At 61.8% G+C, this 57671-nt stretch carries 49 protein-coding genes, 2 rRNA genes and 1 riboswitch (2 of these 52 cut by a window edge); of the genes, 31 read left to right on the forward strand and 20 right to left on the reverse strand.

The genetic code is table 11. The features are described 5' to 3' along the window. Window positions 1-1580 (forward strand): 23S ribosomal RNA (locus EHW12_RS02740); it begins 1550 nt to the left of the window's first position. Window positions 1581-1731: 151 nt separating this feature from the next. After that, window positions 1732-1848 (forward strand): 5S ribosomal RNA (rrf, locus tag EHW12_RS02745). A 320-nt stretch (window positions 1849-2168) separates the two neighbouring features. On the opposite strand, the gene EHW12_RS02750 is transcribed toward rrf, so the two are convergent. Next, window positions 2169-3563: a PLP-dependent aminotransferase family protein gene (locus EHW12_RS02750; RefSeq protein ID WP_007727183.1), complete on the reverse strand. Its 1395-nt coding sequence runs from the start codon at window positions 3561-3563 to the stop codon at window positions 2169-2171. 47 nt (window positions 3564-3610) lie between these two features. Here EHW12_RS02750 and EHW12_RS02755 point away from each other — a divergent pair, with 47 nt between their 5' ends. The 4 genes from EHW12_RS02755 (at window position 3611) to EHW12_RS02770 (ending at window position 7846) form a co-directional block, all read left to right on the forward strand. Then, on the forward strand, window positions 3611-4069 hold the full coding sequence (locus EHW12_RS02755) for a carboxymuconolactone decarboxylase family protein (protein ID WP_007727180.1): 459 nt from the start codon (window positions 3611-3613) through the stop codon (window positions 4067-4069). A gap of 619 nt (window positions 4070-4688) precedes the next feature. After that, window positions 4689-6143 (forward strand): hypothetical protein, encoded by a 1455-nt coding sequence (locus tag EHW12_RS02760; RefSeq protein ID WP_238565165.1) that lies wholly within the window; start codon window positions 4689-4691, stop codon window positions 6141-6143. Between the two features lie 129 nt (window positions 6144-6272). Further along, complete coding sequence (locus tag EHW12_RS02765) at window positions 6273-6971, forward strand: class F sortase (RefSeq protein ID WP_007727173.1); 699 nt, start codon at window positions 6273-6275, stop codon at window positions 6969-6971. A 77-nt stretch (window positions 6972-7048) separates the two neighbouring features. After that, window positions 7049-7846: an SDR family oxidoreductase gene (locus EHW12_RS02770; protein ID WP_054187853.1), complete on the forward strand. Its 798-nt coding sequence runs from the start codon at window positions 7049-7051 to the stop codon at window positions 7844-7846. Window positions 7847-7860: 14 nt separating this feature from the next. On the opposite strand, the gene EHW12_RS02775 is transcribed toward EHW12_RS02770, so the two are convergent. Then, window positions 7861-8982, reverse strand: coding sequence for a GGDEF domain-containing protein (locus EHW12_RS02775; protein ID WP_125050252.1), 1122 nt, complete (start codon window positions 8980-8982; stop codon window positions 7861-7863). A 175-nt stretch (window positions 8983-9157) separates the two neighbouring features. Between EHW12_RS02775 and EHW12_RS02780 the strand changes: the two genes are divergently transcribed. Both EHW12_RS02780 and EHW12_RS02785 read left to right on the forward strand, forming a co-directional pair. Continuing rightward, a complete protein-coding gene (locus EHW12_RS02780) occupies window positions 9158-9802 on the forward strand; it encodes a GntR family transcriptional regulator (protein ID WP_007727164.1) in 645 nt (214 codons plus the stop codon). Next, window positions 9802-11076 (forward strand): MFS transporter, encoded by a 1275-nt coding sequence (locus tag EHW12_RS02785; protein WP_070161580.1) that lies wholly within the window; start codon window positions 9802-9804, stop codon window positions 11074-11076. The genes EHW12_RS02780 and EHW12_RS02785 overlap by 1 nt, the downstream gene beginning before the upstream one ends. A 45-nt stretch (window positions 11077-11121) precedes the next feature. On the opposite strand, the gene EHW12_RS02790 is transcribed toward EHW12_RS02785, so the two are convergent. The 6 genes from EHW12_RS02790 to EHW12_RS02815 form a co-directional block, all read right to left on the reverse strand. Further along, a complete protein-coding gene (locus tag EHW12_RS02790) occupies window positions 11122-12693 on the reverse strand; it encodes a flotillin family protein (protein WP_003941083.1) in 1572 nt (523 codons plus the stop codon). An 11-nt stretch (window positions 12694-12704) separates the two neighbouring features. Next, window positions 12705-13220: a DUF1449 family protein gene (locus tag EHW12_RS02795; RefSeq protein ID WP_064443044.1), complete on the reverse strand. Its 516-nt coding sequence runs from the start codon at window positions 13218-13220 to the stop codon at window positions 12705-12707. 148 nt (window positions 13221-13368) lie between these two features. Beyond that, the gene (locus EHW12_RS02800; protein WP_050655931.1) at window positions 13369-14670 is read right to left on the reverse strand and encodes a M1 family metallopeptidase; all 1302 of its coding nucleotides are present in this window, start codon (window positions 14668-14670) and stop codon (window positions 13369-13371) included. Window positions 14671-14681: 11 nt separating this feature from the next. Further along, window positions 14682-18575 (reverse strand): Pls/PosA family non-ribosomal peptide synthetase, encoded by a 3894-nt coding sequence (locus tag EHW12_RS02805; RefSeq protein ID WP_047269705.1) that lies wholly within the window; start codon window positions 18573-18575, stop codon window positions 14682-14684. Between the two features lie 122 nt (window positions 18576-18697). Further along, window positions 18698-20551, reverse strand: a complete 1854-nt coding sequence (locus EHW12_RS02810) for a BCCT family transporter (protein WP_007727149.1) — start codon at window positions 20549-20551, stop codon at window positions 18698-18700. A gap of 425 nt (window positions 20552-20976) precedes the next feature. Beyond that, window positions 20977-21384, reverse strand: a complete 408-nt coding sequence (locus EHW12_RS02815; RefSeq protein WP_054828023.1) for a hypothetical protein — start codon at window positions 21382-21384, stop codon at window positions 20977-20979. A 39-nt stretch (window positions 21385-21423) separates the two neighbouring features. Here EHW12_RS02815 and EHW12_RS02820 point away from each other — a divergent pair, with 39 nt between their 5' ends. After that, window positions 21424-21750, forward strand: a complete 327-nt coding sequence (locus tag EHW12_RS02820) for a hypothetical protein (protein ID WP_054828022.1) — start codon at window positions 21424-21426, stop codon at window positions 21748-21750. Here the strand turns inward: EHW12_RS02820 and EHW12_RS34515 are convergent. After that, window positions 21738-21878, reverse strand: a complete 141-nt coding sequence (locus EHW12_RS34515) for a hypothetical protein (protein WP_003941170.1) — start codon at window positions 21876-21878, stop codon at window positions 21738-21740. The two genes, EHW12_RS02820 and EHW12_RS34515, sit on opposite strands and share 13 nt — an antisense overlap. 244 nt (window positions 21879-22122) lie before the next feature. On the opposite strand from EHW12_RS34515, the gene EHW12_RS02825 reads away from it, so the two are divergent. The 8 genes from EHW12_RS02825 to EHW12_RS02860 all read left to right on the forward strand — a co-directional run bounded on the left by EHW12_RS02825 (window position 22123) and on the right by EHW12_RS02860 (window position 32066). Then, the gene (locus EHW12_RS02825) at window positions 22123-22854 is read left to right on the forward strand and encodes an SDR family oxidoreductase (protein ID WP_125050253.1); all 732 of its coding nucleotides are present in this window, start codon (window positions 22123-22125) and stop codon (window positions 22852-22854) included. 151 nt (window positions 22855-23005) lie between these two features. Then, entirely contained in the window at window positions 23006-24373 is a 1368-nt protein-coding gene (locus EHW12_RS02830) for a cytosine permease (RefSeq protein ID WP_125050254.1), read from the forward strand. A gap of 30 nt (window positions 24374-24403) precedes the next feature. Further along, window positions 24404-25984, forward strand: coding sequence for a hydantoinase/oxoprolinase family protein (locus EHW12_RS02835; protein ID WP_125050255.1), 1581 nt, complete (start codon window positions 24404-24406; stop codon window positions 25982-25984). After that, the gene (locus EHW12_RS02840) at window positions 25981-27090 is read left to right on the forward strand and encodes a DUF917 domain-containing protein (RefSeq protein ID WP_125050256.1); all 1110 of its coding nucleotides are present in this window, start codon (window positions 25981-25983) and stop codon (window positions 27088-27090) included. Before EHW12_RS02835 ends, EHW12_RS02840 begins: the two co-directional genes overlap by 4 nt. 6 nt (window positions 27091-27096) lie before the next feature. Next, window positions 27097-28155: a DUF917 domain-containing protein gene (locus tag EHW12_RS02845; protein ID WP_058039286.1), complete on the forward strand. Its 1059-nt coding sequence runs from the start codon at window positions 27097-27099 to the stop codon at window positions 28153-28155. Further along, the gene (locus tag EHW12_RS02850; RefSeq protein ID WP_047269699.1) at window positions 28152-29687 is read left to right on the forward strand and encodes a helix-turn-helix domain-containing protein; all 1536 of its coding nucleotides are present in this window, start codon (window positions 28152-28154) and stop codon (window positions 29685-29687) included. Before EHW12_RS02845 ends, EHW12_RS02850 begins: the two co-directional genes overlap by 4 nt. Before the next feature lie 60 nt (window positions 29688-29747). Beyond that, window positions 29748-29862: riboswitch (SAM riboswitch) on the forward strand. Window positions 29863-29915: 53 nt separating this feature from the next. After that, complete coding sequence (locus EHW12_RS02855; protein ID WP_054831718.1) at window positions 29916-31241, forward strand: aminotransferase class V-fold PLP-dependent enzyme; 1326 nt, start codon at window positions 29916-29918, stop codon at window positions 31239-31241. 210 nt (window positions 31242-31451) lie between these two features. After that, entirely contained in the window at window positions 31452-32066 is a 615-nt protein-coding gene (locus tag EHW12_RS02860; protein WP_050655923.1) for a hypothetical protein, read from the forward strand. On the opposite strand, the gene EHW12_RS02865 is transcribed toward EHW12_RS02860, so the two are convergent. Continuing rightward, on the reverse strand, window positions 32045-32923 hold the full coding sequence (locus tag EHW12_RS02865; protein WP_206434809.1) for a PaaX family transcriptional regulator C-terminal domain-containing protein: 879 nt from the start codon (window positions 32921-32923) through the stop codon (window positions 32045-32047). The two genes, EHW12_RS02860 and EHW12_RS02865, sit on opposite strands and share 22 nt — an antisense overlap. Window positions 32924-33066: 143 nt before the next feature. On the opposite strand from EHW12_RS02865, the gene EHW12_RS02870 reads away from it, so the two are divergent. Together EHW12_RS02870 and EHW12_RS02875 are read left to right on the forward strand one after the other, a co-directional pair. Further along, window positions 33067-34065, forward strand: coding sequence for an alpha/beta hydrolase (locus EHW12_RS02870; protein WP_206434848.1), 999 nt, complete (start codon window positions 33067-33069; stop codon window positions 34063-34065). Further along, entirely contained in the window at window positions 34058-35269 is a 1212-nt protein-coding gene (locus tag EHW12_RS02875) for a saccharopine dehydrogenase NADP-binding domain-containing protein (protein ID WP_099697782.1), read from the forward strand. The genes EHW12_RS02870 and EHW12_RS02875 overlap by 8 nt, the downstream gene beginning before the upstream one ends. Here EHW12_RS02875 and EHW12_RS02880 read toward each other — a convergent pair whose 3' ends face one another. Continuing rightward, window positions 35270-35614 carry a hypothetical protein gene (locus EHW12_RS02880; RefSeq protein WP_039972777.1) on the reverse strand — a complete coding sequence of 115 codons (345 nt, stop codon included), beginning with the start codon at window positions 35612-35614 and terminating at the stop codon, window positions 35270-35272. It abuts the gene before it with no gap. A 92-nt stretch (window positions 35615-35706) separates the two neighbouring features. After that, window positions 35707-36084 carry a hypothetical protein gene (locus tag EHW12_RS02885; RefSeq protein ID WP_007727127.1) on the reverse strand — a complete coding sequence of 126 codons (378 nt, stop codon included), beginning with the start codon at window positions 36082-36084 and terminating at the stop codon, window positions 35707-35709. Between the two features lie 63 nt (window positions 36085-36147). Here EHW12_RS02885 and EHW12_RS02890 point away from each other — a divergent pair, with 63 nt between their 5' ends. Both EHW12_RS02890 and EHW12_RS02895 read left to right on the forward strand, forming a co-directional pair. Beyond that, window positions 36148-36726, forward strand: coding sequence for a CGNR zinc finger domain-containing protein (locus EHW12_RS02890; RefSeq protein ID WP_007727125.1), 579 nt, complete (start codon window positions 36148-36150; stop codon window positions 36724-36726). Window positions 36727-36860: 134 nt separating this feature from the next. Further along, on the forward strand, window positions 36861-38468 hold the full coding sequence (locus EHW12_RS02895) for an ABC transporter substrate-binding protein (protein ID WP_042450529.1): 1608 nt from the start codon (window positions 36861-36863) through the stop codon (window positions 38466-38468). A gap of 355 nt (window positions 38469-38823) precedes the next feature. On the opposite strand, the gene EHW12_RS02900 is transcribed toward EHW12_RS02895, so the two are convergent. Continuing rightward, complete coding sequence (locus tag EHW12_RS02900) at window positions 38824-40326, reverse strand: MFS transporter (protein WP_050655929.1); 1503 nt, start codon at window positions 40324-40326, stop codon at window positions 38824-38826. 158 nt (window positions 40327-40484) lie between these two features. Between EHW12_RS02900 and EHW12_RS02905 the strand changes: the two genes are divergently transcribed. After that, the gene (locus EHW12_RS02905; protein ID WP_007727120.1) at window positions 40485-41159 is read left to right on the forward strand and encodes a TetR/AcrR family transcriptional regulator; all 675 of its coding nucleotides are present in this window, start codon (window positions 40485-40487) and stop codon (window positions 41157-41159) included. On the opposite strand, the gene EHW12_RS02910 is transcribed toward EHW12_RS02905, so the two are convergent. Further along, window positions 41149-42108: a DMT family transporter gene (locus EHW12_RS02910; protein ID WP_125050259.1), complete on the reverse strand. Its 960-nt coding sequence runs from the start codon at window positions 42106-42108 to the stop codon at window positions 41149-41151. The genes EHW12_RS02905 and EHW12_RS02910 overlap by 11 nt on opposite strands. A 272-nt stretch (window positions 42109-42380) precedes the next feature. Here EHW12_RS02910 and EHW12_RS02915 point away from each other — a divergent pair, with 272 nt between their 5' ends. Next, window positions 42381-42659, forward strand: coding sequence for a YHS domain-containing protein (locus EHW12_RS02915; RefSeq protein ID WP_125050260.1), 279 nt, complete (start codon window positions 42381-42383; stop codon window positions 42657-42659). A 78-nt stretch (window positions 42660-42737) separates the two neighbouring features. Here EHW12_RS02915 and EHW12_RS02920 read toward each other — a convergent pair whose 3' ends face one another. From EHW12_RS02920 to EHW12_RS02930, 3 genes are all read right to left on the reverse strand, one after another. Continuing rightward, complete coding sequence (locus tag EHW12_RS02920) at window positions 42738-44060, reverse strand: MFS transporter (RefSeq protein WP_206434810.1); 1323 nt, start codon at window positions 44058-44060, stop codon at window positions 42738-42740. Then, entirely contained in the window at window positions 44044-44571 is a 528-nt protein-coding gene (locus EHW12_RS02925) for a carboxymuconolactone decarboxylase family protein (RefSeq protein WP_058227976.1), read from the reverse strand. The genes EHW12_RS02920 and EHW12_RS02925 overlap by 17 nt, the downstream gene beginning before the upstream one ends. Before the next feature lie 73 nt (window positions 44572-44644). Continuing rightward, the gene (locus EHW12_RS02930; RefSeq protein WP_029537467.1) at window positions 44645-46075 is read right to left on the reverse strand and encodes an MFS transporter; all 1431 of its coding nucleotides are present in this window, start codon (window positions 46073-46075) and stop codon (window positions 44645-44647) included. A gap of 250 nt (window positions 46076-46325) precedes the next feature. Here EHW12_RS02930 and EHW12_RS02935 point away from each other — a divergent pair, with 250 nt between their 5' ends. The 3 genes from EHW12_RS02935 to EHW12_RS02945 all read left to right on the forward strand — a co-directional run bounded on the left by EHW12_RS02935 (window position 46326) and on the right by EHW12_RS02945 (window position 48120). Further along, window positions 46326-47132 carry a hypothetical protein gene (locus tag EHW12_RS02935; protein ID WP_125050261.1) on the forward strand — a complete coding sequence of 269 codons (807 nt, stop codon included), beginning with the start codon at window positions 46326-46328 and terminating at the stop codon, window positions 47130-47132. Between the two features lie 198 nt (window positions 47133-47330). Then, window positions 47331-47708, forward strand: a complete 378-nt coding sequence (locus EHW12_RS02940; protein ID WP_064111441.1) for a metal-sensitive transcriptional regulator — start codon at window positions 47331-47333, stop codon at window positions 47706-47708. 7 nt (window positions 47709-47715) lie between these two features. Continuing rightward, the gene (locus EHW12_RS02945; protein WP_125050262.1) at window positions 47716-48120 is read left to right on the forward strand and encodes a 6-carboxytetrahydropterin synthase; all 405 of its coding nucleotides are present in this window, start codon (window positions 47716-47718) and stop codon (window positions 48118-48120) included. A gap of 41 nt (window positions 48121-48161) precedes the next feature. On the opposite strand, the gene EHW12_RS02950 is transcribed toward EHW12_RS02945, so the two are convergent. Next, window positions 48162-49763, reverse strand: coding sequence for an ABC transporter substrate-binding protein (locus tag EHW12_RS02950; RefSeq protein WP_125050263.1), 1602 nt, complete (start codon window positions 49761-49763; stop codon window positions 48162-48164). A 163-nt stretch (window positions 49764-49926) separates the two neighbouring features. Beyond that, window positions 49927-50382 carry a hypothetical protein gene (locus EHW12_RS02955; protein WP_230793173.1) on the reverse strand — a complete coding sequence of 152 codons (456 nt, stop codon included), beginning with the start codon at window positions 50380-50382 and terminating at the stop codon, window positions 49927-49929. A gap of 91 nt (window positions 50383-50473) precedes the next feature. On the opposite strand from EHW12_RS02955, the gene EHW12_RS02960 reads away from it, so the two are divergent. Next, window positions 50474-51148, forward strand: a complete 675-nt coding sequence (locus EHW12_RS02960) for a class I SAM-dependent methyltransferase (RefSeq protein ID WP_125050264.1) — start codon at window positions 50474-50476, stop codon at window positions 51146-51148. Here EHW12_RS02960 and speB read toward each other — a convergent pair. After that, window positions 51112-52068 (reverse strand): agmatinase, encoded by a 957-nt coding sequence (gene speB / locus EHW12_RS02965; RefSeq protein WP_003941134.1) that lies wholly within the window; start codon window positions 52066-52068, stop codon window positions 51112-51114. The genes EHW12_RS02960 and speB overlap by 37 nt on opposite strands. Before the next feature lie 146 nt (window positions 52069-52214). Here speB and EHW12_RS02970 point away from each other — a divergent pair, with 146 nt between their 5' ends. The 4 genes from EHW12_RS02970 to EHW12_RS02985 form a co-directional block, all read left to right on the forward strand. Next, window positions 52215-52850: an XRE family transcriptional regulator gene (locus tag EHW12_RS02970; protein WP_007727089.1), complete on the forward strand. Its 636-nt coding sequence runs from the start codon at window positions 52215-52217 to the stop codon at window positions 52848-52850. 133 nt (window positions 52851-52983) lie between these two features. Then, the gene (locus EHW12_RS02975; protein WP_054827723.1) at window positions 52984-53829 is read left to right on the forward strand and encodes a carbon-nitrogen hydrolase family protein; all 846 of its coding nucleotides are present in this window, start codon (window positions 52984-52986) and stop codon (window positions 53827-53829) included. After that, window positions 53826-55514 (forward strand): NAD(P)/FAD-dependent oxidoreductase, encoded by a 1689-nt coding sequence (locus EHW12_RS02980; RefSeq protein WP_007727084.1) that lies wholly within the window; start codon window positions 53826-53828, stop codon window positions 55512-55514. The genes EHW12_RS02975 and EHW12_RS02980 overlap by 4 nt, the downstream gene beginning before the upstream one ends. Before the next feature lie 127 nt (window positions 55515-55641). Continuing rightward, window positions 55642-57671, forward strand: partial view of an NAD-glutamate dehydrogenase domain-containing protein gene (locus tag EHW12_RS02985; protein ID WP_125050265.1) — the 5' portion only. The gene runs 1177 nt beyond the window's last position; the window shows 2030 of its 3207 coding nt (coding positions 1-2030); its start codon is at window positions 55642-55644; its stop codon lies beyond the right edge, outside the window.

The raw sequence follows: 57671 nt of genomic DNA on the forward strand, positions 1-57671 counted from the left end.
CCCATGGTGAATCAGTGATACTAACCATCCTGAAGCCACGAGAAGACCTTCGGGTCTCGAGTTGGTGGATGCATGGGACCTGATCTGGTAGTAGCCAAGCGATGGGGTGACGCAGGAAGGTAGCTGAGCCAGTCAGTGGTAATACTGGTGTAAGCGTGTAGGGCGTGACCTAGGCAAATCCGGGTCGCACATAGCCTGAGACGTGATGCGTAGCCGATTGAGGCGAATTCAGTGATCCTATGCTGCCGAGAAAAGCCTCTAGCGAGCTTTCACACGGCCCGTACCCCAAACCGACACAGGTGGTCAGGTAGAGAATACTAAGGCGATCGAGATAACTATGGTTAAGGAACTCGGCAAAATGCCCCGTAACTTCGGGAGAAGGGGGCCCTGTCTGGTGACGACATTTACTGTCTGAGCTGGGTGGGGCCGCAGAGACCAGTGAGAAGCGACTGTTTACTAAAAACACAGGTCCGTGCGAAGTCGTAAGACGATGTATACGGACTGACGCCTGCCCGGTGCTGGAAGGTTAAGAGGACCGGTTAGTTCCTTCGGGAGCGAAGCTGAGAATTTAAGCCCCAGTAAACGGCGGTGGTAACTATAACCATCCTAAGGTAGCGAAATTCCTTGTCGGGTAAGTTCCGACCTGCACGAATGGCGTAACGACTTCTCAGCTGTCTCAACCGTAGACTCGGCGAAATTGCATTACGAGTAAAGATGCTCGTTACGCGCGGCAGGACGAAAAGACCCCGGGACCTTCACTACAGCTTGGTATTGGTGTTCGGTTCGGTTTGTGTAGGATAGGTGGGAGACTGTGAAGCGGTGACGCCAGTTATCGTGGAGTCGTTGTTGAAATACCACTCTGATCGAATTGGACCTCTAACCTCGGACCATGATCTGGTTCAGGGACAGTGCCTGGTGGGTAGTTTAACTGGGGCGGTTGCCTCCCAAAATGTAACGGAGGCGCCCAAAGGTTCCCTCAGCCTGGTTGGCAATCAGGTGTCGAGTGCAAGTGCACAAGGGAGCTTGACTGTGAGACTGACAGGTCGAGCAGGGACGAAAGTCGGGACTAGTGATCCGGCACCGGCAAGTGGAAGCGGTGTCGCTCAACGGATAAAAGGTACCCCGGGGATAACAGGCTGATCTTCCCCAAGAGTCCATATCGACGGGATGGTTTGGCACCTCGATGTCGGCTCGTCGCATCCTGGGGCTGGAGTAGGTCCCAAGGGTTGGGCTGTTCGCCCATTAAAGCGGCACGCGAGCTGGGTTTAGAACGTCGTGAGACAGTTCGGTCTCTATCCGCCGCGCGCGTTAGAAACTTGAGGAAGGCTGTCCCTAGTACGAGAGGACCGGGACGGACGAACCTCTGGTGTGCCAGTTGTTCCGCCAGGAGCACCGCTGGTTAGCTACGTTCGGAAGGGATAACCGCTGAAAGCATCTAAGCGGGAAGCCTGTTCCAAGATGAGGTTTCTCACCCCCTCGAGGGGGTAAGGCCCCGGCAGACCACCGGGTTGATAGGCCAGAACTGGAAGTGCAGTAATGCATGCAGGTGACTGGTACTAATAGGCCGAGGACTTACCACAAAGAAGCTACGCGTCCACTGTGCGGTATCTGAAACAACACACAGATACTGATGAGAACATGTTTTCTCCATCCCCCAACACCAGAAACTGGTGTTGACGGGTGGTGAAACCAGGTGATCAGAAGAAGGTTACTGTGACAGTTTCATAGAGTTACGGCGGTCATAGCGAAGGGGAAACGCCCGGTCCCATTCCGAACCCGGAAGCTAAGCCCTTCAGCGCCGATGGTACTGCACTCGACAGGGTGTGGGAGAGTAGGACACCGCCGAACACACATTAGAGAAGCCCCCCAACCAGTACTGGTTGGGGGGCTTTCTCGTACCCAAAACACCCCACCCCCGCCAACACCCGAAAGCACCGCCGCCGGCACCCCCGACTTCGAGCGAACGGTACGTTCGTCGCCTCAGATCGACCGAACGTACCGTTCGCACCATCAGGGGCGGGAGCACAGCCGACTCACCACCCCGTCCGGGATCGAGTGAACGACACGCTCACCCTCTTAGGCGAGGGGAACGGTACGTTCACTCCATCAGGGCAGGGCAGGGCAGGGCAGGGCAGGGCAGGTGAGCGGATGGGCAGATCCGACAGGCGTTATCGCAGAGCTGCCTGTAGCACCTCGCAGAGCACGTCCAGCGTCCTCGAGTACTGCGACTGCGTCGGCGTGCTGTAGCCGACGACGATGCCGTCACCGCCGACTGACGACACGTCGGGATGTCGGAAGACCGAAAGCCCTTCGAGCCCGAGATCGCGCGCCCGGGCCGCTGCAAGAACAGATTGTTCGGTGCCGGAGGGCAGACGGATCACAGCGTGAAGTCCCGCGGAGATCCCCTCGACCCTGACCTGGGGTACTTGCTGCGCAAGTGTCGCAACCAGTTGATCGCGTCGTCGTCGGTACGAGGTGCGCATCTTTCGAATATGGCTGTCGAATCTTCCGGATTCGATGAAGTCCGCCAAGGTCAATTGATCCGTTGAACTTACCCAGCGTTCGTAGGGTCCCTTTGTTGCGAGGACAGGTTCGATCAGCCTGTCCGGCAACACCATCCATCCGATGCGAATTGCCGGCGACAGTGTCTTGCTGACAGTGCCCAGGTACGCAACGTGCTGCGGTGCGATTCCTTGGAGTGCACCGACAGGTTTTCTGTCGTAACGGAATTCGCCGTCGTAGTCGTCCTCGATGATGACGCCGCCCGTAGTCGTGGCCCATTCGAGAGCGGTCGCGCGCCTCGCCGGTGTGAGGGGACCGCCGAGAGGGAACTGATGGGTCGGCGTCAGCAGAACACTTTCAGCAGATGTAGACGCCAATTCGTCTGTGCAAGTGCCTGATTCGTCAACCGATATGGGAACTGTCAGCAGCCCTTCGTCGGCGAGCAACTGCCGGTGCAGGTGAAGGCAGAAAGCGTCGACCGCAATCGTTCCTCCGAGTGCGCGGGCAAGGAGGGAGATCCCGTGACCCGAGCTGGCACTGATCACAATGCAGTTCGGATCGACGCGAACGCCTCTGGTGCGGCTCAGGTATGTGGTGAGGGCGTTTCGGAGTTCGACTCGGCCTCTGGGATCAGTAGTCGCGAACGCGTCGGTCGGCGCGGTGGTCAAAGCACGTCTGGCGGACGAAATCCATGCAGCGCGGGGAAACGCCGACGCGTCGGGCGATCCAGGGAGAAGGCTGTAGGTCCAGCGTCGTCGAGTCGGTGATGGCTCGACCTCGCGGGTGTGTGTGCTGGCGAGCGTGGCGACCAGGGTCCCGGAACCAGGCCGTGTGACAAGCCACCCAGCTGCGGCGAGTTCGGCATAGCAGTCCGCAACGGTGTTTCGGGCAACTCCGAGGTCGAGCGCGAGGGTGCGGGAAGGTGGGAGTCTGGTGCCGGGCTTCAACAGTCCACTGTCGATCGCGTCGCGAAGGGTCTGAAGCAGTGCAGCGCGAACCCCGATTCCCTGTGGCAGCTCGATATGTAGATCGAACCCAAGATTGGCCCACGAATTCACCACCGGATTGAACCATGTTTCCGGGTCTTTCCGGGATTACCGTTTGAGTTATGACTACAGCAACAGGACAAAGACTGGATATCGCAAAGCTGGCGCCCGAGGTCTACAAGGCGATGATTGCGTTGGATGCCGCTGCACGCAAGGGGCTGGAGCCGACGCTCGTCGAGCTGGTCCTCACGCGTGCGTCGCAGCTGAATCATTGCGCATGGTGCCTGGACATGCACACTCGCGACGCACGAAAGGTCGGCGTGACGGAGCAGAAGCTCTACCTACTGAACGCGTGGGAAGAAGCGCGAGGGATGTACTCCGATCGTGAACGTGCCGCGCTCGCCTTGACCGAGGCCGTGACAGTCCTCACCGACGGTTTCGTTCCGGACGAGGTGTACAGCGAGGCTGCCGGCGAATTCTCGGACGTGGAACTGGCTCAGCTCATCAGCGTCATTTTGACGATCAATGCGTGGAATCGCATTGCGGTTACCACGAGGAAGGCGCCTCCGGTCCGAGACTGATCCGAGGCCGTGCTCCGCTCTCCGGCAGGGCAGGGTTCCGCCGTCGGAGATCTGGATAATCGACGCAAAGAGGACCAAAAGATTGGTTCAGGGTGTGAACAAAACCAACAGATTCTTTGAATGTGAGGCAAATCACACAATGTGAGTGGAGATTGTTCTGGGGCATCTACAAGTTGCCCGAATCCCGACAAAGCAGTCTCGGTTGGAAGTTTCCGGCGAAGGGGTCCGCATAGCGGGCCCCTTCTTTTGCGCGCGAGCTGAAAACGCCCCTTCCTGTGAGTTTCCCCAGAATGTCCAAGTTACCGACTGGCTAGCGTTGGCGAAATGTCGGGAACGTCGCGGTTGGATGAGCAGATTTTGGGGGGATCGCGATTGTTGTGCGGTTGGACAAAGGTTCAGTCACCTTCATGGCTAACTCGTCATCCGAATGTCCAAGCTGCGCCCTGGGTGCTCGACGATTGGGTGATCTTTCTTGAAACATGCACTACATTGCCATTCAGTAACTGGCTGATTGCCAAAAGTGATCGGCTGATCCTCTCGGAAGTGAGCGCTGGGTGGCGTGGTATTGGGAATCCAGGCAACCGTCCCGCTACCGAAATGTCTTGAAAGGGAAGCTTTGATGACTGTGTCTGGTTCACGGCGTAGGCCGCTTGTTCTCCGGCTCTCGCTAACTGCAGCTATTGCCGTAGCGGTCGCCGGTAGTAGCGTTGCTTTTGCTTCGCCAGCTGTGTCCGCGCCGATGCCGGTGCGAACCGCGGCCGCTCCGGCGTTCACCGCCGGGTTGTGTGAGGGCACCGAGTACACGCCCTCGGAGCAGATGCTCGACATCTCCGGCATTCGGCTGGATCACTACAACGACGGCAACATCGTGCCGATGTACGGCACCACCGATCGGGGTACCTCGGCCGCGGTGGATGCTCCGGTCTGCGGTGTCCGCGACGTCGACGGAATTGCGAAGTCGGAATGGATGTACTGCACGGACTTCGATCTCGATCCGTGTGCCGGTGTCGACGAGAACGGTTTGCCGGTTGACAAGCACAACGACGAGATGGGTGCGACGGTGCCGTCTTCGGGCAATCCCGATCTGTCAGCCGACGATCTCGCTGTCATCAGTTGGTTGCTGCAGAATCCCGCCAAACTCGACGGTGTCGTTTCGGGAAATAGCAGCGAGGATGCACGTTCGGCGCGGCAGACGCTTGTGTGGTGTGTCTCGGACTACGACAATCCGCTGATGGCCGATTTCAAAAGCCTGTGCGACAGGAACATCGGAGACGACGAGCGAGCTCGCATCGTCGAGATCATGAACGTCACGCAGACGCTCGACCTCGTTCGCAAGACACCCGCGACGGGGACTCTGAAGGCCGGCGAGACTGCCGTTTTCACCCTGAATACGAATATGTACCGGAAGCCGATCACTGTTCAGTCCTCGGCGGGCACCGAACTGACCGTCTGTGGTGACAACGCCAAGGCGACGTTGACTGCAAATCAACTGACGGTCGACGGCCGCGGCGACGCACCGACTGCTGTTGATCTTTGCCTCACCGCTGCGGCCGGCGGGGACTACTCGGTGACTGCAAGCGTCATTCCGGATTCGGTCGAGAACCTGCACTGGAACACGGCAGGCGCACAGTGCCAGATCTTCGCGTCGTTCGACACCGTTCGGCCGGCTTCGATGAATGCATCTGCCAGCGTCGGATATGCAGCAGCACCCACGACGACACCGGCAACGAGCACACCGGCAACAACCACACCGGCAACGACCACACCGGCCACCACGACGCCTGCAACCCCGGTCGTTCCGATCGTGCCGATTGTTCCGATCGTGCCCATCGTGCCGGTTGTGCCGATCGTGCCTGTAGTTCCGGGTGCACCTGTTCCGTCGCAGCCGGTTGCAACTCCCGCAACTCCGGCGCCGTCGGCTCCGAAGCCGGCCACTGGCCCCCGCCCGGTTGCCATCGACGGTGGTGCTGCTGAACAGAATTCAGGCCGCAACGTCGCCGTCGCAGTGACGGGCCTCGGGCTTGTCGGAATGGCTGCTGCCGGAGCAGTTGCTCTCCGCCGCAAGCGATCCTGACACCAGGCACGTGTAGTAGACGTCGGCACCGATCACGCTTCGTGTGATCGGTGCCGACATTGATCAGACGCAGGGGGCGTCAATTCGCACGAGGTGCCGGGGGCGCCTCATCCCGCAGGAGACAGTTCGATGACCATGTACGAGTCGGATCCCAATCCATCCAATCCATACGACGATCCCAACCACGATCAGCCCGCGAGTCCAGGCAAAGGGCGTCGTGTCGCGTTCATTCTGGCTCTCATCGCGGTGTTGGTCGCCGGTGCTTCCATGGCCTTCGTCGGCCTGCGATCCTCCGATGACGATGCTGCGATCCCGCCGAGTCCGGGAGTTGTCATGTCGCACTCCGCGAATCCGGCAACGCCTACGGATGCGTTGATGACTCCCAACACCCTTTCGCTCGACCCGGTCGGTGTTCAGGCGCCGATCGTGGACGCCACCGTGCCGGAAGGAGTTCTCACTCCGCCGGAGAACGTCAAGAACGTCGGAATCTGGCTCGACGGTGCATCTCTCGATTCCGCCACCGGCACGACCTTGATTGCCGGACACGTCAATCTGACCGGCCAGGGTAACGGCGCGCTGTTCGACCTGGGCACGATCGAGCCGGGTGAAGTGATCCGTACATCCGACGCGACGGGTAAGAGCACGTCGTGGAAGGTGACTGCGGTGACGACGCGCCCGAAGGCCGATGGTGTGGAGGAAAGCGTGCTGGCCGGCCCGGAGGGCCCTCGTAAGTTGGCAGTCGTAACCTGCGGCGGCGAACTGCAATTCGAGGACGGTGTGGGCAACTACGCCGACAACGTCTACCTGTACGCGGATCTGATGGTCTGAGACACAGGAATGATTCCGACGGTCCCCGATCCCTCTTCGTAGAGATCGGGGACCGCCTGTTGGATAGTGTCGCAGGTATGGATCTTCACTTGTCTGGAAAGCGTGCGATCGTTGCCGGTGGTAGCAAGGGGATCGGTCTGGCAATCGCCAGAGGTCTGGCCGCTGAAGGGGTCGACATCGCGATACTCGCGCGCACTGAGCGAACCGTCGTAAGCGTTGCACGAGATTTGGTTTCGGAGTTCGGAATTCGTGCGATCGGAGTCGTGACGGATACGCGAGACGACGACGCGGTTCAGGCGTCGGTGCGGCAAGTGGTAATGGAGTTCGGCGGTGTCGACATTCTGGTCAATTCGGCAGCGACGCCGTTCAGCGCCGGAAAGCCGACGGATTTCGAGGCGACCACCGACGACGTCGTGCGAGACGAAGTCGAAGTGAAAGTGCTGGGGTACCTGCGAACTGCGCGCGCTGTGGCGCCGTATCTGATTGATCAGGGTTGGGGTCGGATCATCAACATCAGCGGTTTGGGTGCCAGACAGGCCACTTCGATCGCCCACACGATCCGCAACGTCAGTGTGTCTGCACTGACCAAGAATCTTGCGGACGAGCTGGGCCCCAAGGGAATCAACGTCACCGTCGTCCATCCGGGCGTGACGAGGACCGAGAGGTTGACCGCACGGATTACGCGCGAGTCGGAAGAATCCGGCCGCTCGCAGGCAGAGGTGGAGCGTGGTATCGCGACGAACTCGATACATCGGATCATCGATGCCGAAGAAGTAGCCGACGTCGTGACCTTCCTGGCATCGCCGCGAAGCATCGCGATCACCGGTGACGCAGTGGCAGCGGGTGGAGGAGTGCCAGGGCCGGTCTACTACTGAAATTGTGCGTACTGCTACCTGCCGGCGGTGGTGACGATCGTGTGAACGCGTCCGCCGCCGAGTCTCTTGCTTTCGTACATCGCCGAATCGGCGACTTTCTGCATGTCCGTGAACGCTGCTGCGCGGTCTTCTCCGGCGACGAATTTGTGGGTACGCACGGCGATTCCGATGCTCGAAGTCGACGGTATCTCGTCGGAATTCGAGTGCATTGCCGGTCCGATCGAGTTGAGCATCGGTCCGATGGCTGGCACGGAAAGTCTTTGAACGAGGATGAATTCGTCGCCGCCGACCCGCGCGACGACAGCATCAGCGTGTGCCCAGGCGGATAACCGCTGCGATACCCGGAGAATGATGCGATCGCCGACGTCGTGGCCGTGCACGTCGTTGATCGTCTTGAACCGGTCGATGTCGATCGCGATCACGAGTAGTGCCGCAGATTCTTGACGCTGGAACCCCTCGAGTACCTTCTCGACGTGGCGGTCGAGGCCACGACGGTTCAAGAGGCCGGTGAGAGGATCGAGGTCGGAACTGGAAGCATCCATGCTGAGCATCGTCAGCACGATCTGCGAGATGAATGCGCAGACCACCAACGCGGTGATGACGACCAGTACTTTCGAAACACCAAGGGCTGGATCGCGATCCGGCCCGAACAGAATTGGCTGCGCAGCCACCGCGATCACAAGAAGCGAGAAAGCTATGTGCGCGATCTGCAACTTCGGGTTGTGGAAGTAGGCGATGTAGATGCCGACCAGAGCAAAAATGACACAGGTGAGCAATCGTGCGAGCTGGGAGGAATCTCCAACGACGGAGATCGTGACCGCGATGTCGCAGAAGACCACGAAACCGAACGAGCGACGCTTTGTGGGGCCGAAGACCCACCATGAGACTCCGACTACGAAGCACGAGATCACGACAGCAGTATTGAAGAACAGCGCAATCGTGCTTGTCGGACCGGCAGGGCTGAATCTGTTCAGTAGTGCGCACACTCCCAGTCCGATGACAATGATGCCAAGTAATAGCCGGGTGGCGGTCGTGAGGCCGTTGTCGCGGAGATAGCGAGTGAAGCGGTCGTATTGATCGGGAAGAATCAACCACTCGCGGGTCAGCGTCCTCATCGACTTCATCTGCGATGTCATGAGTGCATCAGTCCTCGAAGGCTGGAGCGTGCGCCATTCATCGCGAACTGATTCCTCTTCTGTCTGGCACCTTGCAATGCTAACTGGATCGATGCCGCATCGGACCGAGATGTTCGGATCGGCGACCCGGATGTCTGCGTTGCGCCAGCGTGGAGTATAAATACATCTTGTGTCTATGTTGTATTCCGCTTCCGAAACCGTCTTCCGCGAAGTCAAGGAGCTGATCCTTTCCGGCGAGCTCGCCGGCGGGGAGCTGATCAGTGAGGGTGACATCGCTGCACGGACCAATGTGAGCCGAACGCCGGTGCGTGAGGCGTTTCTGCGTCTCGAGTCGGAAGGTTGGATGCGCCTCTATCCGAAGAAGGGGGCGCTGATCGTCCCGGTCGCGGATGGGGAAGCGGAACACGTAGTCAGTGCCAGACAGCTCGTCGAGACTCAGAGCGTTCGAGTGGTGTCGGTCCGACCGCACGCACGGGAAGCGCTTGTCGCAGCGTTGCGCGCGAATCTGATCGAGCAACGTGAGATTGCTGATCGCGGGGACGTGGCCGCGTTCAGCGCAATCGATGCCGACTTCCACAAGATGATCGTTGCCGCCGGTGGGAACCCTTTGCTCGACTCGTTCTACGCGAGTCTGCGCGACAGGCAACGACGGATGACAGCCCGGTCGATCTCACGCGACCCCGGCCAACTCTCGCGCATCCTTGCCGATCACACCGCGCTTACCGACCTCGTCGACACAGGCGATGCCGACGGATACAACACTGCCGTCCTCACACACATGCGCCAGGTCCACGGCCTCGGCTTCGAAGGAACTCTGTGATGAGCACCCAAACGATCGGCGCTGGGACCGCGGCCGAAACTCGTCTCGAGGGTGAACGCATCTCCGGCGGAAAGTGGCTGTGGCTGACCGTTGCCGCCAGTATGTTCGCCGCTGCCTGGGGCGGAAACGAATTCACCCCACTGCTGGTGATGTACCGACTCGACCACGGCTATTCGCCGGTGATGGTCGATTTCTTCCTCTTCGCCTACGTCGTCGGAATTGTGCCGGCCCTGCTGCTCGGCGGCCCGCTGTCCGATCGATTGGGTCGACGCCCGATCATGCTCCCCTCGCCGATCATCGCGATCGCCGGTTCGACGCTGCTCGCTTTCGGGGCGGACTCCGCCGCTGCTCTCATCCTGGGAAGAATCCTCTGTGGCATCGCCTTGGGGATCGGTATGGCCGTCGGCGGCTCCTGGGTCAAGGAGTTGTCCACGCAACCTTGGGATCCGACGGCGTCGGAAGGCGCAGGTGCTCGGCGAGCAGCGATGAGTCTGACCGCGGGCTTCGCCTTGGGAGCGGGTGCTGCGGGAATCTTGGCGCAGTGGGCGCCCATGCCGAGTGTGTTGGCGTACGTGCTGCACATCGCGATCACCGTCCTCGCCGCCATGGCGCTGTGGCGTGCGCCCGAAACACGACCGGCACAGGCGAAATCCGACCGCCGCAGGTTGATCGACGACCTCAAGATCCCCTCGGCAGGTCACCGCAGATTCCTCTACGTCGTTGTTCCGTTGGCGCCGTGGGTGTTCGGTGCCGCCAGTGTCGCGTATGCAGTTATTCCGGCGCTCATGACCGGGCACAGTGGCGATGCGCCCGTGGCCTTTTCGGCTCTGCTGTGCATGGTCGCGCTGACATGCGGATTCGCGATTCAGTCGTTGGGGCGCAAAATCGACACCGACCGCAGTGCTCGTGGCGCCGTTGTGGCTCTGGTGTTTCTGGTGGTCGGTATGGCCGGTGCTGCTCTGGTTGCGTCGACGCTGACCGTGGCGATCGCGATCGTGGCTGCAGCGATCCTCGGTTGCGGGTACGGCATGGCACTGGTGTCCGGGTTGCTGGAGATCCAGCGAATCGCGGGGCCGGACGATCTGGCAGGATTGACCGCGGTGTTCTACTCGATCACCTACATCGGGTTCGCGGTGCCTGCGTTGCTGGCGATGCTGTCGGAAAGCATTCCGGCACTGAGCTACACGGTGACTCTGCTGTTCGGATCAGCCGCCGCCGCTGCCTGCTTGATTCTGATTCTCTTCAAGTCGCGTTCACACCTGCCGAGCGCGTGAAGCCGGTCCGCCGACCCCTGCGAGAGTCGGCGGACCGGGGCGAAATCACGCGTCTACAGTTGCGGAACCGTTTTCCGAACTGTGGACCGAATTGTGTACCGAACCGGCCGGAACCGATGCGGTCTTGTTCAGGCCGTTGAGCAAACCGGTGATATCGACGCCTGAGCTTTCGAGAGTTTCGATGACACCGGCAATCACCTGGGGACTGATGCCCAGGATCGAGCCGATCGAACCCTGCGCCCCGTCGCTGCCGCCGACGATGGAGATCCGATCGATGTCGCCGACCGGCTTCGCTGCTGCTGCGGTGGCGTCGACCAGTGCTGCCAGAACGTCAGGCAGAGTGAGCAACTGCGCGGCCTGCGGGGTGTAGGAATTGAGCGCCTCGGCGATCTGACGCTTACCGGCAGCCTCGGCTTCGAGCTTGGCGCGCAAACCATCCGCTTCGGCCTGCTGTTCGGCGCGAACGGCGTCGGCCGCTACCTTGCGGCCGTCAGCTTCGGCTTCCAGACGTGCTCGAAGGCCGTCGGCATCAGCCTGCTGCTCGGAGCGAACAGCGTCGGCGACGAGCTTTCGTGCATCGGCCTGAGCCCCGCCGGCCTGCCTTGCTGACTCGGCCTGTGCCTGGGCGCGGAGGATCGCGGCCTGTCGCTCACCCTCTGCGCGTGCGATGGAGGCTTGGCGTTCGGCCTCGGCCGGTGCAATGACATCTGCCTGCAATGCCGCTTCCGATTGCTGGGCGCGACGACGCTCGACCTCGGTGCGAGCTTCGACGCGGGCCGCCTCGGCCTGCTCACGTGCGATGCCGACGGCCTTCTCGGCCGTTGCCTGCGCGAGTGGTCCGGCCTGGTCGGCTTCGGCGTTCTCGGCTTCGGTCTGTGCTCGAAGGCGAGCGAGTTCGACGTCGCGCTTCTGATTTGCACTCGCGATCGCAGTGTCGGCCTCGGCCTGTGCGACGGAGCCTGCCTGTCGCGCCTTTGCCGACTGGATCTGCGAATCACGCTCTGCTTCAGCAGTTCCGATCGCGGCATCACGTTTGACCTCGGCGATGCGGCGCTGACCGAGCGATTCGAGGTAGCCGTTGAAGTCGGAGATTCCCGCGATCTTGATGACATCGACTTCCATGCCGATGCGTGCGAGGTCGCCGCCTGCCTCCTCGACCACGCTGCGTGCGAGCGAATCGCGGTTGGAGTTCAGATCCTCGACCGTCATGGTTGCGGTGATTCCGCGCAGGCTGCCGGCGAGGATTTCGTTGATCTGCTGCTGGAGTTCGTCCAGGTCGGAGGTCAGGAATCGTTGCACCGCTGTCTGAACCGCTTCGTCGGCGGAACCGATTCGTACCAGGCCGACTGCCTCGACGTTGACCGGAACACCGTCGTTGGAGAGCGCATTCTTGAGATTGATGCTGACGTTGAACGGCTCGAGCGACATGATGTCGACGCGTTCGATTCCCGGAATCTTGAACCGGGCTCCGCCGCGGACGACTTTCGGCTTGCCTCGTCCGGTGAAGACCGCCACTTCGTTCGGCGGGACCTTGACGTAGTTCTTCACGTAGATCGCGGGGAGAACGATGAAGATGATTACTGCGACTACAACCGCAATGATGATGATTGGCAGCATGTATCGAGTCCTTAGATCGCGTCGTCAACCGTGACGACGTGAAGGTATTGATCGTCTACATCGGCGATGTAGACGGTGGTGCCGGTGGTGAGCGCCATCGGCTGTGCACTGACGGCCTTGGCCTGCACGCGATTGCCTTCGGCGTCGACGAACGAGACTTCTCCCCAACCTTCGGCTGCAATGGTGAGGGTGACCGTGCCCAACAGCCCGGAGTACGAAGCTCGTCCGATGTGCGAATTATCTTGTTGCTTAATGAGATAGGGGAGAAGTAGGCCGCGCGTGACGACAACGAGAACGGCGGCGAGTGCGAGTGCTGCAATCGCCGCTACCAATGTCGGAGCGTCCGCGAGAGTGGCAGCTACGCCGCCGGCGCCGAAGCCGAAAAGTGCTGTGGCCAAGGTTGTCAGGCTCAGAAATGGCAGCCCGTCTGCGTGGCCGCCGCCCAGATCTGCAACCTCGCCGACGGCAAAGGCTCCGATCAGGGCGACGACCCCGATTACGAAACATATTGTGAATACAACGAACATCGATCCCCCGATCTACCTGTCGAGGAAGCGTGCCCTGAGAATTGTGTTGTCGGGGTCGTCCCTCGGCCCACCTCTATAGTAAAGGTAAGACAAAGCTAATCGGCGCATTCGGAATGTTTCGGCGTGGTGATATCGCGGTGAGAGAGCGTCAGAGACGAGGCAGAGAGCGCTGATTCAGCCATGCATCCCACAGTGGGCGCAATGGAGTGTCGGTGAAACGTGAAGCGAGATCGGTGAATTGCTCGGTACTGACCGTGCTGTGCCGATGCTTCGTGGTCCACTGACGGATCAGTTCGAAGAACTTCTCGTCTCCGAGAACGCCGCGCAGGGCGTGCAGAGTCAATGCGCCCCGCTTGTAGATTCGATCGTCGAACATCAGGGCAGGACCGGGATTGGCGACGATCAAGTCCTGAGATTTACGCCCGAGCCCTTGATAGGCGTTTGTCGCGAGTTGGTTCGAGGACGGACCACCGGAATTCTCGGACCAGATCCACTCCGCGTAACAGGCAAAGCCTTCGTGCAGCCAGATGTCGCACCACTGCCCGAGAGTGAGGCTGTTGCCGAACCATTGATGGGCAAGCTCGTGTGCGACAAGACGTTCGGAACCGCGCCTGCCTGTGCAATGGTTGGCTCCGAAGATCGAGAGTCCCTGCGCTTCGATGGGGATTTCGAGTTCGTCGTCGGTGACCACAGCGGTGTAGTCGGCAAAGGGATACGGGCCGAACAGCTTTCCGAAGACCTCCAGCATCTGGGGTTGGCGCCCGAAGTCGACGTCGAACGCTGCGCGCAGCCGAGGTGGGTGAACGGCGAAGACCGGTACCGGCCCGGCGCTCACTTGTCGGTGCTCGTACTGACCGATCTGAATGGTTGCCAGGTAGGTTGCCATCGGTTCGGTCTGCTCGTAGACCCACGTCGTCTGACTCGCACGGGTCTGCTTGCGGATCAGCTTGCCGTTGGCGAGGGCATAGAACGGGGAATCGGTGGTGATCGAGATTCGGTACGACGCTTTGGAAATCGGATGGTCGTCGCACGGGAACCAGGACGCCGCGCCGTTGGGCTGACTTGCGACCAAAGTTCCTTCGTCGAGTTCCTCCCAGCCGACTTCGCCCCACAGGCTCTTGATCGGCTCGGGGTTGCCGCTGTACGCGATGGTGACCGACAGGGCACCGCCCGCGGGGATCTTGGTAGACGGCGTGAGGATCAGCTTGTTGTTCAAGTGCGCGTACTTGGTGCCGCGGGCACCGTTGACGGACACCTTGGACACCTGCAGGTTCTGTGCGAGGTCGAAGCTGAACTTGGATCGGCTCTCGGTGGTGACAGCGGTGATGACAGCTTTGCCGGCGAGACGGTTGCTGAAGACCTTGTACGTCAGTTCCAGTTCGTACCGGGACACGCGGTACCCGCGGTTGCCGTTGAGCGGCAGGTACGGATCGATCGGCTCCTCGAGCATTCGGTTCGGCTTCACGACGCCACCCACGGTGCAATCGGGTTGCCCTGCCAGCGGGTGGAGGGCGGAACGGTGTCACCTCGCATCACCAGAGATGCAGGCCCTACCGTCGCTCCCGCGCCGATGCCGGCTGCGGGTAGCGCGACACAGTGCGGTCCCAGCGTTGCTCCTGCTCCCAAAGTGACGGTGTCCATGGACATGATCCGATCATGGAAGAGATGAGTTTGCACGACGCACCCCCGTTCCACTGTCGCTCCGTCGCCCAAAGTCACAAGATCTGCCTCGGGTAGCCAGTACGACTCACACCAAACGCCCTTACCGATCTTGGCCCCGAGTCCACGCAAGAAGATGTTCAGTACGGCCGTACCAGTCGCCGCGCGAGCGAACCACGGCGCCGCGACGGTCTCGACGAAGGCGTCGGCTACCTCGTTTCGCCAGACGAACGAACTCCACAGCGGATGCTCGACCTTGGCGATGCGTCCGACGACGATCCACTTGGCGGCGATGGTGATCGCGCCCGCCACTGCTCCGGCGACGAGCAGAATTACGCCGCTCAGCAGAGCCGCGAACCAGAATCCGACTGCGCCGACCAGTGCTTCGAGTGCAAACAGAACACCGAGACCAATGCCGAACGTGACCATGACGGGGATCAGTCGGCAGGTTTCGACCACTCCGCGGGCGATCTTGAGGCGCATGGGCGGATTGAACGTGCGGGCGGCGTCGGTGTCTCCGGCAGCCCTTCTCAGACGTACCGGTGGACTACCCAGCCACGATGATCCGGACTTGGCCTTGGACGGGGTAGCCGACAGAACCGCCACCAGACCGTTCTTGGGGACGCGTCGACCGGGGGCGGTCATACCGGAGTTGCCGAGGAACGCGCGCTTGCCGATCTTCGCCTGTTCGATGTGCATCCAGCCGCCGCCGAGGCCGTAGCTCGCAACCATGGTGTCGTCAGCGAGGAATGCGCCGTCGGCGACCGTCGTGAACTTGGGAAGGAGGAGCACGGTGGAGGCTTCGACGTTCTTGCCGATCTTGGCGCCGAGAAGGCGGAGCCATCCCGGTGTCAGCAGGCTCGCGTAGAGCGGGAAGAGGAAGGTTCTGGCCGAGTCGAGCAGGCGTTCGGTCGCCCACACCTGCCAGCCGATGCGGCTGCGGACAGGGTGGTAACCGGGGGTCAGCCCGATCGAGAGAAGACGAACGGCCACAAGGGTGACGACTGCGAAGACGAGCAAACTCAGGATGGTCGCGACGGGAAGCATGATCAGCGATTGGAGCACTGCACTCGCGAGCGTGTCGGTGTCGCGAATCCACCAACCGATCAATGCGATCCCGGCCATCAGCGCGAAGATCGGCATACCGGCCAGGAAGACCGAGGTGACGCCGTATACCGGCACCCAGCCGGGTGCGCGCTTCGGATGTTCGGCCGGCCAAGGATGATTCGCTTTCCCGACCTTGGTGGCGGGGGAGCCGGCCCACTGCTGGTTTGCCTTCACTCGGCCGAACACCGCAGATCCGGGTTCGACGACGGCGTCGCGACCGATACGCGCGCCGGGCAGAAGCGTCGAGCGTGAACCGACGGAGGCGCCGTCGCCGATCTTGATCTCGCCGATGTGAATGACGTCGCCGTCGATCCAGTGGCCGGAGAGGTCGACTTCGGGTTCGACGGAGCAGCCGTCACCGAGTTCGAGCATGCCGGTGATGGGAGGAAGTGTGTGGAGATCGACGCCGCTGCCGATGTCGGCGCCGAGGGCGCGGGCGTAGTAGAGCATCCACGGTGCGCCCGAAAGGTTTGCTGCGCCACTGGCTTCGGTGAGTCGGAGCGCTATCCACAGACGCAGGTGTTCACTACCACCTCGCGGGTACGTTCCTGGCTCCAACTTGCGTAGGAGCAGGCGCGCCCCGACGACGGCGATGGTCATACGGCCGATCGGCGTGATGAACACGATGAACGCCAACAGGATCCACCACCACGAGACCGTGGGCGCCCAGCTGACGTCGACGAACCAGCCGAGGACGTTGTTCGCGATCGCCAGCCACGTCACCCACTGCAGTCCGGTGAGCGTCGTGAGCGGAACGGTGACGGCGATCTGCGCGAGCTGAGTCTTCAAGGGTGTCGGAGCGACGATGCGCGGCTCCACAGTTTCGGTGGGTGCCAATTCGTCGAGATATTCGGCGAGCGATCCCAACCGTGGGTGGTCGTAGAGCTGTGCGACGGTCACTTCGGGGAACCGCTCGCGCAGGGCGGTTACCAGCTGAGCCGCAGAGAGGGATCCGCCGCCCACTTCGAAGAAGTCGTCGTCGAGTCCGGTGATCTGCGCGCCCAGGATCGATCCCCACAGGCCGGCAACCCAGGCAGCGGTGCCGTCGAGGCCCAACGCGGCCCCCGCATCTTCACCGGCGCCGGGCAAGGGCCACGGCAGCGCATTGCGGTCGACCTTGCCTGACGTACGCGTCGGAAGTTCGTCCATCAACGCCAGACGCGGCACGAGGGCTGCTGGTAGCTGCTCGCTGAGCAGTGCATGAGCGGCCTTGAGATCGAAGTCGGGATCCGTGCTGGCGATGTATCCGACGAGGAGCTGGTTGCCGGCTGCCGTCTTCTTCACGGCTGCGGCAGCGCCGCTCACACCCGGCAGGTTCTGCAAGGCGTTGTCGACCTCACCGAGTTCGATGCGCCTGCCGCCGAGCTTGACCTGATCGTCTGCGCGGCCCTGGAACATCAGGCCGGTGGTTTCGAGCCGGACCAGGTCGCCGCTTCGGTAGGCGCGTTCCCACCCGAGAGAGGGCATCGACGCGTACTTCTCGGCGTCCTTCGCGGGGTCGAGGTAACGGGCGAGGCCGACGCCGCCGATCACCAGCTCGCCCACCTCACCGACCGCGACGGGATTGCTCTGGGCGTCGACGACGGCAAGGTCCCAGCCGTCGAGGGGGAGGCCGATGCTGACGGGACTCTTGCCGTCCATCAGTGCGCCGCAGGCGACGACGGTTGCCTCGGTGGGGCCGTAAGTGTTCCAGACCTCGCGGCCCTCGACGGCCAGGCGCTCTGCCAGTTCGGGTGGGCAGGCTTCGCCGCCGAAGATCAGGAGTCGAACGGCTTCGAGGGCCTCGGCCGGCCACAGAGACGCAAGCGTCGGCACAGTGGAGACGATGCTGACGTCACGCGAGACCAGCCACGGGCCGAGGTCCATGCCGCTGCGAACCAGCGAACGAGGAGCCGGGACGAGGCAGGCGCCGTGGCGCCACGCGAGCCACATCTCCTCGCAGGACGCGTCGAATGCCACGGAGAGTCCCGCGAGGACGCGGTCACCAGGCCCGATGGGCTCGTCCTGGAGGAACATGCGCGCCTCGGCGTCGACGAAGGCAGCGGCATTGAGGTGAGTGACCGCGACGCCCTTGGGGGTGCCCGTGGATCCTGAGGTGAAGATGATCCAGGCGTCGTCCTCGGGTTCGGGTTCGCGAACCGGTGGATGTTCGAGCCGCTTCGGCGCCGTCCCCGGCTGGATTCCGTCGCCGGTGATGATCGCCGCTACCTGCGCCTCGCCGAACACCAACTCGGCGCGCTCTTCCGGATCGTCGGCGTCGACGGGAACGTAGGCGGCGCCCGCCGCGAGGATCGACAGGATCGCGACGTACAGCGAACGCGAACCTGACGGCATCCTGATTCCGACGCGGTCACCTGCGCCGACGCCGGCATCACCGAGCCAGCGCGCACCGAGCTCGATCTCGTCGAGCAACTCCGAGTACGACAGTGTGGTGTCGCCGTCGTCGATGGCGGGTGCTTCCGGGTTGGCCTCGGCTGAGGCCCGCACGATGTCGATGAGCGTGCGCGGCGCAGGTGCATGCGCCGACCGTAGGAATACGGACGGAATCCCGAAAGATTGTTCCGTCTCCGACTGCGACTGGAGTGGCAAACCCGTTGGTCCTGTTCTACTCACGAAACTTAGAGTCCTGCGAACTGTCGAGTTGAAAGTCTCATGACAAGTTTGCGAGTTGGTGAACAGATATGCCTAATGCAACATGCCGAACGTGCCGGTCAGTCCGTACTGGCAGCTTGCGCGTGGCCTTCTGCCGAGTCGGCGAACTCGGGTGTGTCGAACACCTCTCCGCCCAGCGGATCGACGACCTTCGATTCCTCGGAGAAGTCGACGGCGCCGGTATCCGGGTCGATGTTGACCGCATGGGCGGGAACTTCGTGGACCGCGACGAGCATGTGGGCGTCGGAGGGATCCGTCATGATTCCGCTTTGTGACGGGGTCAGCCCGGCGAAGGTCGACGAGATCTTCAGATCGCGGAGCCGCTTTTCGGTGGGTTGCGGAACGTCGGTCGATGCCGAGGCATTTGTAGAAACCCGCAGGTAGCGTGGTGCTGAAGCGACCTCGTATCGGAACGCCTTCAGCATCGACAGACATGCCAGCACCATGATGACCGAGAACGGTACCGCCGTGGCGATGGCAACGGTTTGCAGCGCCGTGAGCGATCCACTGCCACCCACGATGAGGAGAACTGCGGCCGCGGCACCGGAGAGGAACGTCCAGTAGACACGCGTGATCTTGGAGGTCTCCAAGCTGCCACCGGTCGCGAGGATGTCGATGACGATCGAGCCGGAGTCCGCGGACGTGACGAAGAAGAACACGATCACGACGATCGCGAGAACACTCGAAATCGTTCCGAGCGGAAGTCCGTCGAGAAGCGTGAACAATGACGTGTTGGTGTCCACTGCGCCGGATGCGTCGAGCATCGTGCCCTCGTTGCGCTGACGCAGAATGCCGGAGTTACCGAAGATCGTGAACCACAACGAACCGACCAGCGTCGGGGCCAGCAGCACACCGAAGACGAATTCGCGGATGGTGCGGCCGCGTGAGATGCGCGCGATGAACATGCCGACGAACGGTGCCCAACTCATCCACCAACCCCAGTAGAAGATGGTCCATGCACCCTGCCAGCCGTCTTCGGCGAACGGGGACGTACGCAGCATCAGTTCGGGCAAGGCCTGGACGTATCCGCCGAGGTTCTGCACCCACGACTGCATGAGGAACAGCGTCGGTCCCAGAATCAGGACGAACAGTGCCAGCGCGGCAGCGAGCATCATGTTGATGTTGGAGAGCCACTTGAGGCCCTTCGTGACACCGGAGACGACCGAGAAGGTCGCCATGCCCGTCACGATGACGATGATGGTGATGACCAACCAGTTGTCGGTCTCCACCCAGCCGAGGTAGTCGAGGCCGGCCGAGATCTGCTGGACACCGAAGCCCAGCGACGTCGCGACACCGAACAGCGTGCCGACGATGGCGACGACGTCGATGGCGTGGCCGATCTTTCCTTCGATGCGAGCCCGTCCGAGGAGCGGCTCGAGCAACCAACGGATCGAGAGCGGACGACCCTTGCGGTAGGTCATGTACGCCAGACCGAGGCCGACGACGACGTAGATCGCCCATGCATGAAGGCCCCAGTGGAACAGCGTCAGTTCCATTGCTTGATTGGCTGCGGCGTCCGTGGATCCGGCGATCTGCCCGGCGACGGGTGGGGTCACGTAGTGCGAAAGTGGTTCGGCTACTCCGTAGAACACGAGCCCGATGCCCATGCCGGCGCTGAAGAGCATCGCGAACCACGAGAGCATCCCGAACTCGGGCTGCTCGTCGTCACGTCCCAATCGGATGTTGCCGATGCGGCTGATTCCACAGTACAGCGCAAAGATCACGAAACCGGTGGCCGAGAGGATGTACCACCAGCCGACGCCGTCGCTGATCACGTTGTTGAGTGTTTCGAAAGCGTCCGCGGCTGTTCCCGCGTAGATCACGGCAAAGGCGATCAGGGCAAAGATCACTATCGACGCGGGGATGAACACGGGTTTCCGTAGTTCACGCCACGCAGTTTTGACCGCAGTCATTCCACTCCTCGAACGTTCAGGCATTCACAGCGCCCATCAGTGCGGCCACGTGTCACGCGTAGGTGGGCGTTTCGCTCACACCATCGCAGGTCAAGACCGGGCTATTGTTTTGAAATTCAACGTAACGTCAAGTTTCGGTCAACTCAACTGGACGAAAGATGCTGCACTGTCGCGAAAGTTCTCACTGGATGCCGTAGTTCCGGTTGTAAATCGTTGGGTAATAGTGGCATTGGGTCATGAGTGGAATGCTGAACGGCGAATTCGATTGGTACGGTGAGTTGAATCGGTCGAGTCGACGCTCACCGATTGACCACATTTGTCAAACTAGGCGAAACAGCCTGTCTGTCAGGTGGTTAACTCCTGGCGTGCTTGCCCGATCGTGGCGGTCAGGTGTCGATACCTAACTGTGATTGTGATGGTCGCAACTATCGGTGTTGCGGGCCCTGTTCGCCCCGCTGGGCGTCGATCAGATCCATCGCATCCTTCAGGCCCAAGCCCGGATGTAGTTCGCGTAGTGCCTTGATTGCGGGAATGCGGTCGTCTGTCGACGCGAGTGCGCTACGGACGTCGTCGGCAGGGATTTCGGTGGGGGCAGTTGTCCCTTCCCACCACACCGACTGAGGTTTGTTCCTGCTTCGCCAGGCTTGGACTGCGTAGTAAGCAGACCCGACCGTCGCGAAAAGCCAGATTGCGAGGAATGTCCAATTCCAAGCTGTGGGTTCTGTGATGACCTTGTCGATGGTGCTTGGGCCGAAGAAAACGAGTAGCCAAACCAGCACGATCGTCTGCCACCATCGCTCGACGCGCCTGCTCGGATTCCACCACTCTGCCATCGACCGATACTCGCACAGGGCTGCTGTTTCGGTGCGACGATGGAGATCATGGAGATTCGTGATGCGGTGGAGCGACTTCGGGCGGATTCCGGGACCTCGATGATCTTCGGAGAACCGCACCAGACCAGCGACGGATCGACGATCATCACGGTTTCGCGTCTACACCGGCGGTGGCGCCGCGACCCGATACCGGTGCCAGTGGGAGTGTTCTCGATCCACGAGGGTGAGCCGTCGTGGTCACCGGCCGTCGATCACACCAGGGCGGCTTTGATGGGGGAGTTCATCGGGTTGGCGGCCGCAGTGATCGCAACTCTGGCCGTTCTACGTCGTCCGCCCTGGCCTGATGTGACGATTCAGAAGGGGTGACCCAGAATTACGCCGATTAGTTGGAACGGCATCGCGAGGAACATCGATCCGACGTAGAGCGGATAGCGAATCGGATCGCCGGCGAGGTAACCCTCGGCGAGCCAGGCCATGACGTCTGCTGATCCCATAGTCGTTACTTCCCTTCGCTGTTGTGGTTCACCGACATTTTCGGTCGTGGGAGTTGTTTTGTTACAAGCGAACTCGAAGGAGGAGTACATGTGAAGGCAGTTTCGACGCAGCAAACGTCGTCAAGCGAGATCCCCGGGGGCGGTGTCCTCTACCAGCTAAGTCTCGATACTTAGCACTGTTCCGTAGTGAAATCTGTGCGTTCTGCACATGTCGGGACAATTCGGTGAGCCCTACAGTCGCTGCATGACAACGACACCTTCTCCTCTCTCAGGCAAGACCGTCGTACTGATCGGCGGCGGAACAGGCATCGGGCTGCGAGTGGCGCAGCTTGCCGTCGACGCCGGCGCGCAGGTAGTTCTCGGTGGCCGAACCGCATCCAAGCTCGAAGCAGCGGCCGCGCAGCTGGGTGAGGCTGCGCACTGGTTCACCGTCGACACCTCCGACGACGACTCGGTGAAAGCGTTCTTCACCAACATCCCCAGCGTCGACGCTCTCTTCACGACGGCTGCCGATTACCGGGTCGGCTCGTTCCGTGAACAGAGCGTCGAGGAAGCGGCGTCGCCGTTCACCTCCAAGTTCTGGGGGCAGTACCGCGTCGTGCACGCTGCGCTCGACAAGCTGGCACCCACCGCATCGGTGGTCCTCATGTCCGGCGCTGCCAGTGTGCGGCCACCCGCAGCTGCCGCGGCATACGTTGCAGCCAACGCGGCAATCGAGGGGCTCGGGCGGGGGCTGGCGGTCGAACTGTCGCCGATCCGCGTCAACACTGTCGCTCCCGGAACCATCGACGGGCATCTGTGGGCTCAGCGCCCGGCGGAGGTTCGGGAGGCCGCGTTCACCTGGAGTGCCGAGAACAACGTGCTCGGCCGCGTCGGGAACGAAGACGAGATTGCACAAGCGGTGTTCTATCTCTTCACCAACACGTACACAACGGGTTCCACGCTGTACCCCGACGGCGGGTACGCGTTGCGTTAGACCCGTGCCATTTGGCGACTGTGTGAAATGACGACTGTGCGAAATGCATTGTCGTAACACGAAGAAACGCCAATTCGCCCATAGGCGTGACCCTGGCCACATTCGTACCGTCTTCTCCGAGAACACTTCCCAACTATTCGAGGAGTCCGTCATGAAAAACACGTCAGCGACCGCCGCCGGCGGTGAAGTGTCCGACGGTGACGACTACGCGCTCACCCGCGTTCCCGACGAAGCACGATATTCGTGGTTCTCGGTGGCAGTACAGCGATTCGGTCAGGTATCGGCACTCGCACAGTTCTTGCTCGGTGCGACGCTCGGCTACGGTATGACGTTCTGGAATGCCTTCTGGGCATTGACAGTCGGGGCGGTGATTCTCGAGGTCGTCTGTATTTTCATCGGCATCATCGGGGTTCGTGAAGGGCTCAACACATCGGTGGTCGCACGCTGGTGTGGATTCGGGCACGCAGGTTCCGCGGTGATCGGTTTGGTGATCGGGGTCAGCCTGATCGGTTGGTTCGGCATTCAATCTGCTGTCTCTGCATCAGGTTTGCACGGAGTCATGCCGTTTCTGCCGCAGTGGGCGTGGGCTTTGGCCTTCGGTCTCCTGATTACCGCGATAGTCCTTCGCGGGTTCGGATCCATGCAACTGATCGCCAACATCACCGTTCCGCTGTTCCTGATCCTGGTCGGTTGGGCCGTCGTCGCCGAACTGCGTAATCACTCGCTGTCAGATCTGATGGCATCTGCTCCAGCCGGGCCGGAGCTCAGCTTCCTCGCCGGAACTACCATCGTCGCAGGCGGTTTCATTGCCGGAGCAGTGATCACACCTGACATGACGCGCTTCAACCGCACGGCAGGCGATGTCGTGAAGCAGACGCTCGTCGGAATAACGTTGGGCGAATACGTGATCGGGCTGACCGGTGTTCTTCTTGCCCATGCCGTTCGCAGTTCCGACATCGCCACGATCATTCTCTCGTCGGTCGGTTGGGTCGGCGTTCTGATCATCGTTCTCGGCACCTTCAAGATCAACGACTGGAACCTGTACAGCTCGGGGCTCGGCGTCGTGAACTTCATCGACGTCGTGTTCGGTCGACGGATCAATCGCGCCGTTGTCACAGCAGTTGTCGGCATCACCGGTTCGGTCCTCGCGGCTGCCGGAATCCTCAACTCGTTCACCGACTTCCTGATCCTGTTGGGCGTCGGATTCCCGCCGATCGCCGGGATCATGGTGGCGGAATACTTCATCGTCAAGACATGGCGCAAGGATCTGGAGGAGAGTCGAGCTGCGGGTACCCTCCCGAACTCGGCACCCACTTGGGTACCGGCCACGCTGGTGATCTGGATCGTCTCGGCGCTGATCGGTCATTACAGCACCTTCGGCCTGCCGTCGATCAACGCGGTGGCCTCGGCCTTCGTTCTCTACGTCGTCGCGGGTCGACTCGGCCTGATTCGCGGAGTCGGACGCACCGCCACCGAAGCGCCGCAAGAGACTTCGGGGAAATCTGCGCTCACGCACTAGCACGGCACACACTGTAGAAGGGAGTTCGCGATGCGAATCGGAATCGACGTCGGTGGTACGAACACCGATGCGGTCCTGATGGACGGGACCACCGTCATCGGGCATGTCAAACACTCGACCAGCAAGGACATCACCGGCGGAATCGGCGGAGCTCTGACGGCGCTGCAGCAGCAGTACTCGTTCTCTCCCAGCGCTGTTCAAGCAGTGATGATCGGCACGACGCACTTTCTCAACGCTCTCATCGAGCAACGCGGACTTGCACCGACAGCGGCTCTGCGATTGGGGCTTCCGGCGACCGCGGCGCTTCCGCCGATGGTGGGGTGGCCGCGAGACCTGGTCTCCGCTGTGCAAGGAAGGCGCTACCTCGCTCACGGTGGGCACGAGTTCGACGGTCGTCGTATTTCGTCGCTGGACCCCAACGAGATTCGCCGCCATGCCGCCGATATGGCTCGCAGCGGTACTCGTTCGGTCGCAATATCTTCGGTGTTCTCTCCGGTCAATCTCGAATGCGAAGCGGCCGCCGCGGAGATCGTGCGTGAGGAACTCGGCCCGGACGTCGCAATTTCGCTCTCGCACGAGATCGGTCGAGTGGGTCTACTTCAGCGGGAGAACGCGACCATCATCAATGCTGCGCTGCGCGAGCTCGCCGATCACATCGTCGACGGTCTTGCCCGATCTTTGGTCGAGCACGGCATTGTCGCGCCGCTGTACCTGAGCCAGAACGACGGAACCTTGATGGACATCGAGTACGCGAGGCGTTATCCGGTGGCGACTTTCGCTTCGGGGCCGACCAACTCCATGCGAGGCGCCGCTGTGCTGTCCGGTCTGGCCAGCTGTGCGGTGATCGACATCGGAGGTACCACTACCGACGTGGGCGTATTGACCAACGGTTTCCCGCGAGAAGCCACCACGGAGGTGACGGTCGCCGGGGTACGGACCAATTTCCGTATGCCGGACGTCTTCTCGATCGGTATCGGTGGTGGTTCGCTGGTGGATGCAGACGGACTCACAGTCGGACCCGAATCTGTGGGATACGAATTGGGTTCACGGGCACTCGTATTCGGCGGTGACACGTTGACGGCCACCGACATAGCCGTCGCGGCAGGCTTGGCCGACGTCGGAGATCGCAGTGCGGTGGCGCACCTCGACCGCGGCCTGGTGTCGACGGCACTCGACCGGATCTCGCGCCGAGTCGCCGACGCCGTGGAACAGATGCGGACCACGTCGGATCCACTTCCCGTTGTGGCGGTTGGCGGGGGATCGGTACTGCTGGAGCGTGAACTCCCGGGCCTGGGAACGGTGATTCGTCCTGAGCGCTTCGATGTTGCCAATGCGATCGGCGCTGCGATCGCGCAGGTCAGTGGTGAGGTAGATCGAGTCGAAGCGGTGCGGGACGGGCACCGGCAGGTTTTTGCCGACGATGCTCGCCAGGAGGCGATCGATCGGGCAGTCGCCGCAGGCGCACGGCCCGAGTCGGTGCAGATCGTGGAGTTCGACGAGGTCCCGATTCCGTATCTGCCGGGCAACGCAACACGTATTCGAGTGAAGGCAGTCGGTGACTTGGCACTGCACAGTGGTTTGGTCTCCACCGGTCAGGAGGGCTCACGATGAGTTGGACACTACGAACGGCGGATCTCGACGACCTCGCCAGGGGCGCAGCCTTGTTGGGCACCGGCGGCGGGGGAGATCCGTTCGTCGGCAAGATGTTGGTCACGCAGGCGCTCGGTGAGGCCGGTGAAATCACAATTCTCGATCCGGAGGAGCTTGACGACGACGCGTGGGTGATTCCCGTCGCGCAGATGGGTGCCCCGACCGTCGTGGTCGAAAAGATGCCGCGCGGAACCGAACCCGAGCTGGCGCTGATCACGTTGGAGAAGCACACGGGTCGAACTGCAGATGCCACGATGCCGATGGAGTGCGGCGGAATCAATTCGATGATTCCGTTGCTGGTGGCCGCACGGCGCGGCCTGCCGGTTGTCGACGCCGACGGGATGGGGCGAGCCTTTCCTCAGCTCGAGATGGAAACCTTCTCGGTGTACGGGATTTCGGCGAGTCCGCTCGCCATGGCGAACGAGCACGACGAGGTGGCGATCTTCGACACCGGAAGTGACAACAGCAGATTGGAGGGCCTCGCCCGCGGGGTGACGTCGAGGTTCGGTGGGATGGCGCACATCGCGCAGTACTCGATGACGGGTGCAGATGTGAAGCGGACGGCGATCCCACGGACTCTGTCGTTGGCCATGACCATCGGCCGGTCCATCAGACTTTCACGTGAGCAGCGGGTGGACCCGGTGCAGGCGCTTGTCGACAGTCTCGCCGACACGCTCTACGGATACGGGCGAGTTCTCTTTGACGGCAAGGTGATCGATGTCGACCGGCGAACCGATGAGGGGTTCGCTCGGGGTTCGGTGCGGATCGCCGGCGTCGGAGACGAAGAGCTGGAAGTTCAGTTCCAGAACGAAAATCTGATCGCCGTCCAATCCGGAGTGATGGTGGCGATCGTGCCAGACCTGATCTGCATCGTCGAGGCCGATACCGCCGAACCCGTCACCACCGAGGGCTTGCGGTACGGGCAGCGCGTTGCGGTCATCGGGATCGCGACCCCACCCATCATGAGAACCCCGGAGGCACTGGCGGTCTTCGGCCCGGCTAGCTTCGGGCTCGATCGCCCGTTCCTGCCGGTGGAGACACTCGAGCAACCTGTACTGGCAGAATAGCGAGCCGTGAGCAGGCTGCACGCGGTCCGGGAGGCCGACCTCGACGCGATCGCAGCGGGGGCGGTGGTCCTGGGCTGCGGCGGGGGCGGCGATCCACGCTTGTTCGTGGAATTGCTGCGTCCACTGATGACGTCTACTTCGGTGGAGGTCATCGCGCCGGACCAGTTGCCGGAGGAGGCATTGGTGATGCCGGTGGGAATCGTCGGATCGGCCCTGGCCTTGGAGGAGCAATTGCCCTCCGGGCGTGAGTTTGCAGATACTGCAGCAGCTTTGACGCGCTGGACCGGGAAGCGTCCGACCGCGGTGATGACTTTCGAAGGCGGTGGACTCAACGCTCTCTCCGGCATTGCGGCGGCGTTGGCGTTGGGAATTCCCGTGGTCGACGCGGACCTGCTGGGTCGAGCGATGCCGCGGCTCGATCACTTCTCTCTCGCCGCAGCCGGGTTGGAATTGTGCCCGGTCACACTCGCCCAGCCCGGCGGCCTCATTACCGTCGTCGACGGAGTGGATGTGCTCGGCGCCGAGGTAGCAGTGCGGTCGTTGATCGGGAGAACCAGCGGTTGGGGTGCTCTGGCGATCGCGTCGATCGATGCGCGGACGGTGCAGGAGGCGTGCATTCCGGGAACTCTGTCTCGGGCGCACGAACTGGGTCAGCACATCGGGGCACTGGGCAGTTGGCGGCAGATCGCGGAAAGCTCCGGGGCTCGAGTACTGGGGGCAGGCCGGGTGCGTGCGGTGCGTCGTAGTCGTCCGGACACCGGAGATCGTCGGGGCAGCGTGATTCTCGAGCACGGTTCTGCGGTGATACGAGTCGAATTCGAGAGTGAGTTCCTGACCGTCGCGTTGGACGGCGAGATGATTGCAACGTGCCCGGACATCGTGACGTTGCTCGACGTGCGGACCGGCGCCTTCGTCTCGTGTGAATCCGTGCACCAGGGGCACGATGTGGCCGTGTTGGTTCTTCCCGGTCCACAGTGGTGGGCGGAAGAAGTGGGCAGATTGAAAGTTGTCGGCCCGCGGGCATTCGGGATCGACCACGACGCAGTGCTGATGGAGGCGCGATGAGCGCGAGTGTTTCGGCGTTGCTGAACAACCCGGCCTTTGTCGGGCTGTATCGACTGGCCGGGGAGGGTGATCCCGTCGTGACGACAGTGGGAGCACTCACCGGGGAATCGGCACAGTCGGCCGAGGCCGTGTCGGGTGCGGCGAGTTCAGGATCAGTTCTGGTGATTCTCGATCGAATCGACATCGGGGAGTGGAGATTCGACGCTCTCCTTCGGCGCACAGCGGCGACCGGCTGCCAGGTGGTCGCTGTGCACAGCGCTGCGGCGGAGGATGCGAATCTCTCGTTGCTTGCCGATCGGCTCGGACTGGTGGTGCTCGGAGTATCCGACCCGTGGCAGTTCAGCGTGGATCTTCGTGATCTTCTCTCGAATTCGCGGGCGGTGATGGCCGACGCAGTACTGCGGGCGACACACGCGGGCCAACGAGCCGGAGGAAGCGTCGAGAATCTTCTGTCGGTGCTACTGAACACCTTTCAGCGTTCATTCTTTCTCCTGGACACGTCCGGACGTCCGATGACCGGCGCCGACCTGTTGTCGGACGCTGATCGAGCAGCTGCCGGTATGTTGTCGGGTCGCGGGGCGCCCACCACGGTCGAATTGGACTCCGGCGGGGTCCTGATTGCGTGCCCGGTGATGTCCGGCGCAGCCCGAGAGCCCTGGCTGGCGGTGTTGCTCCCGGTGCGTCAAAGCGTCGAAGAGGCTTCTCTCTCAGTGGTTCTCGACGTGGCCTCGTTGGCTGCCGGGCACCGACTGGCCGTTGCGCGCATGGTCGACGAGCGTGAAGCGCGCCGGCGTAGCGCGTTGCTCGGTGAACTGATCGACACGTCAGCAGACGCCACACCCGGACTGCTCCGGCGCGCACTCGACGCGGGTTGGATGCTGGACGGATGGCACATCGGCATCAAAGTCCTGGCGGTCGGTGAGGTCGACCTGGTGGCAAGACGCAGCGAGGTTGCAGATGCTCTCGCCGCCGAGGGAATCGACGCCAATGTCGTGGAACAGGCTGACGGCTGGGCGGCGTGGACGACTCTGCCAGGCGAGCCGCGACCGGAGGCGATCACCAGGATCGCCGAGTGCATCCGTGCAGCTCAGGCCAGGTTGGAACCCACGATGGAGACCTGGGTAGGTGTGGGACGCGCACACGACGGTCCGGCTGGAATCGGTTCGTCCCTGTCGGAGGCCGGGGATGCCGCTCGGCTCGCCGGTTCCCGATCTCAAACAGGTCGATTCCTGCACGTGGACCGCCTCGGGCTGGCGCAGTTGCTGCTGGCGTGGACGCGAACCGACACCTTCCAGCCTGCGGCCGCAGCATTGCTCGCACCGCTACGCGATTCCAATGGAGAGTTGCTCGAGACTCTGTCGACGTACCTCGACGAAGAATCGTCTCTGGCTCACACCGCAACCCGAATGGGGTTGCACCGCAACACCGTATCGAGTCGGATCGATAGAATTCAGCGCCTTCTCTCGGTGGATCTCGCAGATCCGGAAACGAGACTCGCGCTCCACCTTGCTTGCCGGACCATCGCGCCCTGACGGAGATCTTCGCGGCTTCGTCTTGACAAGCACGGGAGGTTCCTGCCATCCTCGTTGCCAGGTCACGAGTACCAGTGTTCAGCCCCGGCTTGCTGGTCGGCAACCCTCCTCCGCGGTGGGGTGCTCCGGGTGACGACCCGGCTGCGTTCGAAAACGAATGCGGCAAGCGCGGACTCTTCCGGGGCCATCTCCCGACGAACGAGTCCTTGAACGTGAGGATTGTCTTCGATGACTGCTGTATTGAGTGCCGACACCTGCTGCACCACCGCGATTGCCAAGGTTTCGGGTTCCGACCTGCAGGTTCCATTGGTTCAGGGTGGCGAATGCTCCTACGCCAACTTCGACTACGCCGCGAGTGCGCCGGCATTGGCCCAGGTCACCGACCGTATCGCCGAGTTGCTGCCGACATACGCCAGCGTCCACCGCGGTGCCGGCTACGCGTCCCGGATCTCCACGCTCACCTACGAGAACGCTCGTGAATCCGTTGCTCGTTTCGTGAACTGTGCCGACGATCAGGTTGTCGTCTTCACCCGGAACACCACCGATTCGCTGAACCTGCTTGCACAGTGCGTCCCTGGCAGCACCGTCGTCCTCGACGTCGAGCATCACGCAAACTTGTTGCCGTGGAACGACGCTCGTATCGTCACCGCCGCAGACACCATCGAAGAAACGATCGAGCGTCTGATCGGTGAACTGTGCACCAAGCCTGCCGCGCTGCTCGCAATCACCGGGGCCTCCAACGTGACCGGTGAGATCCTGCCGATTGCACGTTTGGCTGACATCGCTCACCGTTGCGGCGCACGTATCCTCGTCGACGCTGCTCAGTTGGCTCCCCACCGTCGCATCGACCTGCAGGAATGCGGCGTCGACTACGTAGCGTTCTCGGGCCACAAGCTGTACGCGCCCTTCGGCGCCGGCGTTCTCGTCGGCCGCCGTGACTGGCTCGACGAAGCTCAGCCGTACCTCGCCGGCGGCGGCGCCGTGCGTGAGGTGACCATCGAATCCACCGAGTGGGCTTGCGCGCCCGCACGCCACGAGGCGGGTTCCCCCAACGTGCTCGGTGCGGCAGCCATCGCGACCGCCTGCGAAACCCTGCACGCCCTGGACTTCGACGTGATCGCCGAGCATGAGAAGGCGCTCACCGCCCAGCTCACTGACGGCTTGTCCGCCATCGAGGGCGTCTCACTCGTGCGACTGTGGAACGACGCTCCCGACGCCGTCGGAATCGTCACCTTCACCGTCGACGGATTCGAAGCGGGCGAGATCGCCGCATTCCTCTCCGCCGAGCACGGCATCGGAGTTCGCGACGGTCGCTTCTGCGCACATCCGGTTCTCGCGCGCCTCGGCCTCTCCGGCGGTGCAGTTCGCGCCAGCCTCGGCCTCGGTAGCAGCTCGGACGACGTGACGCGGTTGGTCGACGCCGTGAACATCCTGGTTTCGAATCAGCGTGATTGGAAGTACGCGAAGACGGCAGGTGCGTGGAACCCTGTGCCCGAGACCCGCCCCTTCCTCGGAGCCGCAGACGACAATGCCGGCGCAGCCGAGTGCGTCTGAGCTGAGCTCGGTCCCCGAAAACTCGAACGGACAACTAGCATGGCAGCCATGGCACCAGCGGATTTTCCCGCCACCCCTTCGAGAGTGAGCATCACTCTCGGTCAGTGGTGCCGTCGCCATGTCGATCTGTGCCGCACCTCTTCAGGAATGTGTTCGAGCTGACGATTCGTCTCGCTCATCCCATACTTTTCTGATTTTCGGAGGTCTCACATGTCTTCACTCGCTTCGCATTCTCTGCACGTAGCGGTCGAGTTGACCGGATCCGGTCACCATCCGGCCGCTGAGGGCGCACCCGGCAACCTGCCCATCATCGGCGGCGACTACTGGGTGGACCTCACCGAGGGTGAAAAGGCTCTCGATTTGGCTTCATTCCCTACCAATGTGGTTCGGATTCGCGCTGCGGATCTGCGTGAGGCACAGCTCGAACGCGCACGGATACGCGCTGCCGTCGCTGAAGAAGGACGCGATCCCGACAGCGTCGCAGTGCTGGTCGATCTCGAGATTCTGATCGCGCCGGAGGCTCGCTCCGCTCGTAAGGAGCTTGCGCAGTTGGACAGCGCGTTGACCTCGCCGCGGGTTCCCGTTTCGCTTCATTACGTCGGAACGCCTTCCGGTCTCGGCAGTTTGATCGCCGATATCCGAGCTGCGGAGGTCGCCGACGGCGTTACGTTGCTGCCTCTCGCATTGCCTCGCACGCTCGAGCATCTGGTGGACAGCACCATTCCGTGGCTTCAGGATCGCGGACTTGTCACACCGTCCACCGCAGTCGACGAGGTTCTCGGGCGTTTCGGACTGCCGCCCCGTCATCGCACGCTTGCGTCCTGATCGTCACCGATTGCATCTGCGTACAGGTGGAACAGCGACGGCAATTCGTCGGCACCGTCCACCTGTGCCAGAAGCGTCCAGCACTGCGCAGTGATCGACCGAGCCCTCGTGCCGATCCAGTTGGTGGGCAGTAGTTCCGGCGGCAACAGCGGATCCGGTTCCATGGCTCGCGTGAATTCCGCCGCGAGTTCGATGGTCATCGTGACAGCATCGGTACCCGGACTGTTCTGCAGTTTGTGCAGGCGTGCGGTCGCTACGTCGAGTAGCCGTTCGTATCCGTCAGCGATCTGGTCCAGTGGCCACAACTGCGCGGCAATCTTCACGGGGTCTTCGAGAGTGCCCACTTTCAGATCTCGAGTGGTGAGAGAAGACAGGTGCTGTTCGACGTCGAGTTCGGCGGCCGCATCGCGAATATACGGTTCCCAGGCGTGCGGCGAGACGTACAGACCGCCCTGGACGAGCGCGCCGCCGAGGTAAACGACCCTGGTGCGCAGCGCATCTCGCCCTTTCCGTGACGACTCCGGAATTGCGAATCCGGCCAGGTGCCAGTACCCGTCCCACGGCGTCACAGTGTCGCGGTCTTGTCGATAGGCCAGCCGAACGAATTCGACGTCGGGTTCCATCTCGCGCAGGGCTTTCGGCGTTGCTCGTAGCGTGGCCTGTCGCCCGCGACCTTCCTGAGTGAACTTCCCCTCGGTGACCAACCGCTTGATGCACAGCCGAACCTGTTGATCAGTTTTGCCGAGGGCGTCGGCGGTGGCATAAAGGGTGCGTCCGTCGACAGTTCCGTCCGTGCGCAGTAGTCCCTCGATCAAGATCCTCGTGGGTACCTCGACGTCCCTGTCGGTCATCGCCATGTCCTTTCCTCGCTTCTCGACATCTTCGCCCACAACTGTACTATCGAATGTAATACGATCGTTTCAAATTCGTACGTTAGGGCGGGAAGATGGCAGCGGAATCGATGAGCGAGGGCAAGAGTAAGCCTCGTTTACGCAGGTGGATGGTTACTTCCCTGGCGGTGGTCGTTGTTCTGATCGCGACTCTGGTGGGCTGGACGCTGTACCAGAACACCTATGACATCCGAGAGGAAAAAGTGACGATCACCGGGGGATCGGTGCCGCTCCAGGGACTCCTTGCACTGCCCGAACACGGTGACGGTCCCTTCGGGCTCGTGGTTTTCGTCCACGGAGACGGCCCGGTCGATGCAACACATGAGACGTTCTATCGACCGGTGTGGGAGGCGTTCGCAAAGGCGGGGTACGCGTCACTCTCCTGGGACAAGCCGGGGGTGAATGGGGCACCGGGCAATTGGCTCGACCAGAGCATGGACGATCGCGCGGCAGAAACGGAAGCGGCAATCGAGTGGGCGCGGGGACGTTCGGATATCGATCCGTCTCGGATCGGTCTGTGGGGTGCAAGCCAGGCAGGGTGGGTGATGCCTAAGGTGGTGAACCTCGACCCGGACGTAGCGTTCGTCATTGCCGTGGGTCCCGCGATCAACTGGCTCCAACAAGGCGAATTCAATACCCTAGCCGAACTTTCCGAGAGAAATGCGTCGGCCGACGAGTTCGAGAAAGCGCGGGTCGATCGTGCGAAGAACTTGGATCAGTTGGCCCGTGATGCATCGTTCGACGATCTCGTGGCCTCCGGCGAGGCCGACGGTCTCACCGAAGACCGGTGGAACTTCATCCGAAAGAACTACCTCTCGGATGCGCGAGCCGATCTCGAAACCGTGAAGGTTCCGGTGCTCTTGATCATCGGCGGACAAGACGTCAACGTCGACGTGGCTGATACCGAAAGGGTGTACCGCGAATTACTCGACTCGCCAGGGCAACTGGTGGTCAAGAAGTACCCCGACGCCACTCACTCGATTGTGGAGAAGGACCTCGAAGACTCGGAATTGATGTCGGCTCTGGTGGCCGTTCTTGCTCCCCGTTCGATCTTCGCTCCCGGCTATCTAGCGGATCAGACTGCATTTTTGGAGGGAATTCATGGCTGACGGAATCACGGTTGTCGCACTGGGCGGTGCCGGCGCCATGGGCTCGGCAGCAGTTCGTCTGGCCGCAACATTGCCGGGAATCGGCAAGGTAGTAGTCGCGGATCGCGATATCGATGCTGCGAAGCGTCTTTCAGTTGAACTGGCGCAGGCGTCAGCGGAAGTCGAGGCGCGCAGCATCGACGTCACGGACGGTCGCACGCTACGTGAATTGCTTGACGGCGCAGACGTGGTCGTCAATACAGTCGGACCGTTCTTCCGTTTCGGCGTCGGCATTCTCCAGGCAGCGATCGAGACCGGGACTCACTATCTCGACATCTGCGACGACTGGGAGCCGGCCGTCGACATGCTGGAATTGGACTGTGCCGCGAGGGGAGCCGGAATCTGTGCGGTAGTCGGCATGGGCGCAAGTCCCGGGATGAGTAACCTCCTGGCCGCGATGGCAGTCTCGCGATTGGACGTGGTCGACGATCTGTATACAGCCTGGCCGGTTGATGTCGAGGGCGAGGACGAGTCGGTGGACACATTGAGTGCAGCCGCCGTTCACTGGATGCAACAGATCAGCGGCCAGGTTCCGGTGGTTCGTGCGGGGCGAATCGTCAACGAAGAACCGTTGCGTTCCATCGCACTCGAACTGCCCGGCGGACGTCGGGGGAACGCTTACGTGGTCGGGCATCCGGAGCCGGTGATGTTTCATCGGACCATCAATCCGGCGGGGCATTCGGCAAATCTGATGGTCATCACACCGGAAACCGTGGCGTTTCTCGACGTTCTCCGCGCCGACATCGACAAGGGGAGAATCGATCTCGACTCGGCCGCCGAAGAATTGGGCAAGCCTTCGCTCGGACGGATGATCCGCGCTGCGCCTCGAATGCTCACGCGCGCCGGCCACGGATCCCTGCCGTTGTTCTTCGCCTCGGCGACAGGGGCGCTCGAAGGTCGAGAGATGCGCGTCGTGGCCCGGATTGCAGACGATTCACCGGTGTCGGAGTTGCTGTCGGACATGGCCGGTGCAACCGGAATCCCCTTGGCGCTCGGCCTTGCTCAGGTGGTGTCCCGGCTCGCCGACGGAACGATTTCGGATCGGATCGGTGTGCACTCACCCGAGAGCGTCGTCGACCCGGAAGTTCTGTTCACTGCGCTGGCGCGGTTGTTCGATCGAACCGACTGGAGTGAGATCGTCACCGTCGAATCCGAGTTCCGCTAGTCAGTCCGCGGCGTGCGATCCGATGCGACTGCGGATTTCGGCGTCGACTCGGTCTGCGTCTTTGGGACTGAACGAGGGTGCTCCACGGCCGGTGAGGGTGAGTACCACCGCAGTCTCCTTCCACGGACGTGAAAGATCCAGGCTGTACCACGAGCTGAAATCTGTTGTTCCCCAAATTCGTAGGCGCCCGCTCAGCCACGACATGACTCCGAGGTCGACGGATTCGATCTGCGAGTACGGGACGAACTTGCTGACAAACGGGAAGTAGTAGTGGCGGATCGTGACGCCCTGATCGTCGATCCGGACGGTCCTGTCCTCGTAGATCGTTGATGTCCCTGTACTCACAGTGATAACCCGGTCCCTGCTGTTCGACGCTCTCGGCGGATGCCGAAAACCAACCATACAGTCTCTACTGGGGCGGGTGGCCCGCCCGAGTGTCAGGCGCTGGTAGTCCTCGCGACGACGAGATCGCTCACCGCGATCTGGGCATTGCCGATTGCCGTCTGAACTGGTTCGCAACTGCTCGATGCTCGGGCGAGCGCAAGAACTGCGGTGAGCAGGGCAGCGTCGGGTTGTCCTTCGAACGGTCCGCTCTGGACATCGAACTTTCCAGCTCGCAACTGCTTTTGGGCGTTGATTCCCAGTTGTGAAATGACCTCGTCCATCGCGGTCAGGCATTGGGCGAGCGCTCCGATCGACCAGTAGAGCTCGGCTGCAACGACGGGTGTCCCCGACGCCACGGTGCCGGCGCGGCGTAATCGGTTGTGGGTGTCGAGGAGTATCTCGGGCAGTCCGTGGTCTGCGCAGTGTTCCATCCCGCCGCCTCCGTAAGGTGTAAAGTTAGGTTATTCAATTACGGTAAAGCAGGGAGGTAAGGGATGCAAGTAGTTTTAGACGATTACGTATCCGGTGCGTCGTTTGCGACGGACCTGGTCAACACCTCACCCCGAGTGTGGGTGGAGGCTGGTGACGCGTTGCCAGACTCCCAGACGCTTCGGGATCTACTGAGTGAACACGGACTCTCGCCGGACGCACTCCGCAACGGACGCGGGCCGACCAGCGGTGAACTTGCGGACGTTCAGGGGCTCAGAGAGGAAATTCGTTCGGTTCTCGATGCTCCGACTGCCGGCGAACTAGTCGATCGCACTCATCAACTTCTCCAGGCCGTCCCGCATCACGTTCGACTTACGCCAGATTCCCAGAACGGCTATCGGTGGAATGCAGTACCGGACAACACAATCGATCTCGCGGGTGAACTCAGGTTGTTGATCGGATACTCGTTGCTGGGGACTCTGCGCACATTGGGGTACGAACGATTCCGTCCATGCGCATCGCCGACGTGCAACGGGGTGTTTGTCGATACGAGCAGGGGAGGGCGACGCCGATACTGCATGCCGGCGTTGTGCGGCAACCGAATCAACGTCGCGAATCACCGTCAACGGCAGCGTCGTACTTAGCGTCTGCGCTTGTCCGGTCGATAGTGACAATCGAACAGAGTACGGCCGACTGTATGGGGAACTTCAACGAGATACAGACCACGTCAGTCCCGCACGATTGTCGCCATGGCAACTCCTAGTAGATGGCGGCTCGTATGAAAGCCCGTTCTGTCTCCGCGACAGCAGTTATCAGCGTTGGCGTTTTCACCCTGGCCGGGTGTGGCGGCGCATCCAGTCCCGAAGGTTCAGTCGGTGAGTATGCAAAGGACGGCAGTTTCACGACTGTCATCAACGCCGATCCCGGAAATCTGCACCCTCTGATCACCAACCTTACGTCGACTCAGATCGTGAACGCGTACTCGTACGATTCGTTGATCGACATCGACGCGCAAACACGCACTGTGCGTCCCTATCTGGCGGAGAGCTGGAGTGAAGAAGGGAACACGCTGAAGTTCGTGCTCAAGAAGGGCATCACTTGTGCCGACGGCACTTCCTTCACCGCACAGACCGCGGCCGATGACATCAACTGGGTCATGGATCCTGAAAACGCTTCACCGCTACGCGGATCCACTGTGCCGATGTCGACTTCGGCCTCAGCGGACGGTGACGAACTGACGGTGACTACCGCCGAGCCAGCGCCCTTCCTACTCTCTCGAATCGGCGCGTTGCGGCTTCCGTGCGCTGCGACGCTCGAAGATCCGGCCAGCATCCGTTCGAGTAGTAACGGAACGGGTCTGTTCAAGGTCACCGAAGTTGTTCCGAACGATCACATCACGATGGAACGCCGCGACGGTTACACCTGGAGTCCGAACGGCGAGACCACTTCCGACACTCTCGGAGTGCCGAAGACAGTGACGATCAAGATTGTCACCGATCCCAGTACGACGGCGAATCTTGTTCTCACCGGCGGAGTGAATGCCGCAGCGGTCACCGGTTCGGACGAGGAACGAGTCTTGGCCGCGGGTCTGGATTCGAAGACCTACACCACGTTGTCCGGCGAGTTCATCTTCAATCATTTCGCGGCCCTACCCACGGCAGACCGTGCTGTACGGCAGGCCCTCGTGCAGGCAGTAGACCTGGACGACTACACCGAGATCACCACCGGCGGTAAAGGAACCCGCGCACGCGCCCTCGCGGTTTCGGAACCCCTTGCCTGCGACTACAACAGTGTCGAAGGGACGATCCCCGATTTCGACGTCGATGCAGCAAAGAAAACGCTGTCCGACGCAGGTTGGAAGGCGGGTCCCGACGGCATCCTGACGAAGGACGGTCGACCGCTTGCCCTCAACGTGATTTTCAACAACTCACGCGATACGAACTCTGCCGCCGCGGAATACGTGGCAACACAGTGGGAAGGACTGGGCGCGAGAGTGAAACTGACCGGCGGCGACTACAGTTTTGTCATCGCCAACACATTCAGCACCACCGACCTGTCGTCGTGGGACGTTTCCATCGGTTTGACGCTGGGGAGCGATACGCCGAGTATCTTTGCGAAGTACTTCACCGGCCCACCGAAGCCTGAAGGAGTGAACTTCGCTTCCCTCGACAACAAGAAGTACATCGAATTGTCCACTGAGGCTTCGCTTCTTCCCGGTGACGAGTCCTGCAAGGTCTGGGAGGAAAGTGAGCGGGCATTGTTCAAGGACGTCGACCTGCTGCCGGTATCCACGACTCCCGCTCACATGTTCTTCAACGGGGCAACGTCGATCTATCCGCCATCGAGCGGAATCCTTCCGGGCTCGGCGATCCGTGTCCTGAAGTAGGACCCTCGGCAAACGCTCACTTTCGGGTATTGATCATCCGAAGAGCAAACCGAAATACCACCGCAGCACCCGCACCTGCAGCCAGGCCGGCGACGACATCGGCAAGAAGGACACCGACGCCTATGCCCAGGACGGCAGCGGCGGCGACAGCAAGGGCTACGTCAGCACGAGGAGCGGCGATCGCGGCATCCTTTCCCCGAGTATCGAACGAGCACCCATCTCAACGGAGCATGTCACGAAACTGTCGTCCGCAGGTGTATCAACAGCAAAATGTGTGAAACGCGTCGGCCCCGACGGAGTTGGACTCCGCCGGGGCCGGGCTGTGTGTACAGCGCAGTGTGTATTGCGCGCTGGCTCAGTGTGTCGGAACGGATTCCTTCGACGTGGTCGGGGACGTATCGGTGTGCTGGCTACCAATCTCCTTGCGGGAGTTGGAGCCCTTGAACCGAGGGAGGAAACCGGCCAGGACGAGTGCGACGACGGCGGATCCGGCAGCGAGGGCCATGACGACGCGGAAAGCGTTCTCCGACGGCAGCGTTGCCCCACCGATGGACATGGTCATCTGGGCGATGACGACACCCGCGATGGCGCTGGCGAATGATGTACCGAGGGAGCGCATCAGGGTGTTGAAGCTGTTGGCTGCACCGGTCTCGGACGGAGGAACAGCCCCCATGATGAGAGCGGGCATCGCGCCGTAAGCCATACCGGTACCGGCGCCGATGATCACGGCGATCACGATCAGTTCCCAAATCGAGTGCATGGCGAAAATGCCGATGCCGTAACCGATTGCGACGACAACGGCGCCGAGCATGAGCGTCACCTTGGGGCCGTGCGAATTGGTGATACGTGAGGACAGCGGAGAGATCAGCATCATGATGATGCCGGAGGGAGCCATGACCAGACCCGCGGTGAGCATCGAACCGCCTAGGCCGTAACCAGTGACTTCAGGCAACTGGACTACCTGGGGAAAGACCATGCTGGCGGCGAACATCGCGAACCCGAACACGATCGATGCGAGGTTGGTGAAGAGCACCTGGCGGCGGATGGATACGCGTAGATCCACCAGCGGCTTGGGGGTGCGTAGTTCCCACCAAGCCCAGAATCCGAATATCAGGATCGCGGCGCCGAACAGGGAAAGCGTGAGCGTGCTCGTCCAACCCCAGTCGCCACCCTTGGAAATGGCCAGTAGTAGAGCGATGAGGGCGGCTGAGAGCGAGATTGCCCCGCCGAAGTCGAACGTGCCACCTGTGCGAACCGTCGATTCGGGGACCAGGACGACAACAAGAACGGCCGCAAGAGCGCCGAGCACGGCTGACGCCCAGAACAGGACGTGCCAGTCGGCGTACTCGGCGATCAAAGCCGCGATCGGAAGACCTAGAGCGCCACCGACTCCCAGTGAAGCGCTCATCATCGCAACAGCGCCGGCGAGCTTCTTGGGCGGAAGCACGTCGCGCATCACGCTGATGCCCAGCGGAATGACGCCGGCAGCAAGGCCCTGCAGGATTCGGCCGGCAACGAGGGGGATAACGCTCGAACTGAGTGCTCCGACCACCGAACCGGTTACCAACAGCGCCATGCTGATCAGGAGTAGACGCCGTTTGCCGAACATGTCGCCCAAGCGGCCCATGGTTGGGACGGCGACGGCAGCTGCGAGCAGCGTGGCGGTCACAGCCCACGCGGTATCGGACGCCGGCGCGTTCAGGTACTCGGGCAGATGCGGGATGATCGGGATGACCAGCGTCTGCATGAGCGAGACGACGATGCCGGAAAACGCCAGAACAGCCACCACTGCGGTGGTGGCTGGCGACTTCGTTGTCTGTGGCGGCGTTGTCGGTGGTGGAGAAGTGGTTGACGACATTGCGGTAACTCCATCGGAGGAAGAACGAATAATGGTTTAAGTCAGTTGATTGAACTAAAGTTAAATCAAGTGACTGACTTAACGGAAGGGTGCGCCTCCGATCGTGACGAATATCTCCGGTGCCGAGCAGCTTCGGATGGTCGAGGATGATGGTGCCCATGACTACGAGGACTGAGGACGCGTCGGCCGACGTCGGCGGCGCCGCAAATTCCGCGCGCTCTGCTGCAACCCGAGACCGCATTCTCGCCGTCGCCGAGCAGTTGTTCGCCGAGCACGGTGTCTTCGCGGTTTCGAACCGCCAGGTGAGTGAAGCGGCGGGTCAGGGCAACAATGCAGCCGTCGGATACCACTTCGGGACCAAGACCGATCTGGTCCGCGCGATCGTGAACAAGCATTCCCAGCAGGTCGAGAAGAAGCGTGGCGAACTGCTGTGTGAGATCGAAGGGTCCACAAACGTTCGTGACTGGATTTCGTGTCTGGTTCGGGCGTCGACCGATCACTACGCCGAAATGGGTGGCCCGACTTGGTACGCGCGGTTCAGTGCACAGATTCTCACCGACCCGGTCCTGCGGAAAATCGTCTACGACGAGGTACTGGCCTCGCCCACCCTGCAGGAGACGCTTCGGGGACTCTCTGACTGTCTGGCCGACATGCCGATGAGTGTTCGACGCGCCCGCGCGGACATCGGACGCAATGCGATCGTGCACATGTTCGCCGAACGTGAGCGCACGCTTGCCGAAGAGGGGCCGGACGCGGTCACGTCATGGGAGGACTTCACGACCGACCTCGTCGACGCGCTGGTCGGACTTTGGACGGCTCCGATCAGCCGCTGACCGGCCGTTTGTCCGCGCTAGCCGCCCGGTCCGGGGCAACCCTGCGCAATGGATCTCGCGTCGGCGGAAGATCCAGGAGCAAGCCGACTCCGGCAAGAATGATGACAAGACCGCCAACGAGCGCGAAGGTAACAGGCTCGTTCAACCACAGCACTCCGATGGCTGATGCCGAAATCGGAACGAGAAGAGTGACGGCCGATGCCGCGACTGGACCCGCCTGACGAATTATCCAGAAGTAGACCAGGTAGCCACCGGCGGTAGCCCCCAGCCTCAGGGCTACCACGGCGATGAGTGGGCCGACGGTTATGGGCCCCGGAGGGGGAGCGACGGCGGACACCGGCACCAAGAGGGCGACCGCGGCAAGTTGTTGGCCGAGGGCCAGCGTCAGGGGTGGAGTGTCCTGGAACGACTTTCGTGCGTAGACACCTCCGACTGCGTACAGCAGCGCCGCGGTCAAAGATGCGCCAATGGCCAGCATTGCGCGACTGTCGATCGCTGACGGAATTCCGCCGACAAGCACCGAGACGCCGACGATGCCGATCGCGACCCCCGAGAGTTTTCGCCAGGTGATCTTTTGTCGAAGCCAGAAAGCGGCGACGAATACGGTGAACATCGGAGTCGTGGCATTCAGGATCGACGCCGTCGACGAGTTGAGGCCGACGATCGCAGTTGCGACAAGTGTCAGGGGCCCAGCGACGTTGAGGGCAGCCAGCAGTAGGAATGCAGGAAACCGATGACCGACCGCGCGCCAGGTCGATCTGCTGGAAGCAGTTGTCAGCGCGAGAACCAACGCTGCAACAATGAAGCGGCCGTGCGTCGTGCCGACGGCGCCGAGAGTTGGTGCTGCCACAGCAACCAGGGGGAACGAGCTTCCCCATAGCATGCCGACCAACAGCAAAGCTCCAACTACGGCGAATCGGCTGCTGCCGATTGCTTTCCAATTCTTCATTGCTCCTCTTCGCCGACGACCTCGCGGACATGGATGGTCGATGCCAGACCTACCCTATACCCCCAGTAGGTATAGGGTTGACTGTGTCATGATGCTGCAGACGAGCGGGGATCCAGCGACGGTATATTCCCTATCCTGCAACGGTTTATACGGCGAGATGTCAACTGAACGCACCCTCAGTCTCAGTAAAATATACCTATAGGGGGTATACTGGCGGTTGTATCGGGCTCGCTTGCGGGCCACATCCGTCCCGCAAAAGAACAGGAATCCCAATGAGCAGTTGTGGCTGTGGCAACACCCCGAAGTCTGACGCCAAAGGCGATGTCGGCGCTGTCGGTTCGGCGATGTCGACCGGTGGTAAAGACCTACTCACCGCTGGCAGTAGTGAACTCGTCGAATGTCGGGTCATGCCCGGCAGCGTGATCGAGAAGGTGCGTGCCGAAGCGGAAGGCCTGTTTCGTGACTTCGAAGGTAATCGGTACTGGTTCTGCTGCAGGGGATGTGGACCTCGGTTCGACGCAAATCCCAGGAAGTATGCCGACGTGAGCTGAGTGAAAAGTGGTGGTGCAGGCGATGGCTGCACCACCACTTTCGTTGTAGCCCTGTCGGGGGCAGTCGGACCGTCGACGTCAGACGGTGCGAGCGCACGCGCACTGGGCAGCCGTCAAGGTGCATTCGCCTCGCGTGGTTTCGTACGTCGCCTGTCCGGGCAATTCAGCAACTGTCTCCCGAGGCCAAAGTGCAAATCCTGCAACGGTTCCCACTGCGGCAAGCGCCGCAAGGATGCTCCAGGTGACCGCAAATCCCGCGCTCGAACCAACCCATCCGGCGATCGGATAGGTGACAAGCCAGGCGAGGTGTGACAGGGAGAACTGGGCGGCGAATACCTCCGGTATACCTGCGGGTTCGACGGAGCGCCGAAGTACTTTTCCGGTCGGAGTGACGATCATGGCCATCCCGGCGCCGACGAGTGCCCACACTGCGGCAGTGAGCATCCACGTGAATACACCGGCCACGGCGAGGGCTGCTGCCGCGCTGGCACTGACGACCAAGACAACGGAACCTGCTGTCATCACAGTGCGTTCAGCGGTTCTGTCGAGAACGCGTGGAAGAAGCAGCGCGGTCACCAACGTGCCGGTGCCTGACGCGGCAAGCATCCACGCCACGTCGGATTGGGTTCCACCGAGCTCGTCGCGGACGTAGTTGACGGTGTTGACCACCACGATCGATCCGGCTGCTGCCACCACGAGATTGAGTGCCATGATGCCGCGCAGTCGCGGCGTGGTCACGAAGATTCGCACCCCCGACGCGATCCGATCCCACGCCTTGCGGTGAGTACTTCGGCGAGCGTTGGGGATTCGGGTGGCCAGCACGAGCAGTGCCGAGACCGCAAAGCCCACGGAGGTGGCGACGAACAACAGGTTGAATGTCATGAAGGACAGTGCGACCGCGGCAAGAACAGGGCTGAGCAGGCTTTCCATCGTGTAAGCGACCTGCGATGCCGACAGTGCGCGGGTGAAATCGGCCTCGTCGGTCACGATGTCAGGGATGACCGCTTGGAACGTGGGAGTGAACGCTGCCGACGCAGCTTGGAGAACGCCCACCAGCACGTAGATGTGCCAGATCTCGCTGACGAAGGGCAATGCGATCACGACCGCTGCGCGAATGGCGTCGAGGGCAACGAGGAAAGCCCGTCTCGGCAACCGGCCTACGTACGCCGCCGCGAGTGGAGCGATCACGACGTACAGGGACATCTTGATCGTCAGCGCGGTGGCCAGCACGGCTCCGGCGCTCGGTCCGGCGAGTTCGTAGGCGAGTAGACCCAGGGCAACCGTCGCCAACCCGGTGCCGAACAGCGCGATGATCTGGGCGCTGAAGAGCAGGCGATAGTCGCGAATCAAGAACAGACGCAGGCTGTTCCGTTCCGGTGCGGAGTTAGCGATCCGGTTCATCTGGTTTCACTCCCGCGACAAGATTGAAAGCTCCGGTCAGGACATTGAGGGCGACGATTCCGACTACGTCGGCGATCTCGCGATCACCGTAGCCGTGCGCTCGAAGGCCCGTGATGTGTTCGTCTGAAATCGAGGCAGGCTCCCGATAGACGCGAAGCCCGAGGTCGATCATTGCCGCGATGGCGGGATCGGCCGAGGTGCCCGCGCGGGCACGCTCGATCTCGTCCGCCTCGACGCCGTTGGCGTGCGCGGCGGCGACGTGGGCTTCGAGGCAAACAGCGCAACCTTGCTGGACCTGCACAGCGATAGAGATTCGCTCGGTGATCTTGCGGCTCAGTTTCGCTCGCTTCATTGCCCGGCTGAGTTGCAGATAGCCGCCCAGCACAGCGGGCGAATGAGCCATCGCCGCGACCATGTCACCGACCTGTCCGTGACGGTTCACGAGTTCGGCGAGAAGGTCTTTCGATGCACCGACAGCGGTGGTGGGCGTGAGAGAAGCAAGGCGCGACATAACGAGTCCTAAGTGGTTCCGCCGGTGGTGGGTTCGGCTGGTGACAGCCGGCCGAACCCACGACCGGAGTTGGTCAAGAATTGACGGTGGATTGAACGGTTCGAGGATCGTCGACCTTGGTCGACCGCATCACGACCGCGGTGATTGCTGCGCCAACCACTGCGATGGCGGCTGCTCCGAGGAACACGGCGGAGAAACCGTTCGTCAACTCCGTCAGGTCACCGAGTTGATCAGCGCCGAACACTGCTGCGATCGCGGTCATCACCGCGAGGCCGACAGCCGAGCCGACCTGGTAGCTGACGTTGACGATGCCGGAAGCCAATCCGCCCTCTTCCGGGCGTGCAGCCGAAATCGCCGTACCGAGTGAGGGAATGAACGCCAGCGTCATACCTGCGGCAGCCACGAGCGATGCCGGCAGTACGTCGACCCAGAAGTTGCCTGTGGGCCGGATCAACGACATCCAACCCAAACCGATTCCCAGTACCAGCAATCCGGCTACGATCATTGCTTTTGCGCCGAAGCGCGCCATGGCCCGTGGTGCCACGACGACCATGCCGAGCATGACGAAGATCGTCATCGGCAGCAGCGCCGCACCGGCCGGGAAGGCGCTGTATCCGAGCACTTGCTGCAGGTACAGGTTCAGGAAGAACCACATCGGTATCCAGGCGGCGCCGAGGACGAGTTGAGCGATGTTCGCGGCACCGAGGTTGGGCGCCTTGAAGATTCCCAGACGCACCAGAGGTTCCCGACGCTTGGACTGGATCAATACGAATGCACCCAACAGAGCGGCCGAAACGGCGAGCGCCAGCCATGTCTGCCCGGATCCCCATCCGACATCAGGTGCTCTGACGATGCCGAAGACTCCGACAGCAAGACCTGCGGTGACAGCGAGTGCGCCGAGGAAGTCGATCGACCCGGTACGTGCCGGTGCGTTCGGCATCAGCAGGGGAGTAGCGATCAGCGCGATGACAGCGATGGGAATGTTGAGGTAGAACACCCAAGGCCAGCTGGTGTATTCGGTGATGACGCCGCCGAGGAACACGCCGGCCGTACCGCCGGCCGGGGCGGCAGCGCCGTAGATGGACAGCGCCTTGGTCATCTCTTTCTGCGTGCTGCCGAACAGCATCATCAGCAAGGTGAGCGCGGAGGGCGCGATGAGTGCGGCGCCTGCGCCCTGGACTGCACGGCCCGCAAGTTCGACGGCGACGTTACCGGCGGCACCGGCGACAACGGAACCGATCAGCAGGATCAGCCAACCAGCGGAGAACACTCTGCGGGCGCCGAACAGGTCGGACAGGCGGCCGCCGAGGAGGAGTAGCCCGCCGAACGCGATGACGTACGCATTGAAGACCCAGGTCAGGCCTTCTTGGGAAAAGCCGAGATCGCTCTGCATCTGGGGGAGAGCGACGCCGATGATGGAGGTGTCCATGATGACCATGAACTGAGCGGCGGCGATCAACGCCAACGCCCACCACTTACGGGTGGATTTCGGTTGTGTGGACATTCTGAGTTCCTTACCTGTACGGGGTATAGGTGATGCTTGTGTGGTCAAGGGGTGTCGTAAGCGGGCCTGGGTGACATCGGCGCAGCGCTTCGTTGGGGTGCACGGGGAAATGCTGCTCTTGGAACTCATTCGGCCGGCGCTCTGTGTAGATGCGCATCGGATCTCCTTCGAGTGAATTCAGGGTGTTCGAGTAGTTCGTTGCATACCCTAGGGGGTATGGTACAAATTGCAACAGGTTCGATGTCAAGGAGTGCAGAACCTGACGCAGACGGCAACGAAAGTGCTGCCGACCCAAACTTTGGAGGGCAAGATGTTCAGCGACAACGGCTACACACTGGAATTGGCAACGTCGGAGGCGACCGTCGGCAACCATGTCCCCTTGCAGTTCCGGATCCTGGATCCGGTTGGAACTCCCTTGATCCGGTACACGGACACCCACGACAAGCAATTGCATCTGATCGTGGTCGGTCTGGACCTGACCGGATTCCAGCACGTGCATCCCGAATTGGACGAGAACGGAAACTGGCATGTGTCAGTCGATTTCGATCATGCGGGAGACTATCGAGTAATTGCTGATTTCACTCCGGACGGTGGTGACGGAATCACGCTCAGTGCGGATGTGCGCGTCGCCGGATCCTATGATCCTCGGCCGTTGCCCGCCGCTACTGCCGCCACGACGGTCGACGGCTATACCGTCTCCCTCGAAGGCGCGGCCCATGCCGGCCAGACATCGAAGCTCACGCTCTCGGTCAGTCGTGACGGAATCCCGGTCACGGACTTGCAGCCCTACCTTGCCGCATACGGGCATCTGGTCGCGTTGCGTGCCTCCGACCTCGCCTATCTCCATGTCCATCCGGACGGCTACCCCGGTGACGGTGTCACGCCGGCTGGACCGGCAATCACCTTCTACGCCAACATGCCGAGCGCCGAGGATTACCGGTTGTTTTTGGACTTCAAGCACGGCGGAGTGGTGCGTACGGCGGAATTCACGCTGACGGCCGACAATGCGACCCCACCTGCGTCCGAACATGCGAACCACGCGCACCACGGGCACTGAGACCGAATGCGTTTCGCAGCAGCGGGAAAACGGGCATCGCTAATCGCCATGCACCCATCTGTTCGCGCAGTAGCGAAGTGCGTGGCGATGTGCACAGTGATTGCTCTGCAAGACAAGGGAAGTCGAAGAGTATCCGCACATCGCACCGGTAACGAGAATTGTTGCGAAGTCACGCGTTGACGAACAGGAGGACATCGAATGTCGGAAGCGACAGAAGTTGGCAGTGCGCCAAGCAGCGCTCCAAACAGTGTCCAAAGCAGTGATGCGACCGGCGATGTGTGCTGCACGGGAGATTCGCACGGCTACATCACCGCCAAGGGCGACTACCTGGCGCGTCTGCGTCGCATAGAAGGTCAAGCTCGCGGCCTGCAGCGCATGGTCGACGAGGACAAGTACTGTATCGACATCCTGACGCAGGTGTCGGCGATGACCAAGGGCCTCCAGGCGGTGGCCATGGGCCTGCTCGAGGACCACATCGGCCACTGCGTCGTCAAAGCCGCTGTTGCCGGTGGGCCCGAGGCGGACGCGAAGATCAAAGAAGCGAACGACGCGATTGCGCGATTGGTCCGCTCATAGAATTGTGATGAACATTGATACCTTGGTGCGCATGTTCAGTATCGAGATCCGTCGTACATTCGCTGTGAGGCAGGGGCTTCCGGCACCGGTGCGGGACGCGAAGAACTTGCCGCCGCTGATGCCTGCCGAGGGATTTCGCGTGACGATGCGAGTGGCGTTCTCGTTCGAGGACGACCAACTCGGAGAACGTGGATGGTTTGTCGACACGGACGCTCTGGACGAGTCCGTCGATCGATGTGCCGAGCAATTGGCGAGCGGTGTCTGGCCGGAGATTTTCGATTTCCGTCCGTCATTCGAGAATGTCGCGAAGTGGGCTTTCAGTGAACTTGCGTCCAGCATTCCTCAGCTGACCTACGTCGAACTCGACAACGAGACGATCGGTGTGGCAACAAGATACGTCAGATCACAATGATCTGACGTATCTCGTTGACGCACCGCGTTCGGTCGACCGGCCTACTGGTAGAGGCGCAACGCAGAACCGATGAAGGTCTTACCGAATGCGAGTCCGGCCTTGTTGAAGTAGAAGCTCAAGACCGTATCTGCAAACGGGACTGCGGACACCGTTTTGGTGATCTGTGACTCGGCGTCCGCCCACTCCGCGCACGCTGCTTCGCCGGTCAAGCCGGATGCCTTGGCAACGGCTGCTTCGTAGGCGGGGTTGTTGATCGAAGAGAAGTTCTTACCTGCTGCCGGAGCAGGACCGGAGAAGAACGGGACGAACCCGCTGGGAACCGAATTGTTGATCTGGATCCACGCGATGTCCCACTGGTTGTTGTCCTTGCCACTGAGCATGACGTCGACAACCTTGGTCTGGTCGGCTCCTGTCACCTCGACGGTCGCACCGAGGTCGGACCATGCCGACTGGGTGAGCTCGGCTGCCGCGCTGCGCGCATCTTCGCCGGCAGCGTAGAAGAGGCGGAGGGTCAGCGGCTTTCCGTCCTTGCTTCGTTTGCCGTCGGAGCCGGCGGTCCAACCTGCAGCGTCCAGTGTTGCCTTTGCTGCGCTGAGGTCGAAGTCCGGAATGTTGCCTGCGACAGAGTCGTACACACAGGCTCGGGGCTCGACGGAGACAAGACTTGTTGCACGGGTGCCCTGGCCGCCAGTGATGACTTCAGCGAGATCGGCGAGATTGACAGCCTGGACGAGAGCTTTTCGAACGGCGGGATCGCTGGTCGGATTGTCCGCAATCTGATTGAAGTACATCTGACCGGCGGGAAGTGGGCGCTGGACCGAGTCGAAATTGGCGGCATCGATGCGATCCTTGTCCGGACCGGCGATCGGAGATGCGCTCAGTTCGCCTGAGAGAAGCTGGTTTGCTGCGGTGCTGACATTGGGTGCCATGACAGCAATGACTGTCTTGGGGACACCCGGTGTGTCGGAGGTGGTGTCGTCGGGCCCCCAGCTGTAACCGTCACGACGCTCGAACGTGTAGTGGTCATTGGCCGAGACTTCGGTGACTTCGAACATGCCGGAGCCCAGCGACTTGTTGTTCGAGGCGGTCGGATCTTCGAGACCGGCATCGCACATGATCGGGAGGCGACTGATGGTGAGGAGGAGGAACGGGGTCGGCGCCGGAGTGGTTACCGTGATGGTGCGGGTGGCGAGATCGGCAGTGGCCGAAGCGCCGATGGGAACTGTGGTGCCGCGTTGTTGTGAACCCTTGGCTGGATCGGCTACGAAGTTGATGTTGTTCGCGACGGTCTGTGCAGTCAGCGTCGACCCGTCGGTACAGGTCACGCCTTCACGAATGGTGAAGGACGCGGAGGTCGGCGTTTCTTCCCACTTCTCGGCCAACCATGGTTTGAATTCACTGGTTTCAGGATCTTGGTAGACCAGGGAGTCGTACGCCAGCTTCGAAATTTCCGCGGTTGCCGCAGAGCCGGACATGATCGGGTTGAGTGCACCCGGATCGCCTTGCAACGCGTACCGGAAGGTTCCGTCAGTCAGAGGCTCACCGCCGCCGGAGCCCGAGGACGTGCCTCCCGAGCTGCAAGCCGACAATACGAGCGCGAGCCCCGCGGTCGCGGCAAGCGTCGAATAGGAGCGGTGTTTCATTGTGCCTCCGTGAAGGAGCCGGGGCCCGGGAGTGAATCGTGAGGGCGCAGTCGAGTGTGACCGCTAAATCTTGGCGTAGGACGTGACGGGCATCTCGGTCGATCCTCACGAAAATCGGGCGGATTTTTGTTCGATTTCACGAAGGTTGGAGTTCTGGTTCAGTTCACGGGGAGTCGAGGTCACTTCGTCGTGGCCACCCGGTCTCCGTGAGCACGGTTGCTGGAACTGACCTCAACGGGGAGGTGGGGCCGAGACCGTGGAGGTCTGCGTCGTCGTCGATTTCGGACCAGAATTCGTCCGCCGAAACATCAAGGCCGAGAACGATCCACGGCGGTCCGGCTTCTTGGAACGCGTACGAGACGGTTCCGGTACGCGGAACTGTCGTATCGAACAGTCGGTCTCCGACGGGATAGCCCTGCTGCTCGCCGACCAAAGTCAAGGTAGTCGGTTCGAAGGATGCATCGCGCAGAATCTTCTCGACTGCGCGGTCGAAGCTCTGCCGGACGCTGAACTCTTCGTCCGAGTTCGAACCGGTGAACTCGGGGAAATGCGCACAACACAAAACGTATGGGCCTGCTGAGTTGCAGTAGAGACGAAACACGGGAAATCCACCGGCCACGACGTGACGTTAGCAGGGCGTCGAAATGGAGAAGTTGCTGTTTCAGCAAAGATGGTTGCGTGAGTTGTGGAAGGTCGTTCATCCTGGGTGCATGAGCCACGAACACCACAATCACCACGAAAACTCCGATACCACCGAGAATCCGTACGCCAAGGCGGACGCACAGTTCTGGAACTCGCTGTACGAGGAACGCCCCGCGCGCTGGAGCGGAAATCCCAACCCACAGTTGATTGCCGAAGCCTCCGACCTGGAACCGGGCACGGCACTCGACGTCGGTTGCGGCGAAGGTGCCGACGCTTTGTGGTTGGCGCGTCGCGGGTGGAAGGTCACCGGCACCGACATCTCGTCGGTTGCGCTCGGCCGCGCCCAGGCTCACGTCGAGGGCGAGGGCGTCGACATCGAATGGCTGGAAGCCGACCTGACGAAGTGGGATCCGCAGGGGCGCTCGTTCGATCTGGTGTCCGCGCAGTTCTTCCACATGCTCGAACCCGCGCGCGGGGAATTGTTCCGTGCTCTCGGAGATCTGGTCGCGCCCGGCGGGCATTTGCTGATCGTGGGCCACTCACCTCACGAGTCGCCGACCGAGCACCATCGGGCCATGCTCCATACACCCGAATACGTGGAGTCGCTGTTCACCGATGGTTGGAAGGTGTTGGTCTCGGAGTCGCGGGAACGTGATCTTCCCGCGAACCCCGAGATGCATCACACGACGGATAGCGTTGTGCTGCTTCAGCGATTGAGTGCGAGCACCGACAGCAACTCGTAAGCGACGTGGGCCGCTGCGATACCGGTGATCTCGGCGTGGTCGTACGCCGGCGCTACCTCGACGATGTCGGCGCCGACCACGTTGAGTCCCACCAACCCACGCAGTGTGTTCAACAATTCGCGAGAGGTCATGCCGCCCGCTTCGGGTGTTCCGGTGCCCGGAGCGTGGGCGGGATCGAGTACGTCGATGTCGACGGAGACGTACACCGGGCCACCGTCGAGGCGCTTACGCATGCGCTCGACGATGCTGGCGACGCCGTCGACCTCGTAGTCGTCACTGCGGATCACCTGGAAACCGAGGACGCGGTCGTCTTCGAGGTCTTTCTCGCTGTAGAGCGGTCCACGGATGCCGATGTGCTGCGAGCGCTCCATGTCGATCAGGCCCTCTTCGCTGGCGCGGCGGAAGGGGGTGCCGTGGGTGAAAGGCTGACCGAAGTAGGTGTCCCAGGTGTCGAGATGAGCGTCGAAGTGCAGGACGGCGATCGGGCCGTGATCGCGGGCCAGTGAACGCAGGATCGGCAGTGCGATGGTGTGATCGCCGCCGAGCGTGAGCACGGAGGAACCGTCGGCGCGCAGGTCGGTAACGGCGGACTGAACCGTCGTGAGAGCTTCCTGGATGTCGAAGGGGTTGACGCCGATGTCGCCGAAATCGGCTACCTGCTGGTTGGCGAAGGGCGAGACCTTCAGCGCCGGGTTGTACGGACGCAGCAGCTTCGACGCAGCGCGGATGTGGCCCGGACCGAACCGGGCACCGGGGCGGTAGCTGACACCCGAATCGAAGGGGATGCCGAGGATCGTCACGTCGGCGCGCGAGACCTCGTCCAGGCGCGGGAGACGCGCAAAGGTGGTCGGCTCGGCGTAGCGGGGGACGCGCGTGGCGTCGACGGGTCCGATGAACGATCCGGGGTTGTTGGTAGCCATGTGCAGAGGTCCCTGCTCTCGATTCGGCGCACACCGGGCGCCCTTCAGTGATGTAGCTCTCTGAGCAAGTATGGTTTCTTCAAGAGGCTCGGTTGTCAACCCCTGTTTCCTGAAAGGGACACGGCGGTCGTGAAGGAGTGGGTTCAGTGGCCAAGGCGAAGGAAGCGGTCGAGCCGGTCGGACCGCGCATCGGGGCGAGGCTCAAGGCGGCACGTCAATCGAAGCGGTTGACCCTCGACGACCTGGCCGAGGCCTGTGGTGTGACCAAGGGGTATCTCTCGAAACTCGAGCGCGATCACGTCAACGCGTCGGTGGCGACCCTGATAAAGGTGTGCGCGGTGCTCGAGATCCCCGTCGGATCCCTGTTCGAGAATGCGTCCGCCGGTGAAGTAGTCCGCGCCGACGCCATGCCGCAAATCAGCTTCGGTGGCGAAAAGATGACGGAGTACCTGCTCACGCCTACCAACGAGCGTCGAATTCAGGTGCTGCTCGGCGAGCTGGAACCAGGCGGCGGAAGTGGTCGGGAGTTCTACAGTCTGCCGATCGACGTGAACTTCGTGCACGTGCTCGAGGGCGGCTTGCGGGTCTCGTTCGAGGGCGGTCGGACGGATCCGAACGGTGAGGCCGTCGATGCCGAAGACGTCGTACTTGCGGCGGGCGATTCCTTCACATTCACGCCGACGCACAACCATAGTTTTCAGGCCGAAGGCTCGGTTCTGGCGAAGGTTCTGTGGGTCTTGAATCCGGCATTGCCGGAAGGGCCCCGCGCGTCGTCTTCGTGAGACTCGAATCCGTGAATGTTGATTCTTAGGAAACAAGAGTTGACATGATTGGCGGCACCCGTCACGCTGGTAGTTGTCCCCGTCACACACACCGTCGAAAATTGGCGTCACGGAACTCCTGAAGGAGCGCACCATGCATGTCGATTCAGTTCGAGTTGGCCTGTTCCAAGGTCCGCTCACCACCCCGGACACCTTTGCGTCGGTGGAGTTCAACCTCGCTGCAATCGACACTGCTGCCCGCGAGGCTGCGGCATCCGGTGCGAAGATCCTGCTGACGCCGGAGATGTCCGCAACCGGCTACGACATCGGTGAACTGGTGTCGCTACGCGCGGAGCCGGCCGACGGCCCTATCTTCGATTCCGTCGCCGAGATTGCTCGAAGTGCCGGCATCGCAGTCGTCTACGGCTACCCCGAACTCGACGGGGGAGACGTCTACAACAGCGTGCAGGTGGTGGACCGCGATGGCACTTCGCTTGCGCACTACCGCAAGACGCATCTGTTCGGCACGCTCGACCGTGAGCACTTTCGGCCAGGTGAGACCTTGGTGGTCGGGTTCGATTTCGAGGGTATCCGCTGCGGATTGTTGATCTGCTACGACGTGGAGTTTCCCGAAGCGGTTCGGGCACACGCCGACGCCGGTACAGAATGGCTCATCGTGCCGACAGGCTTGATGACTCCTTACGAACACATTGCGCAGCAAGTGGTTCCGGCCCGCGCATACGAGAGTCAGATGTTTGTCACCTATGTCAATCGCTGCGGTGCCGAAACCGAGCTGACCTACTGCGGTCTCTCGTGCGCCATCGCGCCCGACGGTGCCGAGTTGGCGAGGGCCGGCGGCGACCAGGAATTGCTCTTCGCGGACATCGCCGCCGCCACCGTCGCGCAATCGCGCACTCTCAATACACATCTCGACGATCGACGCCTCGATCTGTATCCAGACCTTCCTGTCACGACTGTCTCCAAGGAGAACCGTAGATGACCATCCCAGTAGCTCCGGACAGTTCCTCGGAACCCGGCAAGCAGCCGCCCCTCACGATGTTCGGACCGGATTTTCCGTTCCCGTACGACGACTACGTTTCCAGTCCGGCGGGACTCGGCTCGGTGCCCGATCTGGCACTGGGTACCGAAGTTGCCGTGATCGGTGGCGGACTCTCCGGCATGATCGCGGCCTACGAGTTGCTCAAGATCGGTCTCAAACCGATTGTCTACGAAGCTGATCAGATCGGTGGCCGGATGCGGTCGGTCGAGTTCGACGGGCACCCCGGGGTTGTCGCCGAGATGGGCGCAATGCGTTTCCCACCGTCGTCGACAACGTTGTTCCACTACCTGAACGAACTGGGTCTGCAGACCGAAGAGTTCCCCAATCCCCTTGCCGAGGTCACGCCGAGCACCGTCATCGATCTCAAGGGCGAGAGCCACTACGCGCACACTCTCGAGGATCTGCCGCCGATCTACACCGAGGTGGCGCAGGCCTGGCAGCGCACTCTCGAAGAGCATGCCGATCTGATTCCGTTGCAGCAGGCCATTCGTGACCGCGACACCGCAGAAATCAAGCGGATCTGGAACGACCTCGTGGTGCGCTACGACGACCAGACGTTCTACGGATTCCTCGCCGCGTCGAAGCACTTCAAGTCCTTCCACATGCGGGAAGTGTTCGGACAGGTCGGATTCGGTACGGGCGGTTGGGATACCGACTACCCCAACTCGATCCTCGAAATCCTTCGTGTGGTCATCACGGCCGCCGACGACGACCACCGCGGCATCGTCGGTGGATCGCAGCAGCTGCCGATGCGGTTGTGGAACCGCGCCCCGGCGCACATGGCGCATTGGCCTGCCGGTACTACGGTCGCTTCGCTCAACGACGGTGAGACGCGTCCCCGCGTCACCGAACTCCGGCGTACCGAGCCCGGCAACATCACGGTGACGGACTCCGAAGGTTTCATTCGCACGTATGCGAGTGCCGTTGTGACAGTGCAGAGTTGGATGCTGCTGAACAACATCAGGTGTGACGACGATCTGTTCCCGATCGACCACTGGACTGCGATCGAGCGAACTCACTACATGGGTTCGACCAAGGTGTTCGTTCTCGTCGACCGCCCGTTCTGGAAGGACAAGGACCCCGTGACCGGCCGTGATTCGGTGTCGATGACACTGACCGACCGTATGAGTCGCGGCACCTACCTGCTCGATCAAGGCGAGGGCAAGCCAGGCCTGATCTGCTTGTCGTACACCTGGTCGGACGATTCGCTGAAGCTGCTGGCGCTCGACGCCACCGAGCGCATGAACATCATGCTGCGCTCTCTCGAAGAGATCTACCCCGGCGTTGACTTCCGCAGCCACATCATCTCGAGCCCGGTGACGCTGTCGTGGGAAACCGAGCGCGACTTCATGGGCGCATTCAAGGCGAACCTTCCGGGGCACTACCGCTACCAGGAGCGCCTGTTCTCCCACTTCGTGCAGAATGATCTCGAACCGCGTCATCGGGGAATCTTCCTCGCCGGTGACGACGTGTCGTGGACCGCCGGCTGGGCTGAGGGCGCGATCCAGACCGCGATCAACGCGGTATGGGGCGTCGTCAACCATCTCGGCGGCGCTGCGCCTGCCGAGAATCCCGGACCCGGCGACGTGTTCGAGGAGCTTGCTCCGATCAGGTTGGGCGACTGAGCTCACCGCAACTGCCGAAATGTCGTGCCCGATGGGGGTTGGTACTCCTATCGGGCACGACCTCTTTCCGGTGATCCACGCAACACTGGAAAGTGTTCGGATCCAATAATTTCCAGGAGGGTGTTCAATGGCGAGCACATCATCGGCGACCAAGACCGCAGCTGCAGAATCGAGACCGGCAGGCGGTGATCGATCCGGTGACCCGGCGCTCGAACTGGTCGCCGAATTGGCAGCAGCGGGCCAGCGACTCGTCTTCCGTCAGGGCGACGACTTGAACAGCGATGCCCTGAGCAGTGACGATCTGACCTGTGTGGTGCTGTGGCCGTCCGGAGAGCCCTCCCTCTCCGATCTGTGCGAGAACTTCGAGTCCCTCGGACTCCGAGTTTCGACGCACCGCCCCCTTCCGACCGTTCTGGGTTCGGCGCACTACTTCACCTTCGAGCCGAGCACCTTCGACGGCAGTGCGCTGGAGAAGATGGCGGACGCCTTCGAAGCCGTCATCGCCGGACAGACCCGGATGGACGCATTCTCCAGTCTGATCGGACGAGCAGACATCACCTGGCGCGATGCAGAGTTGCTGCGCGCTGCGTGCCGTTTCCTCGCTCAGGCTCGTATCGGGTTGTCCGAGAGCTACATCGTCGGAGTGTTGGCAGCGAAGCCACTCTTCGTACGGCAGGCAATCGAACTCTTCACTGCGCGTTTCGATCCCGCCGTAGCAGGATTGCGGGAGACAGCAGTGGCCACCGCGGCGGCGGCCATCGACGAATCAGTCGACGGTGCAGACACTCTCGACGAGGATCGCGTCTTGCGCGGCGTTCGTTCGTTCCTGCAGGCGACTCTGCGCACCAACTGGTACCTGCGTGGTGAGTCCGGCGACCCGCTGCCGTACGCGTCGTTCAAGATCGACTCGCAGTTGCTCTCCACCCCGCAGAAGACCGTTCCCTTCCGCGAGATCTACGTCAGCGCACCCAATGTCGAAGGCGTTCATCTGCGTAGTTCCTCCGTCGCCCGTGGCGGCCTGCGTTGGTCGGATCGATACGAGGACTACCGCACCGAGGCCCTGAGCCTCATGAAGACCCAGAGCGTGAAGAATTCCCCGATCGTTCCTTCGGGTGCCAAGGGCGCGTTCGTGGTTCGGGGCACGTCGTCACCAACCCCGGCGCAGGTGCAGGAGTCGTACAGCACCTTCATTCGCGGCTTGCTGGACGTGGTGGACAACATCGTCGACGGCGCTGCGGTACACCCGGCAGAAGTAATCGAGTACGACGGTGAAGACTCCTATCTCGTCGTGGCAGCAGACAAGGGGACCGCACGGTTCTCGGACGTCGCGAACGGCATCGCCGTCGAGCGTGGTTTCTGGCTCGGCGACGCCTTTGCTTCCGGCGGTTCGGCCGGATACGACCACAAGGCGATGGGCATCACCGCTCGCGGCGCCTGGGTAGCGGTACGACGCCACTTCGCCGAGCGTGACCTCGACGTCGACACCGATCCGTTCACCGTCGCGGGCATCGGTGACATGTCCGGCGACGTGTTCGGCAACGGAATGTTGCTCTCGCACAAGATCCGTTTGGTCGCGGCATTCGATCACCGCCACATCTTCATCGACCCGAACCCCGACACCGAGACGAGCTTTGCCGAACGCGCTCGCCTCTTCACCGTGCCGCGCTCGTCCTGGGACGACTTCGATCGCACCGTGATGTCGCCGGGCGGTGGCGTCTGGCCGCGGAGCGCGAAGTCGATCCGCCTTCCGCTCGAGGCGCGTGCGGCCCTCGGAATCACCGAGGAGAACTTGACCCCGCAGGAACTGATCCGAGCGGTCCTGTGTGCTCCGGTGGACCTGTTGTGGAACGGCGGCGTCGGTACCTACGTGAAAGCGTCGACCGAAAGCAACGTCGACGCGGCCGATCCGTCCAACGACGCAGTTCGCGTCAGCGCTGACGAGTTGCGTGCAACCGTGGTGGGTGAGGGCGGCAACCTGGGTTTCACCCAACGTGCCCGCATCGAATATGCCGCTGGCGGAGGACGAATCAACGCCGACTTCATCGACAACGCGGCAGGCGTGGCTACCTCGGACCGTGAGGTCAACATCAAGATCGCACTCGCAGAGTTGGACTCGACCTCGCGCAATGAACTACTTGCGGCGGCCCAGGACGAGGT

The organism is Rhodococcus sp. NJ-530 (assembly GCF_003860625.1).
Lineage (GTDB): Bacteria > Actinomycetota > Actinomycetes > Mycobacteriales > Mycobacteriaceae > Rhodococcus_F > Rhodococcus_F qingshengii.

Coding starts and splice junctions, on each gene's coding strand:
- EHW12_RS02755 (WP_007727180.1), top strand. CDS start 3,611: ATGACTACAGCAACAGGACAAAGACTGGATATCGCAAAGCTGGCGCCC.
- EHW12_RS02760 (WP_238565165.1), top strand. CDS start 4,689: ATGACTGTGTCTGGTTCACGGCGTAGGCCGCTTGTTCTCCGGCTCTCG.
- EHW12_RS02765 (WP_007727173.1), top strand. CDS start 6,273: ATGACCATGTACGAGTCGGATCCCAATCCATCCAATCCATACGACGAT.
- EHW12_RS02770 (WP_054187853.1), top strand. CDS start 7,049: ATGGATCTTCACTTGTCTGGAAAGCGTGCGATCGTTGCCGGTGGTAGC.
- EHW12_RS02775 (WP_125050252.1), bottom strand. CDS start 8,982: ATGACATCGCAGATGAAGTCGATGAGGACGCTGACCCGCGAGTGGTTG.
- EHW12_RS02780 (WP_007727164.1), top strand. CDS start 9,158: ATGTTGTATTCCGCTTCCGAAACCGTCTTCCGCGAAGTCAAGGAGCTG.
- EHW12_RS02785 (WP_070161580.1), top strand. CDS start 9,802: ATGAGCACCCAAACGATCGGCGCTGGGACCGCGGCCGAAACTCGTCTC.
- EHW12_RS02790 (WP_003941083.1), bottom strand. CDS start 12,693: ATGCTGCCAATCATCATCATTGCGGTTGTAGTCGCAGTAATCATCTTC.
- EHW12_RS02795 (WP_064443044.1), bottom strand. CDS start 13,220: ATGTTCGTTGTATTCACAATATGTTTCGTAATCGGGGTCGTCGCCCTG.
- EHW12_RS02800 (WP_050655931.1), bottom strand. CDS start 14,670: ATGCTCGAGGAGCCGATCGATCCGTACCTGCCGCTCAACGGCAACCGC.
- EHW12_RS02810 (WP_007727149.1), bottom strand. CDS start 20,551: ATGACTGCGGTCAAAACTGCGTGGCGTGAACTACGGAAACCCGTGTTC.
- EHW12_RS02815 (WP_054828023.1), bottom strand. CDS start 21,384: ATGGCAGAGTGGTGGAATCCGAGCAGGCGCGTCGAGCGATGGTGGCAG.
- EHW12_RS02820 (WP_054828022.1), top strand. CDS start 21,424: ATGGAGATCATGGAGATTCGTGATGCGGTGGAGCGACTTCGGGCGGAT.
- EHW12_RS34515 (WP_003941170.1), bottom strand. CDS start 21,878: ATGGGATCAGCAGACGTCATGGCCTGGCTCGCCGAGGGTTACCTCGCC.
- EHW12_RS02825 (WP_125050253.1), top strand. CDS start 22,123: ATGACAACGACACCTTCTCCTCTCTCAGGCAAGACCGTCGTACTGATC.
- EHW12_RS02830 (WP_125050254.1), top strand. CDS start 23,006: ATGAAAAACACGTCAGCGACCGCCGCCGGCGGTGAAGTGTCCGACGGT.
- EHW12_RS02835 (WP_125050255.1), top strand. CDS start 24,404: ATGCGAATCGGAATCGACGTCGGTGGTACGAACACCGATGCGGTCCTG.
- EHW12_RS02840 (WP_125050256.1), top strand. CDS start 25,981: ATGAGTTGGACACTACGAACGGCGGATCTCGACGACCTCGCCAGGGGC.
- EHW12_RS02850 (WP_047269699.1), top strand. CDS start 28,152: ATGAGCGCGAGTGTTTCGGCGTTGCTGAACAACCCGGCCTTTGTCGGG.
- EHW12_RS02855 (WP_054831718.1), top strand. CDS start 29,916: ATGACTGCTGTATTGAGTGCCGACACCTGCTGCACCACCGCGATTGCC.
- EHW12_RS02860 (WP_050655923.1), top strand. CDS start 31,452: ATGTCTTCACTCGCTTCGCATTCTCTGCACGTAGCGGTCGAGTTGACC.
- EHW12_RS02865 (WP_206434809.1), bottom strand. CDS start 32,923: ATGGCGATGACCGACAGGGACGTCGAGGTACCCACGAGGATCTTGATC.
- EHW12_RS02870 (WP_206434848.1), top strand. CDS start 33,067: ATGGTTACTTCCCTGGCGGTGGTCGTTGTTCTGATCGCGACTCTGGTG.
- EHW12_RS02875 (WP_099697782.1), top strand. CDS start 34,058: ATGGCTGACGGAATCACGGTTGTCGCACTGGGCGGTGCCGGCGCCATG.
- EHW12_RS02885 (WP_007727127.1), bottom strand. CDS start 36,084: ATGGAACACTGCGCAGACCACGGACTGCCCGAGATACTCCTCGACACC.
- EHW12_RS02890 (WP_007727125.1), top strand. CDS start 36,148: ATGCAAGTAGTTTTAGACGATTACGTATCCGGTGCGTCGTTTGCGACG.
- EHW12_RS02895 (WP_042450529.1), top strand. CDS start 36,861: ATGAAAGCCCGTTCTGTCTCCGCGACAGCAGTTATCAGCGTTGGCGTT.
- EHW12_RS02900 (WP_050655929.1), bottom strand. CDS start 40,326: ATGTCGTCAACCACTTCTCCACCACCGACAACGCCGCCACAGACAACG.
- EHW12_RS02905 (WP_007727120.1), top strand. CDS start 40,485: ATGACTACGAGGACTGAGGACGCGTCGGCCGACGTCGGCGGCGCCGCA.
- EHW12_RS02910 (WP_125050259.1), bottom strand. CDS start 42,108: ATGAAGAATTGGAAAGCAATCGGCAGCAGCCGATTCGCCGTAGTTGGA.
- EHW12_RS02915 (WP_125050260.1), top strand. CDS start 42,381: ATGAGCAGTTGTGGCTGTGGCAACACCCCGAAGTCTGACGCCAAAGGC.
- EHW12_RS02920 (WP_206434810.1), bottom strand. CDS start 44,060: ATGAACCGGATCGCTAACTCCGCACCGGAACGGAACAGCCTGCGTCTG.
- EHW12_RS02925 (WP_058227976.1), bottom strand. CDS start 44,571: ATGTCGCGCCTTGCTTCTCTCACGCCCACCACCGCTGTCGGTGCATCG.
- EHW12_RS02930 (WP_029537467.1), bottom strand. CDS start 46,075: ATGTCCACACAACCGAAATCCACCCGTAAGTGGTGGGCGTTGGCGTTG.
- EHW12_RS02940 (WP_064111441.1), top strand. CDS start 47,331: ATGTCGGAAGCGACAGAAGTTGGCAGTGCGCCAAGCAGCGCTCCAAAC.
- EHW12_RS02945 (WP_125050262.1), top strand. CDS start 47,716: ATGAACATTGATACCTTGGTGCGCATGTTCAGTATCGAGATCCGTCGT.
- EHW12_RS02950 (WP_125050263.1), bottom strand. CDS start 49,763: ATGAAACACCGCTCCTATTCGACGCTTGCCGCGACCGCGGGGCTCGCG.
- EHW12_RS02960 (WP_125050264.1), top strand. CDS start 50,474: ATGAGCCACGAACACCACAATCACCACGAAAACTCCGATACCACCGAG.
- speB (WP_003941134.1), bottom strand. CDS start 52,068: ATGGCTACCAACAACCCCGGATCGTTCATCGGACCCGTCGACGCCACG.
- EHW12_RS02975 (WP_054827723.1), top strand. CDS start 52,984: ATGCATGTCGATTCAGTTCGAGTTGGCCTGTTCCAAGGTCCGCTCACC.
- EHW12_RS02980 (WP_007727084.1), top strand. CDS start 53,826: ATGACCATCCCAGTAGCTCCGGACAGTTCCTCGGAACCCGGCAAGCAG.